Genomic DNA, 57671 nt, shown 5'->3' on the forward strand with positions numbered 1-57671 from the left:
AAGGCTTTTTATCTATGCGAGAAATTGCAAACTCGTATTTCAAAGCGGATCCTCGTCAAACTTCAAATATTCGTGAACTCATCACTGAAGGCACAGAATTATTGGTTCAAGTCGAAAAAGAAGAGCGCGGTAACAAAGGTGCTGCGCTTTCTACTTTTATTTCTCTTGCAGGCCGTTATTTAGTACTTATGCCAAACAACCCGAAAGGTGGCGGTATTAGCCGTCAGATTTCAGGTTCTGTGCGCGAAGAACTCAAAGAAATTCTATCTTCTTTAAATGTACCTCGTGGCATGAGCGTCATTGTTCGTACTGCGGGTATTGGTCGTACACAAGAAGAATTGCAACTTGATTTGCAACATTTACTTGACCTTTGGGCTCAAATCCAAGGTTCAGCAGGTTCTGGTCCATCACCAATGTTAGTTCACCAAGAAGCAGGTGTAGTGACACGTGCGATCCGTGATTACTTACGTGATGATGTTGCAGAAATCCTGATTGATAGTGAACAAGCTTATAACGAAGCCTATAACTTCGTAAAAGCAGTCATGCCACGCCAACTTGATAAGTTAAAAACTTATACCTTGAATGAGCCTCTATTTGCTCACTTCGGTATCGAAAGCCAAATTCAAACCGCTTATGAACGTGAAGTTAAACTTCCGTCTGGTGGTTCAATCGTCATTGACCAAACTGAAGCTTTAGTTTCAATCGATATTAACTCGGCGAAATCAACGCGTGGTCATGATGTTGAAGAAACTGCTTTAAACACCAACTTGGAAGCAGCTGAAGAAATCGCACGTCAACTTCGTTTGCGTGATATTGGCGGTTTAGTCGTAATCGATTTTATTGACATGACCAAAGACCGTAACCAACGTATGGTTGAAGCGAAATTACGTGAAGCAACGCAAAGTGACCGCGCACGTATCCAGTTCGGTCAACTGTCACGTTTTGGACTCATGGAAATGAGCCGTCAACGTTTACGCCCTTCTTTAGAAGAAGCGACTGGCTACGTTTGCCCACGCTGTCATGGCACGGGTATGGTACGTGACTTACGTTCATTGTCACTTTCGATTATGCGCAAGGTCGAAGAAATTGCTTTACGCGAGCGTCAAGGTGAAGTTCAAGTTGAAGTTCCAGTTGAAATCGCAGCATTCTTATTAAATGAAAAGCGTCACAGCCTTGTATATCTGGAGCAAACTTCCAATGTGCGTGTCACCATTTTGCCGCATCCACATTTAGAAACGCCACACTATGAAATTCAGTACAATCCAGCAGGCTTTGCGCCTTCAAGCTATGAACGTACTGAAGCGACCCGTGACAGTGAAAAACAACTCGGTTATGAGTCTTCTGAATGGCATTTAGAAGAAGCAGAGCATCACCATGCAGCACCTGCACAAAATAATGCAGCCGCACAGCAAAAGAAAGCCACTCAACAACAAGCTGCTCAACCTAAGCAAGCACAACAAGCTGTTGCACAAAAATCAGCAAGCCCTTGCGCATGGTTAGAGAACTTATTCGTTCAAAAGCAAGCACAAACGATTGATCAATCACGTTCTGCACAAAATGCTGCCGCAGCAATTGAACAAATGATTAATAACGGTGCAGTCAGCCGTGGTCAGTTTGGTCAAATGAATACACCTGCTGCTATCACTGAGACTGCTGCACCAACCGTCAATAATGCTTATATTTCACAATCACCCGTGAAACAAGAAGCACGCGAAACATTTGAGAAAGATGAAAAAGCTCATCGCCCAAATCAATCGCAAAATCCGAAGAAACGTAAACATAAAGAACAACGTGAACATCATTCACATGCACATGAACAACAAAATCAAGTGCAGGAAGAAAATGTTCAAGTTTCTTCTCGTCAAGAGCAACCATCACGTCAAGAACAACGTGAGTTAAAGCGTCAGCAAAAACGTCAGCAACCACAAGAACATCAAAACCAACAGCAGCATCAAGATGCTGGACATGGTAATGATACAAGCGCGTTGCCACGTCGTGATCGCAATAACCAACAGCGTCCAAATCGACCAAACCGTCATCGTGACCAAAGTGTTTTAAATGAAACTGCTGCCGCTACACCTGAAACTGTAGCGAGTCCTCAACAAATTAAAGTTGATGTGATTGATGCACCTCGCGCAGAACCAATCAACACAGCATTGATCGTAAATATTGATCAAGGTCAAAGTGAAATTGTTGCATTAAATCAACAACAGGCTAAGCCAGTTACAAAAACTCAAACAGCACCTGTTGCTGTAGAGCAAACTGAAGTCCTTGAACCTGTTCAAACAGAACAAGTGGCTACAGAAGTTGAAGAAGTGACATCAACTGAAGCTGCTCCAGCACCTGTAAAACGTGCTAGCAATGATCCACGTTCACGTCGTCGTCATCGTGATTCACAATCATCGCCTAAAGCCGTTGTGCCTAAAGTTGTACCGTCACAAATTCCAACATTAGCTCAATACACGATGAGTAGCCTGATTCGTCATGTATATGGTGAAGATTGTACTATTTTGATTGAGCAATTCGGCTTGGTGACAACATTTAATCGTGCATTACAAAAGTTTGCTGAGCAATATGCAAATACTTTAGTGCTTGAAACTGTTGCTGAAGAAAAACGTCCCGTAACCCGTGATGCTGAACTTCCAACTCAAAAGCAAACTGAAGAAGTTGAACCTGCACCTGTATTGGCACTAACTCCACCTGAAGCACCTGCTACTCGTGTTGCAAATGATCCACGCGAACGTCGTCGCTTGGCTAAACTTGCCGCTGAACAAGCTAAGGAAGCTCATATCGCTGCAAATACGACTGCTGCACCTATTGAAAGCACTGAATCGAAAGAAGAAGCGCCAGAAACAGTCGTTAATATTGTTGCAGATGAAACAGTAGCCACCACTCCAGCGCAACAACCACTAGAACTAGACAGTGCTGATGTTGCGCCAGCAGAAGCCGCACCAGTTGAAGCTTCCGAGCCAGTAACATCGACTGAAACAGCTGAAGTTGAAATCGTAGCTGCAACGGTGTCTGAAACGACTGAAACTGTTCAAGCTATTGAAAAAGCTGAGCCAACTGAAGCAGAACTAGAGGATGAAGCAGAGAAGGCAGAAAAGGAAAAATCTAGCCGCCCTCGTCGCCCTCGTGGAAGACCACCTAAAAAGAGCACAACTAGCAATGAATAATTTGCTAAATTGCACTCAATAAGGCAAAGCCTAGTCATTTCGATGACTAGGCTTTTTTGTTATTTTGTCAGATTAGGTTGATTGCTCTAGGAAATTACCAGTAAAAACAGCATCAACAACAATGATGTTAATGGTTTTGTTCTAACAGATAGCCATTTTTGGACTGGTCGAAAAATAAATAGGATTGATATGAGCCAAACTACGCAGACCGATATTATTACCCTTAGTGATGTTGCTACTCGACTTCCAAACTTCATCACCAAAGTACCTCATATCCTCAATGGACTTAAACAAGCATATATACGAACGCCAACTTCACCTGCTGGTTTAGGCATTGCCTTTGAAAAAGCAGTCAAGCGTAACCCTCAAGGCATCGCACTGTTATTTGAAGATCAAAGTTACAGCTACCAAGCACTAAATGAATGGGCCAACCAAATTGCGCATTACTATTTATCGCTTGGTGCTAAAAAGGGTGATGTCATTGCAGTGATGGTTGAAAACCGTCCTGAACTGATTGCTACGATTGTTGCTTTAGCTAAAATTGGTGTCACGATCGCACTCGTAAACACATCACAAGTCGGTAAAATCCTCGCTCATAGCATTAATTTGGTTAATCCAATTGCAGTGATTGCAGGTGAAGAAGTCCGTGCTGCGATTGATGAAGCTCGCACAGAATTAAAAGTTGCTCAAGATCGTTTCCACTGGTTTGCTGATCTAGAAACACGAAAAAATGCAGGGATTGCACCACAAGGTTATGTGAACCTTGCGCAACAAATTGACCAATTTCCAAAATTCAATCCATCGACTACCCGCACCGTGACAGGTAAAGATGGTTTGTTCTACATCTATACCTCTGGTACAACGGGCCTACCAAAAGCTGTTATTTTCACACATAGCCGTTGGACTCTAGCTTACGGTACCTATGGACATATCCTTAACCTCGGTAAAGATGATGTGATGTACGTGACCCTCCCGCTTTACCATGCAACGGGAGTTGTGGTGTGCTGGTGTGGTGTGATTGCAGGCAGTGCAACCCTTGCCGTACGCCGAAAGTATTCAACTAGCGCATTCTGGAAAGATGTACAGAAATTCAATGCCTCTGCAATTGGTTATGTCGGTGAACTGTGTCGTTACCTCATCGATGCGCCTGCAACTGAACAGGATCGTGCCCATCGTGTTACCAAAATGATTGGTAACGGTATGCGTCCAAACATTTGGGGTAAGTTCAAAGAACGCTTTGGCGTGCAAGAAGTACTTGAACTTTATGCATCAAGTGAAGGCAATGTTGGTTTTAGTAATATCTTTAACTTTGACAATACAGTTGGCTTCTCTCCAACACCATACGCGATCGTTGAATTTAATAAAGAAAAGAATGAATTAGTTCGCGATAAGAAAGGCCACTGCAAGAAAGTCAAAACAGGTGAGGTTGGCTTACTGATTGGTAAGATCACTAGCCGTTCACCATTTGATGGCTACACCGATCCAGAAAAGAACAAATCTGTGATTTTAAAAGATGTGTTTAACAAGGGTGATTCATACTTCAATACGGGTGATCTGGTTCGTGACATCGGTTTCCGCCACGCACAGTTTGTGGACCGTTTAGGCGACACTTTCCGATGGAAAGGTGAAAACGTATCCACCACCGAAGTTGAAAACATGGTGTGCGAATACGATAAGATTGCAGAAGCTGTGGTATATGGGGTAGAGATTCCAAATACCAATGGTCGTGCAGGTATGGCAGCAATTACTTTGGTTGATGGTGCAGAGCTTAACGAAACTGATCTAAGCGCTATGGTAAATGTATTTAAAAAATGCTTACCATCATATGCAATTCCAGTATTTTTACGCATTCAAGCCAAAGTAGAAACCACTGGAACATTTAAGTATCAAAAAAATAAACTGAAAGAAGACTCATTTAATCCGAGCAAAACATCTGAACGTTTATTGGTTTTATTGCCAGGTACAAACAGCTATAGTGATGTAAATACTGAAATCTTTGATAACATTCAAAGCTATCAGTACCGTTTCTAGTTTATTTTTTAGCTAAACAAGAGGAAATCGTGCTTTTTATAAACAATCATGCAGATGTTTTTAAATTTCCTCTTGTGTTAGCTGAATAAGTTGCTAGAATACGCAACATCAAAACGAGATGGGTCGTTAGCTCAGTTGGTAGAGCAGCGGACTTTTAATCCGTTGGTCCCGCGTTCGAGTCGCGGACGACCCACCATTTAATGTTTTGAACCCCTATGGGTCGTTAGCTCAGTTGGTAGAGCAGCGGACTTTTAATCCGTTGGTCCCGCGTTCGAGTCGCGGACGACCCACCAGATTCTAAAAAACCTCATCATTTATGATGAGGTTTTTTATTTTATGCGAACTATCTTTCTAAAAGATGACAGCAACCATTAGATTACTTTAAGCATCCTTGCTCAAAGTAATCTTGCACCTAAATTATAAAAAACTTTCCAATACCGAATTTAAAAAGATATGCCCCTGCTCTGTGCAAGCAATTCGATTCACATCAGCGACCAAAAGTTTTTTGTCACGGAGTTGATTCAGCGTCTCATTGATATCTTGCAAATCAAGCCCTGTGCGTTGAGTATAAAATTTCGCATCTACCCCATCATTTAAACGCAAAGCATTCATCATAAATTCAAATGGCAATTCATCTGCTTCGATACGTTTCATTTGCACATGTTCAGCAGGTACTTTAGCCAAATAATCTTTTGGCAGCCGCGTCTTTTGAAAACGATAAATACCCTCTGGGCGAGTCACTTTGCCATGAGCACCTGCACCGATCGCTAAATAATCACCAAATTTCCAATAATTCAAATTATGTGCTGAGGTTTTTTCTTTACGCCATGCTGAGACTTCGTAATTGATAAAACCATTCGCTTTTAAATAAGCCTCACCCAATTCTTGGATATGTTCTAAAACTTCATCTTGTGGCAATACAGGCTGGGTTCTAAAGAACACCGTATTTGGCTCAATGGTCAGTTGATACCAACTAATATGTGTTGCACCCTGTTCTACAGCTAATCTAAGGTCATTTAAAGCCTGTTCTTGCGTTTGTTGTGGTAAACCATGCATGAGATCAACATTAACGCGTTCAAAGCCAGCTTGACGCGCTTGTTGGATTGCATCTAAAGCATTATTCGCTGTATGAATACGACCCAGTCGCTGTAAATGCTCAGGATCAAAACTTTGTACACCTAATGATAAACGATTGATGCCAACGGCAAGATAATCCGCAAATGGATCATGTTCCACTGTGCCAGGATTAGCTTCCAATGTGATTTCACAATCTACTTCAAAGTCTAATCGCGCTTTTAACTGATCAAATAACCACTGATAGCCTTGTGCTGAAATTAAAGACGGCGTTCCACCACCAATAAATACGCTATGAATTGACCGACCTTGCGCCATTTCAATTTGAGTCTCAAAGTCAGCCACCAGTGCCTCAAGATATTGTTGCTCTAAATCCACAGACAATTCCCCATCAGGAACAGCATGTGAATTGAAGTCACAATAAGGGCACTTACGCACACACCAAGGCATATGGATATAAAGTGAAAGTGGAATATTTGCTGGATTTAAATGACTCAAAATGGAAGCTCAACAACAGAACCCTTTTATTTTAACATGACTCTATCAATCCGCTTATTATCATCACTTCACTATTCGGTTAGACTGAAACAACGAAGAACAATTAGATTGATAAAATGATCAAAATTACCAGCCAACTGCTATTTATTCTTCCCCTTGCATTAGGTGTAGGTATTGCAATGGCATTTCAAACTGCAATTAATTCACAACTCAGAGAATATTTACACTCACCTCTTCAAGCTGCCTTACTCTCTTTTTTGGTAGGAACAATTGTGCTTGCATGTATGGTTTATTTTCAAAGCACAGCAAAACCCAGTCTTGGAGAACTGTCGCAAATTCCATGGTTTCTATGGGTCGGTGGATGTCTTGGGGTTTATGCCATCAGCATGAGCATTTATACTGCACCCAAACTCGGTTTTTTAACTTTTTCAGGCTTAGTTATTTTCGGCCAATTGGCCATTTCAATGTTACTTGACCATTTCGGCTGGTTAGGTACAGAAAAAACACCTGTCAATTGGCAACGTCTTGTCGGCAGTATTGTCATTTTTATTGGTGTTATATTCACTCTACAACGCTAATTCTCCCTCAATCAATAAGAGTATTTTTTGTGTCTGACGCGACAACCAAGCGGTTTGAACTTAAGCAATTATTTCATTTAATGTTTCCGATCTTGATCACCCAATTTGCTCAGGCTGGGCTTGGTCTTATTGATACCATCATGGCAGGTCATCTTTCTGCTGCTGATTTGGCAGCAATTGCTGTCGGTGTTGGTCTATGGATTCCAATTATGTTGTTATTTGCAGGAATCATGATCGCAACAACACCTTTAGTCGCTGAAGCGCGCGGTGCAAGAACACCAGAGAAAATTCCGACTATTGCACGTCAATCCTTATGGGTTGCGGTCATCCTCGGCATCGTTGCTATGTTGATTTTGCAATGTATGCCGATGTTTTTACCCCTCTTTGGAGTACCTGAAAGTTTATTACCCAAAGCAAGCCTGTTTTTACATGCGATTGGCTTTGGTATGCCTGCGGTGATGATGTACGCAGCATTACGTAGTTATTCTGAAGCCTTAGGACATCCACGACCTGTCACTGCGATTAGCTTAATTGCATTGTTGGTCCTGATTCCACTGAACTTTATTTTTATGTACGGTTTGGGACCTATCCCTGCTTTAGGGAGTGCGGGTTGTGGCTTTGCAACGGCAATATTACAGTGGCTGATGTTTATTACACTGGCGATTTACATTTCAAAAGCTAAGGCTTATAGACAAGCGCCCATTTTCACAAAATGGGAAAAAATTGATCCTGTATGGGTAAAACGCATCTTAAAACTGGGGCTGCCGATTGGTCTAGCTGTATTTTTTGAGGTGAGTATTTTCAGCACAGGCGCGATTGTCCTGAGCCCACTCGGTGAAAATGCAATTGCGGCGCATCAGATTGCAATTTCTGTGACTTCACAATTGTTTATGATCCCATTATCTCTTGCCATTGCACTCACGATTCGTGTGGGCACTTATTATGGAGAGAAAAATTGGTATGCGATGCGCCAAGTTCAAAAAGTAGGCTTGATTAGCGCAACCGTTTTTGCTGCTTTGACCATGACACTGATTGCCGTAGCGCGCCCCTATATCGTGGCAATCTATACCAATGATATTCATGTTATTCCTGTCGCGATGTATCTGTTGTGGTTCGCAATGGCGTATCAACTAATGGATGCATGGCAAGTAAGCGCTGCAGGCTGCCTACGAGGCATGCAAGACACGCAAGCACCAATGTGGATTACCTTAATGGCATACTGGGTCATTGCTTTCCCAATCGGTTTATATTTGGCACGTTATACAATTTGGGGAGTAGCAGGTGTTTGGTTAGGATTGATTATCGGTTTAAGCATTGCCTGTGTATTCTTAATTGGTCGTTTATATTTAAACAATAAACGTTTAGCGCAACACATTAATCTCAACTCCTAAGAACTTAATGCTGGTTTAATTTTATAATTGAAAGATGACAAGGATGTCATCTTTCAATTTGATCAAAATGTGCGATCAATCTAATAAAAACTTTGGCTAAATCTTAAAAGATCGGGCTAGATTACATCTAAAGATTCCAACCAATAGATGTCCAATACATCCTGTAAGATCTAATCCATTCTCAATATCTACTTACATCCCTTAACATTTTTTTATAGGCAATTTAAGTTTTGTCACCTATGATCAAAGCATCACTCTAAAACTGAATCGAATGAGGTCAAGCGAATATGGCAAAACATGCAAGCTCTCCCAGTAGACGTTTTTTAAAACTGGCTGGTATGACCGCAAGTATTGCCAGCAAAAGCGTTGCTAACTCCATTCGTAATCTCGCCGCAGATGAAGAACAAAAAAACGCAGCACGCAGCCAACTATTTCAAGATATTGGCTTACAGATTGCCGATACATTGGGTGAAATGAAAGGTGCTGTGATGAAAGTCGGGCAAATTGCCTCACAGTATAAAGACATTTTTCCACCCGAAGTGGCGAAAGCAATTGCTAAATTACAACGCCAAGCCCCAGCCATGCCTTTTGCTGAAATCAAGCAGCAGATTGAAAAAGAGTTGGGCAAACCACTGAATAAGATTTTTACCTCATTTGAGCCAGAGCCTTTCGCGGCAGCCTCGATTGGTCAGGTACATCGTGCGGTACTTCCAAATGGGCAAGCAGTTGTGGTGAAAGTACAATATCCAGGGGTTGACCAAGCCTGTGAAAGTGACTTAAAGCAAGTCCGCCTCGCATTACGCTTAATGGGCGTACTTAAGATTGATAAGAAGCTACAAGATCAACTATTTCAAGAAATTCAGGACAGCCTTTCTGCTGAATTGAACTACGAAATCGAAGCACAAAACCTCGAGGTTTTTAAAATTTTTCATGAGAAGTTGGATAATCAAATCATCATACCAACCGTCTATAAAGATTATTCGTCTCGCCGCGTACTAACACTGAGCCTTGAACAAGGTGATTCCATTGAAACCGCAAGTACATGGTCAGTTGAAACCCGCAATAAAATTGGTCGTCGTTTGATTCGCGCTTTAGGACAAGAAATCTTTTTCTTGAAGCGTTTTCACTGTGATCCACATCCGGGCAACTTCGCTTTCCGTGAAGATGGCAGTGTGATTATTTATGATTATGGTAGCGTCAAAACGCTATCCCCTGAAATCATTCAACACTTTAAAGCATTGGTCAATGCAGCTCGCCAAGAAGATATTGCTCAGGTTGAAGATTTATTGGTTGAACTGCATTCAATTGCTGAAAAGCAGAAATTTCCAACCGAACTGTATACACAATGGATCGAAATCCTTTTACGCCCGTTAAGTACACATTATGACTTTGCCGAAAATTCATCGCATCACGATGGAATGCGACTTGTTAAAAAATCGCTGAAATATTGGGATGTATTTAAACCTTCTCCAGATACGCTCATGGTCAATCGTACGATTTCAGGACATTATTGGAACTTGATTCACCTTAAAGTTCACGACAACTTAAATGATTTATTTGAAGAGCTTGTTCCAAATTACTAAAAAACTGCCCCTTTATTTTTGAATAAAGGGGGTGAAATATTTTACCTACAAGTTATAGATCACTCACTTGAAAGCATTAGAATTGACTCTATATACTATTATGTTATAACATATCATAAAATTAGGAGTCATTTAAAATGCGTAAAGATATTCATCCTGCTTATCAACAAGTCTTGTTTCATGATACCAATGCTGATGCCTACTTTTTAATTGGTAGCACACTCCAGACCAAACAAAGCAAAGAATATCAAGGCAAAGTCTATCCATACGTTACCCTAGATATTTCAAGTGCATCGCATCCGTTTTATACAGGTGAAGTACGCCAAGCAAGTAATGAAGGTCGTGTTGCCAGCTTTAACAAACGCTTTGCACGTTTTAATCGCAAAGGTTAATCTTGCTTTAAGTTTCATTCATTAAGCTATTAATATTGGAAGTCTAAGGTTATATCTCCTCCGCTTAGACTTCTTTTTTTATGTCTAGATTCTATACATCCTAGCTATGAGTTGATTTACCCACCACGCCAAACTCAATCGGTGTTTTCACATAGAATAAAGAAATCTCTTTACGATTCAGATAACTCAATAATTCGACTGCTTGTTCAGAGCTTACTGCAAATTGAATTTGTATAGGTCGATCCGCGAATCCAAAGAAACGAGCAGAATGAAATAAACCCTGATGATCAACACCTTCCAAACCCGCTCATACTGTCTCCCCACGCAAATTCATTTGACTTGCGACTACCAACAATCATTCGCTAATCGGTTTTCCCTAAACATTATGGTTTTGTGTCGTATAAAAAGTAATTAAAAATCCATTCATTTCATCACTTCTTGGCTATGTGGCACTAAGCAATTGATGCAGGCTCATACCTAAGAGGGTAAACAGCAATGATCCAAGCACATGAATCAAAATCGCAGCACAGGCATAACCCAATTTACCACTTTGTAATAAGGTAATAATCTCAGCCGAAAATGTTGAGAACGTGGTCAATGCACCACAAAAGCCCGTGATCACGAATAGTTTGTAATTGGGGCTGAGAGAGCTTTGAGAAAAATAGGAAATTGCAAAACCAATAATAAAGCCACCAACAAAGTTGACGGTGACCGTTCCTAAAGGAATATTGGGGAAAATAGGATTCAGCTTTAAACCCAAAAACCAACGTAACCATGCACCTAATACCGAGCCAAGTGCGATTGAGAGTAAAGGATAGTACATGATTTACTCCACACACTGCGCTGGAGCTAAAATGATATTCAGCATGAATTTATAGCTAATTTTCTGAAGATTTTTCATTTGCGAACTCCAAAATGGGAACAGAGCACGCACAAACCTACGCCCCTGTTCAGGGTAACGTAGGCATCATTAGCCAAAACGGCGGTTTGCAATAGGAGGAATGCCATCTCCTTTGTTCTAAAATAACATAATTTTTAGACAACTCAACTGCTGTGTATAAACACAAAGTTATCCACAATTTATTGAGATTTTGGCAATATTTTTTCTCCCACCACATAAAAATCCAGTTTAGGAACCACAAAAGTAAAAGCTGCGGTATCATCATCTAAACCCAATTGTTGCAACAATTGAGGAGCCTGTAATTTATCAATCTCAGCAGCCTGAATTTGTTGAAATTGCACAGGCATGTTGATATCCCCTTGCGACATCCGAGTCGGTTGGTCAGTCCATTCAGCCCACGCATGATCTTGATCCACCAAAAATTGAACGGCCTCCTCCCATGAGGAAAATAAGCTTTGCCAAGCCTCAGGTAAACGTTTCTGCATGCTGATGTGTATATCACTGCTAAAAGAATAATCTTCATCCATGCGAATACGAGTATGAATCGCGTTTCCATCTCGTTGATGCTGAAAATTTGGCGCATATTGCGCAGGCATCACATCACTGGCGAGGCGACCACCGATCACATACAGAGCTTGATCAACGATCACTTGTTCAAAGATTACAGTCTTGGGCTTTGATTCATCTAAATAAAAGCGCCAATTACTCTGCCGAGGTGAAGGCATTAGCTGGCGTAGTTTTCCAAGGAAAGTAAAGCCAAAATGCTGGTGCTGATAAGTTAAAATAGTAAAGATGGTTTTGCCCTGCTTTTCCCATAAAATAATAGGATCTGGATAACGCTGGCGAAGTTGCTCAACATCCACCAACCAAGACAAATAAACCACATTGCTCACCTGACTTTGTAAACGCATAAAAGGAAGTATGCGCATTACCATACGACGGAGTTGCAAGACAAAACGACAGCTTAATATCGGCGCGAAAAATCGCAATGTAGACCATGGTGAGGACCACCTTAAACGGTGTCTATTCATTATTATTCAAAAGATTGATGCTCGCTTTGAGCATAAACTGCCAAGATTACAACGTCCAGTTCAAATACGATGCTGTATTTAAATGTTATGATGTGGGCATTACTTCACCAAATATGGAATTTTGAAATGGCTCAAAGCTTATTGGCACAACTTAAAGATGGTTCAGCAAAGTTTGCAGACGTATTGGCATTTATTGAAGCACGTTATCAACATACGCCAACAGCCTTTCAAAATGGCGCACAATCAAATGCTGAAACCGAAAACCAAGGCAGCGCAAAAGTACTCAGCTTTGCGCAAATCGAAGGCTTAAATCAAGCGGAGACGCTCAGTTTATTTGCGGAACATTATGCATCTGTATTGGCGACACCTGAAGCAACAGATCATCAAAATATCCGTCAGTTTATGCAAAATGGCTGGGATGGCGTGAAGTTTGAAGGTAAAGCACTGACTGCAAAATAAGATAAAGGAGGTACTTAACCTCCTTTTTTATCATCATTTTCTATTGTAATGTTGGGTCTAACCAGTTTAGATAAATTTGTTGTTAAACTATAAAAATCGCCACCCATTTTCCCAACACTATCGAGTTGCTGTTGATCAATCATCTGCCCATCCCATAACCGATCATCAACATAAATCGATTTGACATCCAGCAATACGACTGTACCTCCAGATGCTAAGCTACTGAGCTGAATCACCTCTCTTAATTGGCATTCATAACGCACTGGTGCATATTTTACTGCCAAGGCTGCGACCGCATGGCTTGGTTCAGACTCAATCTCAGCAAAATCAAACTCACTTTGCTCTGGAGGCAATACAGCACAAGATAAATTCATCTGTTCAAGCAGTTGTGAATTTACAATATGAATCGCACATTGTTGCGTCTCGATTAAATTTCTCAAAGTATCTTTATCTTGCCCATTTCTTGGATTGACTTGTGAATACCAAAGGATGGGAGGATGACAACTCGCAACGTTAAAGAATGAATAAGGGGCTATATTGGCTACGCCACTAGCAGAAATGGTACTGATCCATGCGATGGGTCTAGGCGTAATTCCCCCAACCAACAAACGATAGATCTGATTTGCATCTAACTCAGAGGTTTCAAAAATCATAATGCTTGCACTACCTACTTATGGGCGTTCGATATATTGTGGTAAATCATCTGTAATGCAGTCCCGTTCGCTTTACGGCAACGCTGACAATGGCACTGAACGATCTCACCAATTTCACCCTGAATTTCGTAGCGGATGCCCTGACATAAACAACTCCCTTGATATACTGGCGATTGTTCAGACATATCATCATACGTCCTATATTTATTGACTACTCAAAACTAACACTATTCACATATCAAACAAAGTACAAAACAGCGTATTTATCTGCTTAAAAAATGTTGTACGCCTTGCCCTGCTGCTCGCCCTGTGGCAAAACAAGCCGTCAGCAAATATCCACCTGTCGGTGCATCCCAGTCCAGCATTTCGCCACAGCAAAACACATAAGGATTAGATTTCAATTGCAATTGTGGAGATAAAATATCTTGCTTGACCCCGCCCGCACAGCTAATCGCTTCTTCGATTGGACGGAAGCCATCTAAAGAAATACTGAGATGCTTGATCTGCTGCACCATTTGCTTGGCATCTGACCATAAGCTTTTATCAACGATTTCCCGAAGCAGATTAATTTTGACCTGATCCAAGCCTGCTTTACGCCAAAGATTGGTAAGAGACTGCTTTTTATTGCCCTGTAATTTCTTTTCTAATTGTTCAATACTGAGATCTGGAAGTAAGTCTAGGTGAAGTTTTAGGTTTTTCTTTTGGCTCAGTTGTGTTCTTAAATCACGTCCCAATTTATAAATCACACCACTTTCAAAACCATAGTGCGTAATGATGATATCACCATGTGTCTTTCGCTCAGTTGTAACCCACGCATCAACTCGTTTGAGTGGCTGACCGAAACAATCTTGCATAAACGGCGACCATTGTTTCAGCACCCCAGCATTGCTAGCCTGAAATGGTTCAATTTCATCGGTGGAAAGCCATTGCTGCCACGCCCCATCACTGCCTAATTGTGACCATGACACTGCTCCGCAGGCCAAAATAATCGCATCATAAGTTGCACTAAATTGCTGAGTCTGATTCTCTATCGTGAGTTGATTGTTGGATAAATCCACACAACGATGACGATAATGAAATTTTACGCCATCATTCATCAATCGCTTTAACCAAGCACGAAGTAACGGTGCTGCTTTCATTTCTACAGGGAAGACGCGTCCTGAACTGCCGACATAGGAATCAATCCCAAGACCTTGCATCCAATTTTGAATCCACTGAGCATCCCATTGTTTCACCCAAGGGCTCAACCAATCGGTACGATCATAGCGTTGGATAAATACGTCTACAGGCTCAGCATGTGAGATATTTAAACCTGTTTTGCCCGCCATTAAAAACTTGCGTGCTGCAGAAGGTTTTTGTTCAAACACATCAATTTGATAGTTGTATTGACTCAACACTTCAGCAGCCATCAAGCCCGCTGGACCTGCACCAATAATCGCAATGCGTTTAGACATCAAGGTTCTCTTGAATATTCTGCCCTTGCAATGGTGCAAAATCATCAAAACGGGTTGTATAGCCTTCTGGTTTTCGAATGATCAATTGTTGGCACAATTCACCACGTTCTAAGTACTTAATTTCAAAATGAGTACATGCAGAATCTACTGCAATTTTCTGCTTTTCATATGGCAGTTTCCATAGCTCAATCAACTGCTGTTCAGCTTCATCAATATATTCAGGAATATTGCTTGCGAGCGTAATCGAGCCATTGAGCTGAAGACGAGAAAGTAGGAACTCAAAGAATGGCATATTCAGCCAACGTTGTGCAGGATTATGCGGTTCTGGATTTGGATAGAGAATAAAAAATTGTTCGACCTGTGCAGGATATAGGGCATGCACAATCCAAGGTAAAGCATCGGCATGAATCGGATTGAGATATTCACGCGGTTCTAGTTGATGCTGTTTTTGCATAGCCAGAAATTTTTCTTTGGTTCGTTCAATCGCATACAACGTGGTGTGTGGATTTTGCCCCGTAAACAACAAGGCATGTTTGCCTTTTCCAGCACCAATTTCGACACAAATCGGTGTACTAGGAATGGCAATAAAATCACGAGGGGCTTGCATACGTTGTGCTTGAAATTGACGAATCGACATAATCTCATCAAACTATCTAGAAATCGGCATAAGTCTAACAACTCACTTTACTTTTGCCTAATCTATTTGTTTTATGTTTTAGGAATTTTCTATGCCACGTACATTTCCCTGCCCTCGTTGTGGTGAAGCCAGCACTTGGGAAGGTAATGAATTTCGTCCGTTTTGCTCAGAGCGTTGCAAACTAATCGATCTTGGTGCTTGGGCGAGCGATGAATACAAATTACCTACTCAAGATGCCCCTCAATCAGGCTTGCAACGCCAAGAAGATGATTACGAGGACTAACCTGCTTTACTTGCCACAAAAGGATTGAACTGCTTTTCATAGCCGATGGTACTCATCGGTCCATGACCTGAGATAAACTGAGTTTCATCAGGCAAGCTAAAGCATTCACGCTGAATTGAATCAAGTAATTGCTGATGATTACCTTTTGGAAAATCAGTACGCCCAATCGAACCTTTGAACAATACATCACCGGTCCATAGCAAACCATGTTTAGCATTATAGAACATCACATGACCAGGCGTATGACCAGGCGCAAAACGGACTTCAAATTCATCCTCACCCAGTTTCAACGTTTCGCCCCCCTCTAACCACTGATCAACTTTGACAGGTTGTGGGATCGGGAAACCATAGCGTGCTGAGACTTCTTGGATCATATCAAGCCAAAACTGATCTTCTTTATGCGGCCCAATCACTGGAATATTCCATGTCTCAGCAAGTTCACCCACCGCACCTGCATGATCAAGATGCCCATGCGTTAACCAAAGTGCTTTAACATTTAAACCGAGTGCTTCAACTTCTTTTTTCAGCACTGCTGCATCACCGCCTGCGTCAATCAAAACAGCCTCTTTACTTTCACTATCCCAAAGAATAGAACAATTTTGGGCAAATGCAGTAACGGGTACAATTTTGACTTGCAGCATAAAAACCTCTGGCGAAATAAAACGTCAATTTAACGATGGGCTAAGGTATGAGTAAGGGCATCAAGATTAGCCTGAACGAGACTAGCAAGCAAATCAATATGCGCTTTATCGCTGTTCAAAGCAGGAATATAAGCATATTCCCCACCACCCGCATGTTGAAACAGTTCTTTATTCTGGATGGCCAACTCTTCCAATGTTTCTAAACAATCCGCCGAAAATGCAGGACTCAATACTTGCACTGATTTAACCTTTTGCTCACCCCATTGCTGTAAAATCACATCCGTATATGGCTTAACCCATTCCTGCTTACCAAAGCGAGATTGGAAACTAATAGCCCATTCATGCTCATTTAGGTGCAATGCTTCAGCAACGAGTTTCGCTGTCATACGACAACGATCAGCATAAGGATCACCTTTATCCGCATACGGCTGCGGGATACCATGAAAAGACATCAATAATTTTTCAGGTTTACCATATTGGGCTTGATAAGCGACAACACTATCCGCCAATGCCTGAATAAACATGGGATGTTGATAATAATCTTTGATTAACGTCAGACCGGGTAAATGGCGTTGTTTAGGAATCCATCTGGCAAAAGCATCATAAAGGGGTGCTGTTGATGTTGCGGAATACTGAGGGAATAAAGGTAAAAGGATAACGTGCTCTTGTGGATTTTTTTCAAGCTGCTCAAAAACACCATATATGCTGGGTTGCCCATAGGTCATAGCAGGAACAACCGTCAAATCAAAAGGCTGATTTTCCGATTGTAAGCGTTGCTTCACCAATTCAGTTTGCTCAAGCACAATTTCTCGCATTGGTGAATCTTTTGACCATACAGAAGCATAAGCTTCAGCCACTCTTTTAGGACGGAATGTCAATACAAATAAATGTAAAATAATCCACCAAATCGGTTTCGGGATTTCAATGACACGTGTATCGGATAAAAATTGTTTTAAAAATCGACGTACTGCTGGCACAGTGGCTTCATCTGGCGTACCTAAATTTGCTAAAACCACAGTCACTTTTGGTTTTGGTGTAGCTGACATAGATCGCTTCCGCTATAGCTGAATTTCTTCAATTACTTTAGCAGTTTTATGATTATTTTTTAAATTGAATTAATGCATGGTCTTAAATTGAAAAACCCGATTACTATCCAAAATGTTACTTTCTAATAACTTCTGCCCTTTTGAGGTCAATTGCCATAACATCCTTTGGCGATCATCACGGCCAGTTGGCATAATCCATTCATTTTGACGCATTTGTGTTTTAATTTCATGGAGTGCACGAATATTGATTTGCGCGCGAGAAACAGCATGCGCGCGTGGCATTTCCTTGCGCGCATCATCCAGACCCGTTTCATTTAGATATTCATTCATGCGCTTGGAAAAATATTCTTCAGGTGTTGGAATCACAAATGATGAACCAAGCACATTCAGTAGTTGTGCCCATGTCATTTTACGGAATGGTTTAACTTCTTTGAAATTACCATCTTGATAAGCATGCATACGATATTCAAATGAATAAATCTCATGCATTGATACCTTTGGAACAGTTGCAATCGGATCGACTTCTCGACTTCCAACTTCAGTTTCAAGTTGTTTTACTTTTGCACGCAAACTGTCAATTTCATCTTGTAAAACTTGCGTATTTTGCGGACGCACCCAACCGACCACAGGATAACGCTCTAACATTTGTGGCATATTCGAACGTACCGCAAGTTCTAAATCACGCAAAGTCCGATAAGTAAAAACTTGATCAACTTCATGTTGAAGCTGTTTTCTAAACTCTTTGAATTTTTCTCTCAATTCTAATTTATGATCATGTAATACAGCATCACGTGATTCAGGATCTTCATGCATGAATACAATCACAGGTTTCTGCTTCGTCATGGCGTAAATATATTCCAGATGCATGTAACCAACACCTGAAACGGATTGTTCGCCATACTGGCTACCTAATAAGATTACGACGTAATCACAGTCATCTATTTGACGACGAGCAATAGAGGTACTTAATGGTGTGCGCTGTTCTAAGCCCCACGAAAAGAAACCCATCCCAACCAAAGTTTGAGTCAAGACTGCTCGCTCTGGTTGCATTTCATTGCCAGACGTAGAAATAAACACTTGATAACGGGTATCTTGCATAGGCTAAGCCTCAATTCACTGATCAATAATTTTAAGCTATTTTGCTTAAATTTTATTAATAGATAACCTAGATCAAACCACAAATATGATTAGATTTTAAGCACTTAAGCAGTACTTTCATCCAAATTGCGAATCGTCCATGTTATTTGTTCTGGTACTAGATGTTTGAGCACTAATGATAACTCAATCGCATTATTACCACTGACATAACATTCAATACGTGTAATATTATGACTTATTTTGTCACATAATAACCTATTTTTTATTAAAATATATGCTGTTTGTCGTGCAACCGCTTGCCCAGAGTCAATTAACTTTAACTTTTCACCAAAAACCTGACGAATCGCATCTTTTAGGAAGGGATAATGGGTACAACCTAACACTAAAAAGTCCGCACCTTGAGCAACAACAGGCTGTAAAATTTCTTGCAATACATTCAAACAACCTTGACTCATTTGCTGACCTGACTCCACAAAAGGTACCAGTTTTAAACTGGTTACAGCGAGAACTTTCACCCCAGCAGGTTCAGCAAATTTGAGCATGACATCTTTAATCAATTGACCACGAAAAGTTGCTGGTGTTGCTAACACTGCTACAACTTTAGATTGGGTTTGGATCACAGCAGGCTTCAACGCAGGAACTAAACCTACGATTGGAAAACGCTCACCATAATAATCTCGCAAATAATCCAAACTAAAAGCTGAAGCAGTGTTACAAGCGACAACTGCAATTTTGCAACCTTGTCGATACAACCACTCAATTGCTTGAGCAGTAAGCTTGCGAATCTCTTGATCAGAACGCGCCCCATAAGGTACATGAGCGGTGTCAGCATAATAAAGAATGCGCTCATTGGGTAAATGAGAGGCAATTTCTTGAGCAATCGACAAGCCTCCAATCCCAGAATCAAATACACCTATCGGAGCATCTGAGGATGCATGAGGCATAGGATTTAATAACTCTGCGATAGGTTGAACAGCTGTCATACACGAAAACGTAGTGGTGGAATATCTCTGTTAAAGATTAAACCTCAGGTGCTCAAATGCAAGACTAAATCACCACTTTTTAATGTTAAAACAGCTTCACCTTGTGAATTTTCAGACAAAGTGCCGTAATTCACGAGATGATAAAAACTTTGACGCTGAATCAAGGCATTGATTCCAAATCGAACATGAACATAAGGTCTTAACTCACCTGCATATTCACGCATAAAAATCGGATGCTGTTCATCCACAATGACGACATCTTGATTACTGGTCGTAAGTTGTAGATATTTTTTTCCATCTAGTTCTATTTGATCAGTTTGATTGATAAGTAAAGGCTCATCTTCAACTTCAATTTCAATCTGTTCAACTGGTGTTTTTAAGTAAAATCTTCCATCTTCTTTCCAAAGCACTTTACTAAACAGATCTAAGAGTGCCTGACGCTTAACCAATTGACCTTCGTGCCACCACTCTCCATTGGCTTTTACTTTCAAATCCATTTTGCCACAATGCTTTGGATGCCATTGGTCTAAAGGTGGAATTGACCTTTTGTGACTTTGCTGTACATCTTTTAAGTATTGTGCAATGTTCATTAAGTTTTTATCATCAGACAACATGATTTTTCCCTGATTTTCTAAAGGGTTTTGTGGAGAATCATTTTCATTTATCATAGTTTATGCCTTGCTGACGGGAAAATATGACCACTCAGCCAATTGGCGAGATCAAGGTTTAAAACTATACTATCCCAAACGTTTGCAAGCGCAATAAATAGTTTTGTGCTTGGCAATTCAGAACACTCATGGCAGCACCGAATAGCAATGATTACGGTTGCCACCCTTAAAATATGAGGAGTCCTACATGGAACACATCGAACGTGAAGCGATGGAGTTTGACGTAGTGATCGTAGGCGCTGGACCTGCGGGTTTATCTGCTGCGATTAAAATTCGTCAATTAGCGATTGAAAACAACCTACCTGACCTTTCAGTCTGTGTGGTTGAAAAAGGCTCTGAAGTTGGTGCGCATATCCTTTCTGGTGCTGTACTTGAACCACGTGCCATGAATGAATTGTTCCCGAACTGGAAAGAAGAAGGCGCTCCGCTGAATGTTCCTGTAACGGATGACGAAACTTATTTCTTATTATCTGATACTAAAGCACAAAAGATGCCGTATTGGATGGTTCCTAAATCAATGCACAACGAAGGGAACTATGTCATTTCTCTTGGTAACGTTGTTCGTTGGTTAGGTCAAAAAGCTGAAGAATTAGAAGTTTCTATTTTCCCTGGTTTTGCTGCATCTGAAGTACTTTATCATGAAGATGGTACTGTAAAAGGCATCCAAACAGGTGATATGGGTATTGGCAAAAATGGTGAGCCAACACACAACTTTACTCCTGGTTATGAACTTCATGCGAAATATACATTATTCGCTGAAGGTTGCCGTGGTCACCTCGGTAAGCGTTTAATTGCTAAATACAATTTAGATAAAGATGCTGATCCACAACATTACGGTATTGGTATCAAAGAACTTTGGGAAATTGACCCAGCTAAGCATAAGCCTGGTCTAGTGATGCATGGTGCAGGTTGGCCATTATCTGAAACAGGTTCTGCGGGTGGTTGGTGGCTATACCACGCTGAGAACAACCAAGTAACTTTGGGTATGATTGTGGATTTATCTTATGAAAATCCAAATATGTATCCATTTATGGAAATGCAACGTTGGAAAACTCACCCAACCATTAAGCAATTCCTTGAAGGTGGTAAACGCATTTCTTACGGCGCACGTGCAGTTGTAAAAGGTGGCTTTAACTCTTTACCTAAACTGACTTTCCCAGGCGGTTGCTTGATCGGTGATGATGCTGGTTTCTTGAACTTTTCAAAAATCAAAGGCTCTCACACTGCAATGAAGTCAGGTATGTTGTGTGGCGAGGCTGTGTTTGAAGCAATCGCAGCGGGCGTCGCAAAAGGTGGTGATCTTGCAATTGCTCGCGTTCTTGAAGGCGACGATCATTTTGCTAAAGAGTTAACGACTTATACAGATAAGTATAATAACTCTTGGTTAAAAGAAGAGTTATATCAAGCACGTAACTTTGGTCCAGCGATGCACAAGTTTGGTACTTGGATTGGTGGCGCATTTAACTTTATTGATCAAAACATCCTTAAAGTGCCATTTACCTTACATGACTTAAAACAAGACTTTGCTGCACTTAAAACTGTAGATGCATCGACGTTCAAACCAAACTATCCAAAACCAGATGGTAAGTTGACCTTTGACCGTTTATCTTCAGTATTCGTATCAAATACAGTGCATGAAGAAAACCAACCTGCTCACTTGAAGCTAACTGATCCATCAATTCCAGTGAATGTAAACTTACCAAAATGGGATGAACCTGCTCAACGCTACTGCCCTGCTGGTGTTTATGAAATCATGGAAAATGATGATGGTTCTAAGCGCTTCCAGATTAATGCAGCAAACTGTGTACACTGTAAGACTTGTGACATCAAAGATCCATCACAAAACATTACTTGGGTAACCCCTGAGGGTGGCGGTGGTCCTAACTATCCAAATATGTAAATTTTTGATAAAAACCAAGCTTCGGCTTGGTTTTTTATTTCTTAGGTTTAGCGTAACAATGAAAGTGCAATCATCCACATCACCACACCAATGATCCCATCAAGCAATTTCCATGCTTTCGGATTGGCAAAAACTGGACGTAGTAGACGAGCACCAAAACCTAGACTAAAAAAGAACAAGAAAGACGCAGAAACCGCTCCTGCTGCAAACGCCACTTTATCAGTATATTGTGCTGAAATTGAGCCGAGCAACACCACCGTATCCAAATAGACATGTGGATTTAACCAAGAAAAACTCAAACATAACATCAAAGTTTGCGCCAAAGTTGTAGTTGGTTGTGCTGAGGCAACGAGACCACTATTGGCTTTATAGGCGTTATAAAAACTACGTAAGCCGTAAATAAATAGGAAGGCAGCACCAAAATATTTCATGACTTGAATCAGCCCTATCTGCTGACTCAAAATCGATGCAAAACAGAAGACACCAAAGTAAATCAAAACTGCATCAGATAATGCACAAACAAGGCAAACCCAAAACACATGTTGCTTTAACAATCCCTGTTTCAATACAAAAGCATTTTGTGCGCCAATCGCTAGAATTAAAGAGAAACCTAACAATAAACCTGAAATATATGTAGAAACCAAAACTTAGCCTTTTTGCACTAAGTAACGATATTCGGTATGACTATTTGCACCAAGGCTTTCTTCTTTAAGCAGTAACTCATGCCCAAGATGCATACAAAATTTTGGAATATCCCATGAGGTGGAAGGGTCTGTGGCAAGTACCTCAACAATATCACCTGATTTTGCTTTACGAATCGCTTGATGCAACATCATGACTGGCTCAGGGCAACGCAAGCCTCTGGTATTCAGTTGAACCGTAGGAAGTTGAGGTTGTTCAGACATCATCATACTCATATATTTTAAGATTCACATTTTAACATAAAGTAAGTCGATAAAAATCATCAACAGCTTTTTGAAAAACTGTACATTTTTCGCATCGTTTTATTGATGCATATCCGCTTTTTCTTCGGTATGATGAAAATCATCTAATTGATATAGAGAGTCTTTAGGAAAGATCATGGTCGAGGAATCCAGTCCGTCGTGGGGTATGCGTGGCTTAAGAAAATGGTTAGGTACTGCACCTGAAACCCGCGATGAATTACTCAGGTTAGTTCAAGACTCACGTCGTTTTTTAGAACCAGATACTGTTGCTATGCTTGAGGGTGTTCTCGATCTACCAGCAACAAAAATTCGGGAAGTCATGACGCCACGTACAGCAATTATCAGCTTACAGGAAGATGACCAGTTACTTGATATTCTGCATGTGCTGATTGATTCAGCGCATTCACGCTTCCCTGTGTTTTCAGCAGATCAAAGTGACAATGTAGTGGGTATCCTTTTGGCCAAAGACCTATTGCCTTTCTTAACTGAGCGCAATGTCAAAGTCGATATTCGCGCTCTGATGCGCCAACCTTTGTTTGTACCTGAAAGTGCACGTTCAGACCAAGTGTTACGTATGCTTAAAAACACCCAAACACATATTGCGATTGTCATCGATGAATATGGTTCAACTTCTGGCCTAGTCACCCTTGAAGACATTCTCGAAGAGATCGTCGGTGAAATTGAAGACGAACACGATATTGCCGATGAAGAAGCACTATATATCGTACCTGACAATGATCCCACTACAGCCAATACATGGATTGTGCAGGCACTTACACCAATTGAACATTTCAATACTATTTTAGATGCTGATTTTTCTGATGATGAAGTTGAAACTATGGGCGGTTTGCTGCTGCAAGAGATTGGTTTAGTGAGCGATTTACAAGGTCAAACCATTGAGCTTGGAGATTGGCAATTTACCATTATTGAAGCAGATGCACGCACTATTCATCTGATTCGAGCTGTACGTCAATGAGAGCCTATTTTGAAAAGCTGTTAAAAACTTCTCAACCACAAAAACAGTTACCCTTTATTTTCCCTCTTTTGATTGCACTCATTTCAGGTGCAATCTTTAGTTTAGCTTTAGCACCTTATTATTTTTGGTGGCTAGCGATTCTATCACCAGCATTGCTTTATGCGGTGTTACGACAGCGTAACCCACGCCAAGCTTTTGCGCTAGGTTGGGCCTATGGTTTTGGTTTATGGTTTGTCGGCGCGTTCTGGCTCTTCACCTCTATCCATACTTATGGTGATACCAATGCATTTTTAAGCATTTTGATGATTGCCTTTATGGCAGCAGCCATGGGTTTATTTACAGCTTTTCAAACATGGCTGTACCGTCGCTTTTTTCCAGAAACACCACTCACCTTTGCACCACTCTGGGTACTATTTGAGTGGGCAAAAACTTGGGTATTCACAGGTTTTCCGTGGTTGTTTGCTGGATATGCATTTACTGAACGGCTACTGGATGGCTATGCGCCTTTATTTGGCATTTATGCAGTTTCATTTGTGGTCATTGTGTTGGCATGTGCTTTGGTCGAAATTTTAAATCGTCGTTGGTTCTGGGCTATTCCTTCTGCACTACTGATAGCGGGTGCATGGGGTGCTGGATTCATCCAGTTTGTTCAGCCAAAAGCTGCCAAGCCACTGAGTGTGTCTCTGATTCAGGGCAATATTCCTCAAGACCTGAAATGGCTGACTGAGTATCAAATTAAAACCTTAGAAATTTATGCCACTTTAACCCGTGCGGAATGGGGTCGTGATCTTATCGTTTGGCCTGAATCATCAATTCCCTTATTTCAAACGGATATTCCAGACTTTTTAAAAGCAATGGATATTCAAGCAGAAAAAGCAGATAGCGCTTGGGTGACTGGCATCCCTTACTGGGATCTGCCAAAGTCTCAACAAGTGGGTGAACCCTTATATTACAATAGTATTATGGCTTCAGGCAGTGACTCGCATGGCTTGTATAAAAAACAACGTCTTGTTCCATTTGGCGAATATATTCCTCTTTCAGGAATGCTGAAATGGGTTTTACCTGCGATGCAAAATGATATCAGTATGAGTGGTTTTTCACGTGGAGAACCCAACCAAGAGCCCCTAACCATCAAAGGACATGCGCTTGCTGCTGCCATTTGTTATGAAGTGGCTTATCCTAATCTGACCCGTCGTAATGCGATGAATAGTGACTTTTTAATTACTGTTTCAAATGATGCTTGGTTTACAGGTACAGCAGGTCCTTGGCAACATTTACAAATGGTACAAATGCGCGCCAAAGAAAATGGTCGCTGGTTTATTCGTGCTACCAATACAGGCGTGACTGCGTTTATTGACCACAATGGCCATATCGTGAAACAAGCACCTCTGGATGAAGAGTTCGTATTACGTGGTGATTTACCTGCAATGCAAGGGCAAACGTTATATAATCGTTTGAGTGATTATCCAATCTTGATTTTCTCACTATTATTGTTAGTGATGGGATGGATTTATCGCCCACGTAAAGTCGATGTTTCCTTTAAGTCACGGCGGTAAGATGAAAAGAGCGTTTGAATCAACGCTCTTTTTTTATAACGGGATTGATCTTTGAGTTACAAGGCCAATGGCAATTGCACGGATAAATATGCAACCAGACTCGATAAAAACAACATCGGAATATAACGGTAAGCCTTAAACAACAATTGCTCATATCTGGAAATCATCTCCTGATTATCCCATACGGTTGTTTTTAAGGCACTTAGAAAACACAGTACAAACCATGCACTCAACATGCTTAATGCAAAAAAACCAATCATGATCTGGCTGCTACCTTCTGTAGCATGCCATAAACTTAAAGCCCCTTCTGTAATCGGCAATAACATTAAAATCAGTAAGACAGATTTAAGCATTGCCCAATGAAACTGATTCAGTTCATCCAACATAAAAAATGCTTTCATTTGCTCACTCCATGCCTGATTTAAATGGTCTGAATTTATTATGCAAAGCTTTGATTTAAAGGAAAAGTCTATTTACCTACATAATTCATTGTTTCTTGTAACCATTAAGCATGGGAATAATTCTTATTATAAATCTCACATAGTTAATATTTTATTTTTACATATTTTTCAAAAACTTAGGCAAAAATTATTAATCAATAAACATTATCACTTCACTCTTGATTTATTTAATCAAAAAAATGAAGTGATATTTTATTTAAGCATTATGGCTGATAATAAATATCGGCATCATTACCCTCGCCGCCTTCTTTACCATCCGCACCAAACGAATATAAATCAAACGCGCGACCTTCACGGCCAGGAATCACATATTGAACATCATTTTCCCAACTGTCTTTTGGATAACCACCTTTAACATAACCACCTGGCAGCCAGTTTTTAGCGGCCGCAGGTTTGTTGACCAAAGCATCTAAACCACCATCTTGCATCGATGGATAACGACCATTATCGAGCTTATATTGATCCAAAGCACCAGCAACACCTTTGAGTGTAATACTAGTGGTATCAACTTTGGCTTTTTCTCCACGTCCCATCACATTGGGTACAATCAGCGCAGCCAAAACCCCTAGAATTACAATAACAACCATCACCTCAATGAGGGTAAATCCTGAGGCACGATTCATTCGAGCAACGCTCGACCCTGCCGCAAGGCGAGAAGCTGTGCTTCGAGTGGCTGGATTAAGATTATACTCGGACTCTGAGTTGCAAGATTCCGCGAGGGTAGAAGCATTCAAGCTACATCCAACATTGTGTTTATCTATTAAATTATTCATATTCATCTCTTACATCTTACTCATCAGATCATATTGTTCATATTAATAATTGGCAACATTACCGCAATCACAATCACCAATACAATTGCCGCCATAAAAATCAGCATCAAGGGTTCAAGCAAGGCCAGTAATGTAGAAATAAAGGTCGTCACCTCGCGATCCTGCATAGTAGATGCACGATCCAACATCCGATCCAGTTCACCTGACGCTTCACCACTTCGAATCATTTGTACCATCATGGGTGGGAAATAACCGCAACGCTCCAATTGTGTTGCTAAATTACCACCTTCTGTTACACGCTCCATCGCCACTTCAATCGCATCGCGAATCACCCAGTTATTGCTCACTTCCGCGCCAATGCGTAACGCTTCAACCAAAGGTACACCTGAACGGGTCAAAATCGACAGCGTACTAGCAAAACGTGCTGCATTGATACCACGCGAGAGTTTACCAAATAATGGCAATCTGAGTGTTAATCGGTCAAATGCATAATGCCCTGCAGTCGTTCTGAGGAAACGAGTAAACAGAATCATGGCAATAAAAGCGAGAATCAGCATAGCAATCCAAGTATGCCGAATAAAAGCACTGGCTTTCATCAAGGCAACCGTAATCCATGGCAAGGCTTCTTTACTTTGCTCAAAAGTCTTGACGATTTCAGGCACGACATAGGTCATTAGACCCATGACAATTCCGAAAGACATCAACATCAGTACAATCGGATAAATCATCGCGCCCTGAATTTTCTTTTGCATCGCAAAACGATTTTCGGTGTAATCCGAAAGCTGATCTAGAATCAGATCAAGATGGCCTGAACGCTCACCCGCAGCAACCGTTGCAATATACAGTTCAGGGAATCGCCCCGACTGCTGCATACTTTTCGCCAGTGAATGTCCTTCCAAAACCTTGGATCGTACGGCAATTAATAGGTTTTGCACATGTGATTTTTCACTTTGTTTACTCACTGCACGCAGTGCTTCTTCAAGTGGAATTCCTGCAGCGACCAAGACTGAAAGCTGACGGGTCATCAGGGCAAGATCATAGGCACTAAAGCTTTTTTTAAACCATGAGCGTTGTTGCTGTTTGTCTTTTTGCTCAACGGCATCGACCGCAATGGGTGTCCATGCTTTATCGCGTAACTGTTGACGAATTTGGCGTGCAGAATCCCCTTCCAGCACACCTTTATGTTGCTTTCCAGAGGCATCAAGCGCAGTAAATTGATAAGCAGGCATGGTTCTGTTCTAATTGTCCCAAAATAGTTGTTGTTACAGTTGCATCCGTGTTTGAAATGAAACCTGAGAGTTTCACAAGAAATTCATCGACATAACACTTCGCACTTTAGCATAATTCCATGACATGCAGTCATGCCATTTTACCCATGAATCAAGCCTATATGCCTACCGAAAATTCTAACGCGATTCTGTACCGTATTCGAGTTGCAATACCCGTTTATGTTTACGACACGTTTGACTACACGGTCAGCGCTGAACAATACGCACAAGCTCAAATCGGTGCACGTGTCGCGATTTCTTTTGGACGGCAAAATCTCGTGGGAATCATTACGGAGAAAGTTGATCCAAACGAAGCATTTACAGGGCAATTCAAACTTAAACCCATCACAGAATTACTCGATCAGGAATCGATTTTAGACCAACAAGTTTTAACTTTGTTGACATGGTCAGCCCAATATTACCAATTCCCGATTGGTGAAGTGATGCAAAGTGCCCTGCCTACTTTATTAAGACAAGGTCGCGCCTTAGACATTCTGTTTCATTTATGGAAAATCATCCCTCACAATGACCCGAATGCCTTATTAAAACGCTCTCAAAAACAGTATGATGCCTATCAGGTGTTAAAACTTCATCCACATGGAGCTACCGAGAATATACTTAACCTGAGTGGTGTAGAAACCTCAACTTTAAAGGCATTAGAAAAAAAGGGCTTGGTTGAATGCTGCCTAGAACCGCATGATTTCACCCCTACACCTGTACAATTGGCTCAAGTGCCTTTAACACCGAACGAAGATCAAAAGAAAGCCATTCAACAGATCCTCAAAGCACAACATCACTATCAGGCATTTTTACTCGATGGTTTGACTGGCAGTGGTAAAACTGAAGTTTATTTGCAAGTCATGCATGAGGTGTTAAAACAAGGCAAACAAGTATTGGTACTGGTGCCTGAAATTGGCCTAACCCCGCAAACGGTCGCTCGTTTTAAGTCACGGTTTCATTGCGATGTGGCTTTACTGCACTCAGGTTTAAATGACTCAAAACGTTTACAGGCATGGCAACATGCACAAACGGGCAAAGCTTCCATTATTATTGGCACACGTTCAGCAATCTATACCCCACTGCCGCATTTGGGCTTAATCATTCTAGATGAGGAACATGATCTTTCCTTTAAGCAGCAAGAAGGTTTCCGCTATCATACCCGTGATGTCGCGTTGTATCGTGGCCATTTGCAAAACTGCCCTGTCATTCTCGGTTCAGCCACCCCAAGTATTGACAGTTATCACTTGGTGGAATCGGGCAAGTTACATTTGCTTGAGTTGAATCAGCGTGCGGGCATCGCTGTACTGCCGAAAATGTATGTGGTGGATTTAAAAGTCGCAAAAAAGAAGCATGGTCTCAGCCAAACCTTGATCGAACAGATTAAGCATACTTTAGAGCGTAAAGAGCAGGTGCTGATCTTTTTAAATCGACGTGGTTATGCGCCGATCCTGATGTGTGAAAGCTGTGGTTGGCAAGCCAACTGTCCACATTGTGATGCGCATTTTACTTTGCATTCACAGCCCTACCATTATTTGCATTGTCATCATTGCGGCACCATCAATCGCCTGCCTGATCATTGTCCTGCCTGTCAGAAACAAAGCTTAAAAACAATTGGGGCAGGAACAGCAAAACTTGAAGAACATTTACAGGAGCTGTTCCCACATCATGAAGTGATTCGGGTCGATCGTGACAGCACCAGTCGAGTCGGTAGCTGGCAAAAAATCTATGATCGCATTCAGCAAAATAAACCGAGCATTTTGTTGGGCACACAAATGCTGGCCAAAGGCCATCATTTTCCGCATGTGACTCTCGTCGCGATTTTAGATATTGATGCAGGACTGCTCAGTGTTGACCCACGTGCACCTGAACGAACTGCACAGCTGATTGTGCAAGTCGCTGGCCGCGCTGGTCGTGGTGAGCATAAAGGCAGTGTTTATTTGCAAAGTTTGCGTCCGGATCATCCGATGCTGACCACATTAATTGAACATGATTATCGTACTGTCGCCAAACAAATGCTGGCTGATCGCAAAATTGCCCTGCTACCACCTTATCGTTATGCAGTATTGGTTCGGGTTGAATCTAAAGACAGAGATTATAGCCAACAATTCTTGGCAGATATTGCACAACAATTACGGACAATGGCTGGAGATTTAGTTGATATTTGGGGGCCCATTCCCGCACCGATGGAACGTAAAGCTAGTCGTTATCGCGCGCATATGGTGATTTTATCCACTGATCGCGCCAAACTGCACTTTTATTTACGTCAATGGTGGCAACAAGTGGTACATTTACCACGTCAGCATTTGCTCAGACTCTCGATCGATGTTGATCCACAAGAGTTTAGTTAAATCAGTGGTTTATTAAATTTTGTGATATTAAAAATCATTTCCAAAAAATAAAGAAATCAAACTATTCGTAATAAACATTAACTTTGCAAATGAAAATAATTATAATTAGCATTATCTTTGTAAGGTTATTATTTCACCATGCGATTCCGTACCTCCTCCCTCGCTTTTTCTATACTTGCTGTCATGGCAAGTCATACTTTTGCTCAATCTGAACAACAGGAAGATACCGCATCTTCTACCTCAACACAGGTCTTGCCGAAGATTAAAGTTCAGGCAGAAAAACAAGAAAAAAATAGCTATGCAGCAAAGACTGCCATAGCTGTGCTCAGATCAAATGCCCCTTTATTTGAAACAGCCCAATCAATTAGTGTGGTAACCAATCAGCAAATCGAGCAAAAACAAGCAAAAACCGTTTCCGAAGCTTTAGAAGGCGTGGCTGGTGTTAGTTCTGGACAATATGGTCGTCGTGGTTGGGATGATTTTATTATTCGTGGACAAATTTCAAGCTCACAAACCTATATTGATGGTTTACGAGTACAGACATCAGACAATGTACTAAGAGCAGAAGATATTTCAGGCTTAGAATCGATCGAGGTCGTCAAAGGTCCTACTTCTGTTGGCTTCGGTTTTGCTTTACCTGGTGGTTTAGTCAACCTAACCACAAAGCGCCCACAGGCAGAAACCGCTTATCGGGGAACTTTAAGCTATGGTAGCTACAACCTCAGAGAAGGCACTTTTGATATTAACTATGCACCGAATAACACAGAGAAAGGTGCTTTCCGTCTCGTTGGTCGAGTCTCTGATCAAGATGATCCAACCGATTATGTGTATTTCAAAAACTATTACATTGCGCCGTCTTATAACTTTGATTTAGGTGAAAAGGACGATTTATCTGTTATTGCCAGTTATCAGCACCGTGAATATGTTCGCCAACAGGGCATTCCACATGGCAATAGTTCAACCTATAAGAGTTATTCACACAATCTTTTCTTTGGTGAACCAGATCACGGCTATAACGTTGATGTCTATCGTGCTGGAGCAAACTATGCACATTATTTTGATAATGGTTGGACCTATAAACAAAACTTTGCTGTCACCAAAACAGATACTCAAGGTGATGCCGTTTTAGCTACGAGCAATACCACATTGCCAACCATTAAACGTGCAGTTAACAATCAAGATAAGCAAGATATCAACTATGCGTGGGATAGTAATTTGCAGCGCAACTTTAATTTTGGACGAGTCAATTATGATGTCATGGTTGGCTTGGATATGATGAAAGAGCGTAGTGATTATTACCGCCGAACAGATACTATTAATTCATTCAATGCGGATAATCCAAGTTATGGTATTACCAGCGTAAAACTGGGTACACCAACTCAAGAGCTGACTTATAGTCAATATGCAGGTTTATATCTTCGCAATACGGTTAAGATTGATGACAACTGGATTATTGGCTTATCTGGACGCCATGACTGGACTCAAGTTGAAATTGACAACATCTTAAAAAACACCACGACACAGAACTCTGATCAAGCCTTTACAGGTAGTGCCTCTGTCATGTATCGCATCAATGATATGTTTGCGCCTTATATCAGCTATGCGACTTCATTTATGCCAGTGACAGATACAGGTGCAAATGGCGAATTACTCGATCCTGAAGAAGGTAAACAAGCAGAAATCGGTATTAAACTTCAAGCCTTAAATCAACGCTTGCAAGGTTATGTTGCTTATTATGACCTCACACGTAAAAATGTAACTGAATCAGATGCCAGTGGTGCTTATTCCATCCAAACAGGTGAACAAAAAACCAAAGGCTTTGAAGCTGAAATGGCAGCATCTTTGACGGATCAATGGAATGCATCTGCCACTTATAGTTACATCCCAACTGCGAAAGTGATGGAAAGTGTAACGGAAAGTGAAATTGGGAAAAGAGCCAACCATGTACCTAAAAATGCGGGAACATTATCGACTCAATATTATTTTAGTCCTGACAAACTAGGCTGGAATATCGGTGCAGGCATTCGCTATCAAGGTTTACGTACCGCACAACGTGGAACAGCCTATATTGAGTTACCAGGCTATACAGTGTTTGATGTTAATGCAGGTTATGAGGCAAAACATTGGGGAGCTGGCTTAACGATTAAAAACTTCTTTGACCGAGAATACCTAGCAGGTACGACACCAAATGCGCAATTAGTGAATTGGGGTGATCCTCGTATGATTCGTTTGAATGTGAAATTTAAATACTAAGCCACTGCCTCACATTTATTGTTCTGAGAATAATAAGTGCCTATTTTCATATGAATGAGCCATGCATTTTCTGAGTGGCTCATTCAATTGATGCTTCTGTGAAATGGTTATTGCGCCCAACAATATCATCTACTTTATAAATACTACACCTCCATGAAACTCACGTGATATCGTTTGACACGGAGGCGTACATCTCAAGAGCGTTTAAAAATAAAAATCCAAAAGAAAAATTCATATTTCCCTTACAAACTCACCCAATTTTTAAGTTAATGTAACAGCTGAAAGAAATCAGCAGATCAAGGCAGAACATGTCATTCCTACCACAAGCTATTGTTTTACTGGCGGCAGCTTTAATTTTTGCTCCATTAGCGAAGCGTTACACAGGCACGACTGTCTTGGGTTATCTGATTGCAGGACTTTTACTTGGTTCTAGTGTTTCTGGTTTGATTGAAGATCCTGAATTGATTAATCAACTGCTGCATTTCGGTATGATTGCCGTGATGTTCTTTATTGGCTTTGCTTTTCGCCCGCTAAAACTGTGGGGAGAACGCAGAGGCATCCTAAAAAATAGTGGCCTACAATACTTCATCATGACGATCCTTCTAGTTGGAGCATGTTTCTTACTGTTTGATCAAGTGTGGCACAGTCTGATTCTCGGATGTGCTTTAGCGCTCTCCGCGTTGATTCTTCCACAACAACTACTCCAACAAAAACAACAAAGCAACCATAAATTAGAACAAGCTACTTTAGCCACCTTACAATTGCAGGCTTTTATTACCGTCATTCTAATTGCACTCTTTCCTTTGCTAGAAGACACAGCCTCTACTCGACACGGAATCGCCTATTTTGCAGCGCTCATCGCTACGATTTCAGGTCTATTTTTAGCCAATCGTTATTTAGTTCGTCCTATATTTCGTTTCTTAGTACATAAAAAAAGTCTCCATCTCATTGCTGTGCTCAGTTTATTCATCCTGCTTTCAGTCATCCTAATTATGGATATTTTAAATCTTCATATTTTGATTGCTGCATTTTTAGCTGGACTTTTACTTGCTGAGACTGAATTTAAAGTTGAAGTTGAGCGTATTCTAGAACCCTTGAAAGATACGGCGACAGGCTTGTTTTTTATGGCGATTGGCTTGGGGCTTTCATTGACACCTTTAAGCCAATCTCCACTCTTGATTCTAGGTTCAATCTTTGCATTGGTCTTAATCAAAGCAGTTGTGATCGGTGCGATCAGCTATTCTCAACAACGCAATGCCAAATTTAGTACCTTATTTGCCGTAAGCTTGGCACAAAGTGGTGAACTCAGTTTAATTCTACTCAAGCTAGCTGAAAGCGAAAATTTACTTAGCACAGAATTATTAGCACCGACATTTCTCATTATCTTGGCTTCGATGCTATTCACACCTTTACTTTACGCGCTGTTTAATCGGAAAATTTTACCGATGCTGCAAAAAAATAAAGTCGCTGTGGCTGATGCTGATATCCCACAACATCCAATTCTCATTATTGGATTTGGCCGTTTTGGGCAAGTCATTGCACGTGCTTTACATGCGCAAGGCAAACACTTTAACGTGATTGATAGCAACCAACCTGATGCTGACTTTATTGAACAATATGGACATCATTTTATTGATGCCGATGTTACACAAATCGAAAACCTACGCACTACAGGTATTGAATACTGTAAGTTACTGATTATTGCGATTGATGATGTCGAGGACAGCATGAATCTAGCACGACATCTGCGTTTAAATTATCCAGATTTAACCATTTTGGTTCGTGCTCGAGATCGTCATCATGCACGATTACTTCATGATTTAGGTATCTCACAGATTTGGCGTGAAACCTACGCATCTGCTTTAAGTATGGCGCAGCAAACCTTGGTTGAAACAGGCCTTCCCGAAGATGAAGCACAAAATATGATGATGCATTTTAAACAAGAAGATGAACGGCTTATGCAGCAACATTGGAATTCTAATCAACAAGAGATCATTAAAAACCATCCAAGTGCTATTGCCGAGCTTGAGTATTTATTTGCAAATACAAAAACTTTGATTTTAGATCGTGCGAGCAATGATCAAAACACACAATGTGATGCAAAATCACTCAATGAAACATCTTGAGTTTTGGCAAACCGACACCATTATTGACTGCATAACCATGCACCTCTTTATAAATTCTGAAGTGCGTTACAAAGCAAAGCGTTGCTTTGCGCTCCCTCGAAGGAGCACTGGAGAAAAATATGTCTGATTTACGCCAACGCTTTTTTATTGAAGACTGCCCTGTTCGTGGTGAAGTGGTTCATTTGGAAGAAGCACTACAAACCATTTTGGCGCAACGTGAATATATGCCTGCGGTACAAAGTCTCTTGGGTGAAATGCTGAGTGCAACCGCCTTACTTGCAAGTACACTCAAGATTCGTGGTCGTATTAGCTTACAAATTCAAGCAAGCGGAACATTTAAATGGGCTATGGCCGAATGCAATCACTTAGGTGAAGTTCGTGCGCTCGCAGATTACGAAGAAGATCCGCGCTTCGCAGAAGGTAAAGATAGTCGTACCGTGCTTGCTGCCCTGAGCAACCCTGTGCTGTTCATCAATATCGAACCTGAACACGGCGAACGCTACCAAGGTATCGTACCATTTGATCAACCGACATTAGCTGGTTGCTTAACGCAATATTATGATTTGTCTGCACAGATTCCAACACATATTGTATTGGCAACAAATGGTCAACGTTCAGGTGGTTTATTAATCCAACTACTCCCTCGTAATAATGAAGAAGAACAACAGTTGGTTGATGAAGACCTGTGGCCCCGTTTGACCATGTTGACTGAAACCCTTAAACCCGAGGAATTGACGGATCTTTCAGCCAATGAAATTCTCTATCGTTTGTATAACGAAGAAGAGGTTCGTTTACCTGAAGTTGAGCAGTTAAAGTTCGGGTGTACCTGTTCCAAGGAACGTTGTGCCCACGCTTTGATTCAAATTGGTGTGGATGCAGTTCATGAAACACTAGAAGCACAAAATCCAATCCAGATGGATTGCCAATTCTGTAATACACATTATGAGTTTAGTGCAGAAGAAGCTTTAGGCTTATTTGGCGAACATTTGAGTTAATTGAAAAGTAAAATAAAAAAGACGGGCTTCCGTCTTTTTTTATTTGATATGAATGTCTACTGGATAAGACATTTACCCAAAACTCTATCTCACTTAAAGTGATAGTTCAATGGACATCATAATCGGTGTCAGCCAAGCCAGAGGGCTGGCATTTTTTCCAAAACAACAAAACAAGTCTTATACAATCCAGCCTATTGAAATCTTGCCAATTCGTTTCATAATGAAAGAAACATCTCATTATTATATTTAAGATCATGGCAAAAAATTATTATGAAGAGCTAGGTGTTTCAAGAGATGCCTCAGCAGACGAAATCAAGAAAGCCTATCGTAAATTAGCAAAGAAGTATCATCCAGATATTAGTAAAGAAGCAGATGCTGAAGCCAAAATGCAGGCGATTAATGTCGCCTACGATACCTTGGGTGATGCCACTAAAAAGGCTGAATACGATCAGATGCTGGATCATCCACAGGGCTTTGCAGGCTTTGGCCAGGGTACAGGTGGATTTGGTCAAGGTACGGGTGGTTTTGATGGTTCCCAGTTCTATCGCCAAAGTTCAGGCGATGGGGGTACAGACTTTAGTGGTTTTGAGGATTTATTTGGTCGATTTGGCTCCGGTTTTGGTGGCGGACAACAACGTTCGCAACGCCAGCAACGCAGTTACAAGGGTGAAGATCAGCATGCCAGTATTCAAGTCGATTTAGATATTGCCTATCACGGCTCAACCCAACAAATTACCTTACAAATTCCAACTTATAACGTCTATGGTGAACCTGAAGTCCAGCGAAAAACCTTACAGGTTAAGATTCCAAAAGGAATGAAAGAAGGCCAGCAAATTCGCTTAAATGGTCAAGGACAAAGTGGTATCAATGGCGGTGAAAATGGTGATCTTTATATTGAAATCCAATATAAAGATACCGACCGCATTCGTATTGAAGGGGCTGATGTCTATCAAACTATTGATGTGAGTCCGTGGGAAGCAGCTCTAGGACAAAGCATTGAAGTCAATACTCCCGCAGGACAACTCAAAGTCAATTTACCTAAAAATGCTAAGAATGGACAACAATTACGTCTCAAAGATAAAGGGATACCAAATAAAACCGCAGGGCATTTATATCTAATTATTAATATTGTTTTACCACCAGCACACAGTGAGCAAGAACAACAGGCTTATCAACAGTTTGCCGAAGCCTTCTCCACTTTCCGACCTCGTGCCTCATAAGGAGTAAGATCATGACAACTATTCAATACAAAGAAATTCAATATGACGGTCACTGCCAAGTTGAAATTATTGATGAACAATTGGCACTTGATCTCGAACACTTTGCAGAAGCATGTGGCCAAAGTACAGATTGGGTTTTAAAACTGATTGATTATGAAATTTTACAAATCCAAGTCGATCCACAAAGTTATCAGTTTATCGGTGAAGATGTCGCCAGAGCACGTCGAGCTTATCGTTTACAACGTGACTTTGATGCTAGCTTATCAGCAGTTGCGGTGATGCTGGACCTGATTGATGAAGTGCAGCAACTCCGCAGGCAGTTAAAACATTTTCACTAAGGTAATATCAATATATATGACTAAACGCTTTATTTAAGTTTAGTCATTTTTTCTACTTCTTTGAGTGTTTGCTTAATTGGTTCATAGTCTAAGAACCAAAGTAAATTTAAATTTCGTTGTTTATGCTGTTGCGCCAATAAATCAATTACGCTCCGTTCACCCCGCCCTACTAGATGTTGCTGGTAAAAATAGTACAACAGTGCCAGCGTGCTCATTAACATGACTGCAAGCATAATCCAAAAACCAACAGGTGACTTTAACCCTGGAATAAACTCAAAGTTCATTCCGTAAATTCCCGTCAGCAAAGTCAAGGGTGCAAATATTGCCGTAATAATTGCCAAAATCCGCATATTTTCATTGGTTTGATTCGCAATAGCTGAAAAATGTAAATCAATCGCCGATTGAATCGCATTTCTTAAACGCAAGGTATGTTTTTGAACACGCTCTACATGGCTCATTAAATCATTGAGACGAACCAAGAGAATGTCTTGATTCTTATGTTTATGTTCCCCCATCACATGGTGATAATTATCCACCAGTTCATCTCGTAATTCCTGCAAGGTCTCTACTTGTTCCTCACATAAATTTTCAATTTGCTGGAAAGCCATATCTTCATGAAACAATTGATGCCACTGTTTAAAACGGCGGTTGCCCTGCAAAAGTTGCTGTTGCCAATATTCAACACGACGAGTCAAGGGCGTACGTAAATTCAAATAGCCATCAATCATGCTGTTCAATAAGCGTAAGCATAAATCGGCAGGTGTACTGGCTAATTTTCTCGGCTTATTTTGTTCAGCAATCGGACGACCCATAATTACTTGAATACGTTGAATATAGCTTTCGATTGCTTTATTTCCCTGCTCCCTCACACTCACCAAAATGTTCGGCGTTAGAATAAAACCCATCGGTGTAGTTGCTAGGCCAAAAATACTTTCATGAGATTCTAAAGCATTGTCACTTTCATAAATCTGGTCGTCTGGACTGATCAATTTCCGAAATACTAATAGGTCATATTCCTCGACACTGTCGAAAGCACAAGGATGTTCGATATTGAGCAGGTCACGCATATGAAATTCGTTAAGCACCACACCAGTATGCTCATAAATATTTTTTTGCCAAGAATCGGTATGATTAACCAAATCCTGTCTCAAACTATCAACCCATAAAAACTCAAGCGTATGTTCTGTTTGTTGTTCCACGCTAATAAAAATCGTATTTTCACTGTTATGACGATAAAAATAATAAAGCTGCATAGAGTCGAGATAAGTTTGAAAATCTATAGAAATGCTGCCATGAAGCACAATAAAAAGCTATGTTTATTCTATTATCAAAATCAAATGACATGAAAAAGCCTCGTATGCGAGGCATCGAGGCTTTTTCAAATTAAGGGGTATTAAACTTCTTTGTTTAGTACCACACCATGCTTTAAGGCTTGGTCGAGTTGCTCTTTATCTAATGCTTTATCCCATTTTGCAACAACAATCGTTGCGCAAGCATTACCAACTAAATTGGTTAAAGCACGGCATTCAGACATAAAGCGATCAATACCAAGGATCAACGCCATTCCCGCAACTGGAATCGCAGGAACAACAGAAAGCGTTGCAGCCAAAGTGATAAAGCCTGCGCCCGTAATCCCCGCAGCCCCTTTAGAACTGAGCATAGCCACCAATAAAATTGTCACTTGTTGAGTGAGTGTCAATTCAATATTACATGCTTGTGCAATGAATAATGCCGCCAATGTCATGTAAATATTAGTACCATCTAAGTTGAATGAATATCCTGTCGGAATTACTAAACCTACAACCGATTTTTCACAGCCTGCTTTTTCCATTTTCGCCATCAATGATGGGAGTGCTGCTTCTGATGAACTTGTACCAAGAACCAACCAGAGTTCATCTTTGATATAACGGATCAGGTCGATAATCGAAAAACCGTTATAACGAGCGACTGCACCCAAGATAACAATAACGAAAAGTAATGCGGTGATGTAGAAGGTTGCGATTAATAACATCAAGTTCCCAATTGAACTGATCCCATAAGCGCCAATGGTAAATGCCATCGCACCAAATGCACCAATAGGTGCAAACTTCATCAACATGCTCACTAAAGTGAATACAGGATTGGTTAATTGTTGTAAGAAGTCAGTAATTGGACGGCCCAAATCACCTGATTTAGCAAGCGCCAAACCAAATAATACTGCGACAAACAAAACTTGAAGAATTTGACCTGATACAAATGGACTTACCAATGTATCTGGAATGATATTCATCAAGAAACCTGTAATAGTTGACTCATGTGCTTTAGCTGCATATTCATCAACTTTAGTGCTGTGTAACGTACTTGGATCGATATTTAACCCATGACCCGGTTGAATCACATTCCCAACAATTAACCCGACGACTAATGCCAATGTTGAAAAGGTCAGGAAGTAAATCATCGCTTTACCCGTGACTCGTCCAACGCTGCCGAGATTTTTCATCCCAGCAATTCCTGTCACAACAGTCAAGAAAATTACGGGTGCAATAATCATTTTCACCATTTTAATGAAGGCTTCACCAAGCGGCTTTAAGCTTTCGCCAAATTCAGGAAAAAAATGACCTAACAATATCCCTGCAACAATTGCGAAGATCACTTGTACATAAAGAATTTGATAAAACTTGGGTTTCTTTGGTGGCTGCTGGTCATCTTGACCTGTGGCAGCATGATCGATATGCATGTGCAATATTCCTTCATATTGGGATAACAAATAGACTTCCGACTGTCTATCTAAAACGGCAGGAGCGGAAATTTGGGGAATTCTACGTTAATTGTAATCCTCACAATTTAAGCACTCGACTAATGTCTAATATAAAATAATTTTATGTTTATTGTTTCGCCAATTTATATTTATAGTTTTCATCTAGTTAATAAAAAAGCGCATTGTAAAAACAATGCGCTTTTTTTAATCAAAAGTATTGCTATTATTGAGCTTGCTCAATATCTTTCATTGTCAACTTGATACGACCACGGTTATCAACATCCGCAACCTGTACTTTCACATCTTGACCTTCTTTCAATACGTCAGTCACGTTTGCAATACGCTCATTTGAGATTTGCGAAATGTGAAGTAAACCATCAGTACCTGGCATGATGTTTACAAACGCACCAAACTCAACGATACGGATTACTTTACCATCATAGATCTTACCTGGTTCAACTTCGGCAGTAAGCGCTTGGATTTTTGCAATCGCAGCACGGGCAGCAGCTTTAGTTTCACCAAATACACGAACTGTACCATTGTCTTCGATATCAATCGCAGCTTTAGTCTCTTCTGTAATAGCACGAATCGTTGCACCACCTTTACCAATGACATCACGAATCTTGTCTGGGTTAATGCTGATCACTTCAAAAGTAGGAGCATGCATTGAAATTTCAGGACGAGCACGTGAAATCACTTTGTTCATTTCATTCAGGATGTGCATACGACCAGCAAATGCTTGGTTTAACGCAACTTCCATAATTTCTTCAGTGATCCCTTCAATCTTAATGTCCATTTGAAGTGCAGTAATACCGTTTGCTGAACCTGCTACTTTAAAGTCCATATCACCAAGATGATCTTCATCACCTAAGATGTCAGAAAGAACTGCGAAACGCTCACCTTCTTTCACTAAGCCCATTGCAATACCAGCAACTGGCGCTTTAAGTGGAACACCTGCATCCATAAGTGCAAGAGATGCACCACAAACAGACGCCATAGAAGATGAACCATTTGATTCAGTAATATCAGATACGATACGAAGTACGTAAGGGAAACGATCAACAGGTGGAAGAACCGCTTGTACACCACGACGTGCTAAACGACCGTGACCAATTTCGCGACGCTTAGGACCTGATTCACGACCCGTTTCACCTACAGAGTAAGCTGGGAAGTTATAATGCAACATGAAGTTGTCAGTTTTCGTACCCGCTAAGGTATCAACCATCAATGCATCACGTGTATTACCTAAAGTTGCAGTTACAAGTGCCTGAGTTTCACCACGGGTAAACAATGCTGAACCGTGGGCACGGTCCAATACGCCCACCTGAACATCGATACCACGAACGGTTTTGGTGTCACGACCATCAATACGTGGCTTACCAGACAAGATATTGTCACGTACAGTACGGTATTTAAGGTCTTCAAACAGGAAGTCCACTTCGTCAGCGATGCCATCCACATCTTCTTCAGGAACGAATTGCGCTTTCGCTTCTGCATACAGTGCATCCAAAGCTGCATAACGATCTTGTTTCACTGCAATGGTATACGCTTCTGAAATTTTTGCTTCAAAAGCTTCTTTTAATTTCGCACGTAATTCTTCGTTGTGTGTTGGAGCAACCCACTCTGATTCTTTCGCACCAACTGCAGCAGCAAATTCTTTGATAGCTTGTACAGCAATTTGCATTTCGTCATGACCGAAAAGTACTGCGCCTAACATTTGGTCTTCTGAAAGTTCTTTCGCTTCAGATTCAACCATTAACACCGCTGATTCTGTACCTGCAACCACAAGGTCAAGATCAGACTGTGCAAGTTGTTCTAACGTTGGGTTAAGAACATATTCACCATTGATTAAACCAACACGCGCACCACCGATTGGACCACGGAAAGGTGTGCCCGCAATCGACAAGGCAGCAGATGTACCCAACATTGCAGCAATGTCAGCATCCATGGTTTTATCAGAAGACACAACTGTTGCTGTGACTTGAATTTCGTTGAAGTAACCTTCTGGGAACAACGGACGAATTGGACGGTCAATCAAACGAGAAATTAAAGTTTCAGCTTCAGACGCACGACCTTCGCGCTTGCCATAACCACCAGGGATACGACCTGCAGCATATTGTTTTTCTTGATAGTTAACGGTCAGTGGGAAGAAATCTTGACCCGCTTTTGCTGTTGGTTGAGCCACAACCGCAACAAGCACAGTGACACCACCCATGGTGATTAAAACTGTATTTGCTTGACGTGCAACACGACCCGTTTCTAAAACAACTTGGTGCTGACCAAATTGAAATTCTTTACGAACGATATTAAACATTGACATGTATTATATTTTCCTAGTTTCTTTTAAAAAGTTATTCTAGTGAGACCCCTAAGGTTTGGCATTCAGACCACAACTCATGTGTGGATAAATGACAAAGCTTAGAAGCCATCGCACCAGATCAAAATTTTTAAATAAATTTAAACACAAAGAAGGAGCGAACATGCGCCCCTTCTAAAACTCGCCTAACTTAAATCAGGCGAAACTTTGTTTTCAGCGTTAAAGCATTGCAACATGCGAAATACCGAAAATAAAGCCAAATCGAATTAACGACGTAAACCTAATGCGCCGATCAAAGCAACATAACGACCGTGATCTTTACCATTTAAATAGTCAAGTAATTTACGACGTTGGTTAACCATACGAATCAAACCACGACGGCTGTGGTGGTCATGTTTGTGTTCTTTAAAGTGACCTTGCAAATCATTGATTTGAGCAGTCAATAAAGCAACTTGTACTTCAGGTGAACCAGTGTCGTTTTCTGCACGAGCAAATTTAGCAATGATCTCTGCGCGATCTGCGTTAGTTAAAGCCATTCGATTTCTCCGAGATGCTTAAAAAATAAAATGATAATGATCAGTTGCAAGCAACTGACTGCCGTGCATCACTACAGCAAGTCGCCTATTTTAAGTGATCTATCACCATATTGCAAAAATGTTTTAACTTTGCTGGCATTTCGGCAGCTGACAGCATTGAACAAAATAGGCACACTATGGGATATCTGTTTTCAATTTATGACAGAGATGAAAGAAAACGAAAATATTGCGAGGGAATCGTGAAAATTTTATCAACCAATACTTGTTATGTACCAAATGACTTAAATCAAGTGATTCGCTCAAAAGATGAAGTTGCGGCTGAATTGGGTGGAATGACTGAAAAGCAGATTCAAAAGATCTGGAATAGCGTTGAATGCCTGTATAAAACAGGAAACTATCCACTCGTTACATTATGTTTGCGACGTCAAGGACAAATTTTACTGAACCGCAGTATTGGTTATGCACAGGGTAACTCCCCAGATGGCTTAGCCGCGGATGCAAAAATTGGTACGCCTGATACGCCTGTATGTTTATTCTCTGCATCAAAAATGATTACAGCAATGCTGATCCATATGTTGGATGAGCGCGGTGATTTAAATCTGCTCGATCCGATTAGCTACTATATTCCTGAATATGGGGTCAATGGTAAACGTCGTGCGACTATTTTCCATTTGCTTTCTCACCGTGGCGGGATTCCACGCATTGATACAGAAGTCACACCAGAACTTTTATTTAACCAAGAAGAAATCTTAAAAGTACTTTGCGCAGCTAAACCTGTTTCGCCATCAGGGACACACCTTGCTTATCACGCTGTTACCGCGGGTTATATCCTAGGTGAAATCGTTCAGCGTGTAACTGGACAAAGCGTACGTGAGTTTTTAGCTGAAAATATTGAAAAACCAATGGGGATGGATTATTTCAACTATGGTTTGAAACCACAATATCGAGATAATGTTGCACTAAACTATGCCACAGGAATTCACCCAAGCTTAGGTACAGACCATTATCTTAATCATGTACTTGGTGGCGGTTTACAACTTGCAGTGGATGTAACCAACGATACTCGTTTCATGGATACCATTTGTCCTGCTGGAAACATTTATACCAGCGCTGAACAAATCGGTCGTTTTTTTGAAATGTTACTCAGCGGTGGTGAGTATCAGGGTAAAGAGATCATGAGCGCAAAAACTGTATTTCGCTCAACCCTACCAACATCAGGAACAAGCATAGACCGTACTCTACTCGCCCCAATGCGTTATGCGTTAGGTCCAATGCTTGGTAGTAATCCAGTCGGTTTATTTGGTCCAATGACTGGCCAGGCTTTTGGGCACATTGGTTTTTCTAATATTTTATGTTGGGCAGATCCAGAGCGTGATATTAGTGTATCGTTGCTTACCACAGGAAAATCTGTCGTTGGGACACACCTCCCTGCTCTTGCCAAAACATTATATCAAATCTCAACAAACTGCTCGAAGATTCCAAAGAATCAACGTCGTTCATTATTCGCAACAGATCGACACGAGGCAGACATCGTCTAATTCAATTTGATCGCAGCAAAAAAAGAGCCCAAGTCAGACTTGGGCTTTTGCGCGTTATTCAAGGTTCTTTTCATTTTTCTATTATTATTCTTTATGTTTCTTATTAAGCTACTTTCAGCCCCTCTGAACGTATTTTACACATCACTTCTTATGTTTTGCTTTCAGTGTGTATCTTCTTTATGCCTATTATTCTGTCAGAACCAATTGTGGAGAAAAATAGCATTTTTCTTATCTCTATGTAAGCAAATACGTACGGGGCTGTATAACATTTAACTTAATAATACATAAAAATTGTCAAACAATCATATTTTTAATTTAAACTTTTGGTTAAAAATTTTTATAGAAAAATTAATGTTTGCTTCACACAGTTAGAGGTAGAGATTCTTCATTAAAATCATTTTGATTAAAATAAATACTATAACCATCATGACATTAGTAAGATTAAAAATAAAAAAGCCCTGTAGTCTCTCCCAAAACTACAAGGCTTAGCGGCTGTAAGTTTCCTCTTTTATCACTTACCTCACTGTAAGTTCGCTGTCTCATTGACTTTATTATTGTATTTTTGCGATTTACCTAGCTTTCCGTGCTAGGCTGTTTGTGTGTACATGATCTCAAAAACATTTATTTCACTCTAGCGACAATATCTCGAATCTTTGTAAGCTTTTACTTACAGAACAGTGAATTTTAAAGAATAATTTCACAATCCCTCTAAATTGATCTTTTGCACTAAACCACTTCGACGAATGGTTCTAATCATCAATGACTGTTGTAATGCCTTCGGATCAGCCAGAATACTCACTACTTTTTTAGCGCGAGTGACTGCGGTATAGATCAATTCCTGACTCAATAGTTTCTCGGCATGTGCATCCAAAACAATCGCGGTATGGGTAAATTCCGAACCTTGTGATTTATGAATGGTTAAAGCAAAAGCAGTTTGCATACTGCGTGGCAGTCGGTGCGCTGCAATCCATTTATTTAAGCTCGGGAAAAGTACTTCAAATTGCTGCGCTTGAGTACGGTGTTTAAAACAAATGCCAATATCACCATTAGAAATCCCAAGCTGATAGTCATTATAGGTCATCATTACAGGACGTCCGATATACCAGTCTCCAACAGCGATTTGTTTCAATTGCTGATTGAGCCAATGCCCCGCATAACGATTCAGTTGCTCGATTCCCAACGGGCCATGTCGAACTGCCGTTAAGATTCGATAATCATCAAAGGCTTGAATCACGTTCTGAATCTTTTCGACAGGTTCATCTGCCTGTATATAATGTTTCAAAGCTTCAATATAAGCTTGAAATCCAGCCATTAGCTTCTGTTGATAAGGTTCAATCTCCACATCCTGCTGCTCGGGTAGATATTCCAACTGGATCAGATCAGGCATATCTTTATTTAAAGAAATCGTTTGCAAAGGTGCAGCCTGAACAATTTCCGTCTCTAGTTTTGATAAAACTAAATCAGAGCTGCTGAGACCTTGCTGGGCCTGAATAAATCGTGCGAATTGACCAATCTTGGCTTCACCAGAGAAACGACGGCTAGTCTGTAGCTGAACTCGATTTTCAGTCAATGCCTGTACTTGCTGTAAATCAGCCAAAACCGAGCCGACCTCAACCGAAGCCAACTGATTGGCATCACCCAGCAAAATAAGTCGACATTGTTCTGGGACTGCCTCGAATAACAGGGTTGCCAAATTCAAATCCAGCATTGAGGCTTCATCCACCACAATCACATCATAGGGCAGAGGCTGTTTGGGATGAAATCGTGGTATTTGTCGATTGCCAATACCCAGTAAACGGTGCAAGGTTTGCGTGGTTTGATTACGCAACTCATCGGTGATGAGTCCTGATTCCAATAATTTTGGATCATTCAATGAGTTCTGTAATGCTTCCTGCATACGTTGTGCAGCCTTTCCTGTAGGCGCTGCCATGGCAATACGAATATCGGGAATGGTCTGGTTGAGGGCTGCAATAATACGCGCCAAAGTATAGGTTTTCCCTGTCCCCGGTCCACCGGTAATAATGCTCAGGCCTTGTTGCAAAACCATTTTCAGTGCAGCCTGCTGATGTTCATCACTGAGTAAGTTTTGATACTGTTCGGCATCAACAGCCTGAATCGTTTGTCGCTTTAATCGACAAATCTGCTGTGCGAGGCGTTGCTCTAGGTGCCAATATCGGTATAATGCCAAGCCCTGCTGATCATAGACACAAGGGGCAACCTGCGTGCTTGCAATTTCGCTGGAAACAGCCAAATCCGCCAATGCCGCAATCTGGCTTGGCTCAACCTCAATAGAACTGTCACCTTGTAGGCTGGCTTCAACCAGTTGTTGTAGTACATGTGCAGCGTTAACGGTTTGAGTAGATTGAGAAAATGGTGCTTGTGAGAGGTAGTTACTCCACATATTTAACCATGTCATTTGTGCTGACTGATCATCAACTTGTTTGTCCACAGAGTTATCCTCAAACTTACCCACACGCTTGTCCACAAGGTTATAAACAAAGTTATTCACAAGCTAAGCTTTTGTTTAATTTAAAATCACACACTTTATCTACACCATTTTCCCAGCTTTATCCTCAGTGAAATATCCAAGAATCGCATCTAAGCGTAAAATAAACTCATCCTCAGGTTTCCAATAGTAACAGCCTTGCTGCGCCTGCCCATTCATGCCGCGCAAATACAGATAAGATGCGCCGCCTAAATGCTGCTGTATATCATAATCCTGCAATTTCACCGACAGATAACGATGTAGTGCCACAAGATATAACGCTGCTTGTAACCAATAACTCGACAACGACATACTTTCTGCAATCTGAGGCTGCTGATAATCCAGTTGCTCCGCTCCCAGATAATTACTCTTATAATCGGCAATATGGTAACGCTGACCATCGAAGTAAACCAAGTCAATAGAGCCATTCAAGTAACGGGCAGATTTAGCCTCAAGTAACTCAGGCATTTCAATACCATATTCCTCAAACAGCTGCTGTACACGCTGCATCGCTAGCACTCGATCTGATAAAGCCAGATAGAAAGGACATTCAGACAAGTATTGTCCTGCAGCTAATTGCTTTAACTGAAAACCCTGATTGAGTGGCGTGTGTAATACCTCACCAAGCCAGTCAGCAATCCATTGATACAGTTGTTGCTCGCTATTTTCTTGTTCAGGGAAATACTGTTGATATTGAAATAGTAGCTCTGACCATAAACTTTGATAGCTATTTTTAAAACGACGGCGAATTTCTTCTACCCACATGTGGGGTTGCTGAAAATTAATCTGTTCAAAAATCTCATGCAGGAAATTTCCAGCCAGCGTTCCTCTCGGAAAGTGTTGTTTAATCCACGCAATGGGTTGGGAGGCAGATGCAGATGCTGTCAGCAGAACATGTATCTCATCCTCCGCCTGATCAAAGTTCTGCTCAATATTGGCCAGACGATCCGCATGATTGGCCTTGTGCCTTAAATGCTGTGCCAAATAACTGAAGCTAGTTTTACCCCGTGCATAAAAACGCTGCATAGGTAAAGGCTGTGCGGAAAGTGGAATTCTTTGTTGGGTTTGCTGACGATGCAAAGCCTGTGGTCTCTCCAAAACCAAGGCTTCATCCAGACAATGTGGATGCTGGAATGCTTCACCCTGATTCTTCCAGAATGCCAATCCTGAAAGTTTGTTCTTATCTCCCTTTTCAGGTTCAAACACCGCATAGACCCGATGACTGGCACGGGTCAACGCCACATACCACAAACGGTTCTGCTCAGCCTGCGCCCGTTGCTGGTGCTGATCCAGCTCATTCTGTTGCAGAAAGTTTTTATCCGCAATCGCCACCACACGTTGTGTTCGTGTTTGCCCTGTTTCTGGCAGCTGGATTTCTGTGGTTGAGAAATTTAAAGCCTCTTTTTTTGAGTCTGGTGCTGCTTTATTTGCTCCAAGCAAAAAGACGATTTTAAATTCCAGACCTTTTGACTGATGGATGGTCATCAACTGCACCCCAGCTTCACTGGAAAGCTTATGTTCCAGTTCCCATTCACGATCACTTGGAGAATTGAGTTGCTTTAAATACCAGTGATAGAGGTTTTGCATCCCTTGTACATGTTCACTGTGTTGACTCAAAAGATCAGTGAGGTGGCGTAGATTCACCACGGCACGTTCATTGTCCTTGCTTTGCGTTGCAACCAGTTGCTGCCAGATACCAAACTGGTTTAGGCAACGTTGCCATGCCACCAAAAATCCCTGATTCAGCCACATTTCACGGATGTCATCGAATTGCTGAATATAATGGCTCAAGCCCTCTGGACTTTGTTCCAGTGCCAATAAGCGACTTAAATCAAATCCAAACAGTCGACTCAGCAAGGCACGCTTTAACTTGGCTTCATCATAAGGATGCAGCAAGGCCGTGAGTAAAGCACCTATATCCTGTGCAATCTTTGAATCAAACACACTGCGCTTTGAGGGCCGATTCACTCGGATTCCCAAGTGTTCCAGTGCATACTGCACCTCGTCCAGTTGGCGATGGCTACGCGAAAGAATGGCAATATCATCTTCACAAATGACTTTGCGTACCTCACCATCCAGGCATAGCTGCTGCAAATGCGCTTGATTCAATAAGCTTTGAATTTTCCATGCGACTTGAGTAGCTTGCTCATTGCCCTCTTGCAGTTGCAACCAGCGCAACGGCGCGGGATTGGCCTGTTCATTGTCAATCAGGGCAGGATGTGGACGCGAACCCGCTTGAATCGGGTCATAAATCACCTGCTCGCCAAAATCCATTTGCCGCTGAAACAGCACATCCACCACTTCAACCAGTTCTTTCACCGAACGGTGGTTATGCACCAACTTATACTCACGCCCCTGTTTGGCCATAATATCCTGATAGGCATTCAGGAAGGTCAGCATATCGCCGCCACGAAAGCCATAAATCGCCTGTTTACGGTCACCCACCATAATCATGCAGCTCTTTTGGTAACGTTGCGGATGGCGCCAGATACTGGCCAACATATCATCTTGATCTTGGTTGGTATCCTGAAACTCATCCACCAGAATCAATGGATAGCGTGACTGTACAAATACCGCGAAAGATTGTCCTTGCTCACCTTTTAAAGCTTCAGACAGGGTTTTGATTTGCTGAGCAAAGGTGGTCTCGCCTTTTTGCTGCAACACTTGAGGTAAACGCTTTTTGACTTGCTGACAAAGATGAAACTGTAAATAGGTATTGAATTGATCTAAATCATTTTGAATTTTAAGTTTCATCTCCCAAATATCTTTTAATAACTGAATCAAAGGATGCTGGTAAAAACAATCCTGAATGCTTTGATCACATTTATTAAAAATACTACTTCGAGCTTGTCCTTTGGAATCTAAAAATAAAACATCGACGTCTTTGAACGCCTTTTGATCAAAATAAATATCTATACCCTGCTCTTGAATTTGCTGAGCCAGCCGAACTAAGCCTGTTTGAAAAATGAAATGAAAACGATCTTTTGCAAAAGCCTTTTTATTAATAAATTTATAATATGCACCATCGAGTAGATAATAATCCTGTAACTCTTGTAAATATTGTGATGAACTTGCTGCGAACTGATGCAAGCATGATTCAAACTCAACTGTGCTAAACACAGGCAAATCTACTTGTTTCAAATGTGCTGAACTAAAATTTAAACTGGATTCTACCAATTGAATATAATGATCAACTGATTTAAGTTGCTGACTCATATATAAAAAATCAATCACTTGCTGTGGTTGGGTCTGAATCCATTCCCGCAACACATCATGAATTAATTGACGGGTATAGCTTTTGGCATCCTCAGTGATTTCTGCGCGTTCAATTTTGCCACTTTCAAAGGCAAACTCACGCAATAGCTTTTGACTAAAACTATCCAAGGTTCCAACAAACAATTCATCTAACTGATCAATGATCAATTTTAACCGTTCACAGGCATAGGCAATTCGTGGCGCAAAGTTTTGTAAGACCTGTTGTTTTAACGGATCAGTTTCTTGTAATGCCTTGACCTGAATATCTTGTTCCAATACATCACGGAAAGGCTCTAAAAACTCAAGGATTTCGACCAAACGTAAACGAATACGCGTTTTGAGTTCTGCGGCTGCAGCACGGGTAAAGGTGGTGGCAATCACCTGATTAGGCAGATATTTCTCTAAGAAAATCCGCACCATCAAACTGGATAGCGTATAGGTTTTCCCTGTTCCTGCAGAGGCTTCGATTAAATGCAGCCCTTCAAATTGAATATCTCCAATCGGCTGATAAGACACTGGATACTTTGAGTTCATGTCTTACTCCACCCGTAAAAATTCAAAAATCGGTTGATACAACGCATAGGAATAATGATCACAGGCATACTGCAATAAAGCGGTTGCATCTTGTTCCTGCAAAATGAATTGCCAATCACGGTGCAATTTACAAGCTTCATTCTGGGTCATATCAAAACCCGAGAAATCACCCGTATCATTCCAGTCCTTCAATACTTGCTTTTGACTCTCTTCAGTTAAAACCTGCGTTGAATCCAGCTCAATCCACTCATATTGCTTGCCTTTTTCCAAAGGCTTTAACACTAAGGCAGCAGGCAAGACCACAGGCTGCTGCTGTGCATCGTGCCAAAGCTGTAACCAAGCATTTAAATAATGCTGCGCCTGTTGTGAACTTAGGCCTTCACAAATCACCGTCTGATCACTAAACACCACAATTCGGCGCTTCTCTGTAGCAGCGTCATTCTTGATTAGCGCCAGCCAAAGCAGATATTCAAGCCAGACTTTGGCAAAGCGTTTGGCACGTGCACTGGAAGCATCCAAACTGACCCAATCTTGAGTCAGTTGTTTCGGGGTCACACAGGCGATTTGTAATTGTTTCGAGACCCGCCAAACCCGTTGCGTAGTTTCAGTCGGCGCTGGGGCATACTGCTGCAAGCGCTCCAACAAGCGTTGCTGCTCTAAGCGACTTTGCTGCCAAGCACTGTGCTGAACTTTGCCAACAGGCAATTGATCTTGCAACAGACTCGGAGAGAGCTGATCATCCTGCTGCTGTAAAAAATGCCGAATGGCATATTTACCGAGACCATCGAGTAATAACGGTTCAGCTTGATCGGCCAATTCTTTTGCGGTTAAATTTTCCACACCCAAGGTCTTTAAATACAGCCGCGCAGGGAAACTGATATCTTGAATCCATTGCTGACTCTCCAAAATGATCATTTCATTTTGTTCAACGGGATAGACGGTATTGACCCATGCTTGCCGCTCACCTTTCATCTGCTGAATCTGTGAAGCGACCTTAAACCATTGATCTTGGAAGCGCACAGGTCGATCCGAGACAAAGCCGAGTGGATCGAACGGCTGTAACCGATGTAAATGATACAGCGGATAAAGCTGTGTGGGGACCTGCAAAGCATCCAATCCAGCCAAATCCACTTCGGATAAAGGAGAACCATCTTCGCGGCTCGTCGGTTTTACAATCAAAGCCAAATGCTCGCGGAAGCCCTGCAACACAGTGGATGGCTCTCTGACTTCGCCATCATTGAGATCAAAGCCATTATAAAACAGCCAAACCTGTTCTTGTGCCAATAAGATGGCATCCAAAAATGCCCCCTGATCATCCTCCAAACGAGAGCGATCACCCAATTGCTGACGCAGTGCATCCATCAAGTCAAACGGAATATGACTGTCTCGATTTGGAAATTTACCCGTATCCAAATTCAACAGTACAATCAGCCGATAAGGAATCGGACGAATCTGTCCAATCTGACTAAAGGTGATTTGTCCTGTCGGTTCAACTTGCGCAGACTGGCTTTCTAAAGTGCGTTGAATTTCCTCAACAATATAAGGCAAAGGCAAGGAAATTTGACGTAATTGGGTTTCGGTATCTTCATAATAGCTGGCCAAAGTCAGCATACGTTCTTGCTTCTGAATAATTTCACGAATTGCTTTTAAAGCAACCACATCGGCTTGCTCAAACTCCTGTACATCCGCCTTGATTCGCTGTAGCCAAAACTCGACCGGCAAACGTTGGCATTGTTCATGTGCCACCAACCAATCTCGACGCGCTGCTAAATCTTGATAGATCTGAATCAGAATACCAATCAGTTCAAAATCACTTGGCTGCACCAAGGCATAACTGAGCATATTCTGCACCATCACATGGGCAGGCACAGCAATTCCTAAAGCTAAACGGTCCAGAGCAAATTTAAAACTATAACGGTAGTCTTGATCTTCGTCACTCAGACTTTGCTTTAAGTGTTGTTGGTCTAAACCACGTTTAAAGCCAGCATCATTGAGCAAGGCTAAAATGCGTTGCACCTGCGTATAGTCCAATCCATAACACTGCTGCGTCGCGTAAAGATTAAGCCAATCCGCAAAATCATCCTGCGTAAAACGACCCTGTGTCAGTTGCAAACGTCCAAGTACAGCACGCCATGCGTTTAAGGCATCTAATTGCGCAACGCCAGCAATTTTAACAGGTAAAAAGACTTCATGTTCATTTGCAACTGCAGGAAAGACACTGCGAATTAAAGGCTCAAGCTCGGCTAGATTCGGGGTCAAAACCAGCACATCACTTGGGCGACGCGGTGTCGTATCTGTTTGAGACAGCCAATGCAGCAACTGTTCTTTTAAGACTTCAAGTTGTCGTATGCTGGAGTGGCATACGTGGATCTGAATGGATTCATCTTCTGCTGCAAGCTCATATTGCCCTGCCTGAGGTTCTGCCAGATAAAAAATATCGGACTGGACTTTACCCAGTAAGGTTTCGGGAAAATAATCAACAAAGAGATCTTCCCAAATTCCTTCTTCCGCTCCTGCAAGTTGTGACAATAAAGAGAAATGGTCACGTGCCTGCTTGCCCAAACGTGTCAGTAAGGGATGTCGTGATTCACGACTTAAGGCATTAAACCCCAAACTAAAACTGTCGAAGAATGCGGCAATGTCTGCATCACTGGCATTGGGATGTTTGGAAATATAGCGCTCTTTCACGCCAAGGTCATAACGCTTTTTCCAGAGTGGATCGACACTGTCGGCCCAATATTCCTGCGATGGGTTATAGTGCAAAATTACCACATCTAGATATTGCCCCAAACGACGTAAAAATTGCAGTTGGCTCGGTGGTAAATCTAAAATCGTAAATACAATCACCTGACTTGGCAGTTGTGCCAAAGCTCGGGGTCGTGTCTGCTGATTGTCTAGAAGTTGCCAAAAATCAGCATCAATGCTTTGTATTTCAACAAAATCATCATGAAAGTAGTTTTGCCACAACCAACGCTGCCAAGCTTCTAATTGTTCGGTTTGTTGTAGGCTAAAGGCTGAAGTTTGTTGATCTGTTTGAGCAATCAATTGTTCGATATTTAAGGCTTTATTCTGTCCCCAAGTCGATAGCCAATTCCCCACACAGGTACAATTGCTTTGGCAACCGCGTTGACAATGACCGCGATAAATCATGTAGTTACTAAACAGCTGCGAAACTTGCTCCGCCACCCAATACAGCATACTTTGTTTTTTTAGTTGTTTTTCAGTGCCTTGTTGCAGTTGATCGGCGCTGTCGTAAATCCGTTGCACAATTGAATATAAAGGGTGCTCATTCACAACAGTATTCTGTTCGGGTTGAATAAAAGGCTGTAAAGCTTGATGAATACGCCACTTTAAAATCAAACGCGGAATATTGGCTTTACGCACTTGTTCTTTATTTTCTAATACTTGCTGGTATGCATACCACTGAAAACCACGAATGCGTTGATGAAATTGATAGTTGGCAGTCATGCCTTGTTGTTCGGCAATTTTCTGCGTCAACCATTGTTCTTGTGCAGGACTGGGAACAATAAAATGCTGAGTTTGAAATACCTGAAATGGAGAAGAACTCGATTGGGTGATTGATGCCATCACACCTTGTAATAACACTTCAAGGCTTTGACTTTGAATAACATGAATACCCATCTACAAATATGACCTCATCAGGAATGCTTATTGTATTGCACGAAAACATACATATTTATCACTATACAACTTCATGTAACTATGTCACGTTAAACATACAAGGAAATAAATAAATTGTTTTGAAATTCACCACTCAATCCGATTGAATATACTATCGAGGGATAGACTTTAGGTATAACTTTATGAAAATTGAAAAAATTCCTGATTCGATTGATCCAAACTTAAACTTGGAGCAAATTCGCGAAGAGTGTTTGGCACTAACCAAAAATCGTGCATATTGGTCTGCAGGTGCAGCGATTGTACCCATCCCATTTTTTGATGTGGTCGTTGATTTGGGCATGCTCACTCAAATTATTCCTTATATTAATACGCGTTTTGGTTTAGCACCTGAACATATCAGTGTCTATGATCCTGAAACCAAAAAAGTACATTGGGATGAGCTACGTAAACGTGGTTTTGAATTTTCAGGTTTGGTGGTGGCGCGCACAGCCATGAAAAAGTCTTTTAATGGTTTTTTCACGAAAATTGCCACCAAGCAAGTGACCAAGTTTATTCCTTTAGGCGGACAATTGGTTGCTGCAAGCCTCGGTTATTTTATGATGCGTAAAATTACCGAAGCACATATTCAAGATTGCTATAACCTTGCTAAACGCATTCAACAAAAAAGTCGTAGTACCATTGTGGCTTAATCATAATATTTGATAACGACAAGGCGGTTTAATCCGCCTTGAGTTGTTTTAAAATCGCCTTTAAAACTTCGATCCGTGCTGTATTTTTATCATCCGTAGCGATTACATACCAAGGTGCATAATCTGTGTTGGTTCGTTCGAACATGTCTGCAGCGGCTTTTAAATAATCGTCCCATTTATCACGATTACGCCAATCTTCTTCAGTAATCTTGAAACGCTTATGTGGAGTTTGTTCACGATCTTTAAATCGAACTTCTTGTTCATCTTTACTGATTGCAAGCCAAATTTTTACAATTACGGTTTGACTATCAACCAAGTTTTCCTCAAACCGATTAATTTCATTATAAGCACGTTGCCATTCAACGACTGAAGCAAAACCTTCGATCCGCTCAACCAAAACACGACCATACCATGTACGATCAAAGATGGTAATTTTCCCGCCATCATTCAGCTTATTCCAAAAACGCCACAAATAAGGACGGCGTAATTCATAACGTTCAGGTGCAGCAATACTATGAATTTCATATTCACGTGGATCTAATTTTTTAACAATTCTTTTTATTGCTCCCCCTTTACCTGCGGCATCCATACCTTCAAAAGCAACAATCACTTTTCGTTCGTCATAACGTAATGCATCAGCTACTTTTTTGGTTAATTTGTTCAATTCTTCTTTGTAGTCATCTTTATCTAAGCTTTGTTTTGACGGTTCTAACAGTGCTGTGGGAATCTGTGCTTGTTGCCATTTTTCCGTGACTTTAGTTTGATGGTCAGGCAACTCTTGCAATGTTTGTAATATGTATTGAGCAAAACATTGATCACGTAGAGCTTCGTCTTCACCATCAATCACAAACCAATCATCGGTAAATCTTTGGCTTAACTCCTGCAAAGTATCGTATTGTTTTTTATTGCGCCAATCCAAACCATGTAATTTATGCCAATGCTGTTCCGAAGCATCAATTTGGTCTAAGCGTTTTTGTAAGGACTTCCACGATAAATCAAACCAAACTTTGACCACATGCACATTATTATGTTGTAAATCATGTTCAAAAGAACGCATCTGTTCGATATAAGCATCAAACAATGTTTCATCCAATGGTTTTGACACATGCATGGCGGTTGAAAGCAAGTCACTGTACCAATTCCCAAACATCACCACGATCTGACCTTCGGCAGGAATAAAACGCGTATAAGACTGCCAAAAAGTTTGATAGGTCGTTAATAACCGTGGTGCATCTGCTTTAACTCTTAAATAGCGTGGATCTAACCATTCACGTAATTGCTTAACCGCCTCACCTTTCCCTGCTAATTCAATCCCACTTACTAAAATCAGAACACTTTTTGCATTTTTTTTATCTTGGCTATCTTTTAAAGCATATTGTGCTTCAATCAAATCTAAAGAAAGCTCATCTTCATCACGCAATTCAAATTTGGGTTGTTGTATACTCATATTCGGCTCTAAATGGCTCATTATTAAGAATAAGTATAATGAAATCTATTTCACTGCATGCAAAACCCTTGTACAGTTTCTGTAGAACTCAATCCGTGTATCAACATAGTGACCGATTGTTAGACATTTAGAGTTTATGCTGTCATGGTTCTTCGTTATGATGCAGCCTATGATTTTCTGGTTTTATTTTATTTGAGTTCGAATATGTCAAAACTCGCTGCATTTGATCATCTTTTATTACAATACCAAACTCTGAATTACCACCAAAATCCAGCACTTAAGCAACGTCTGCATGAAGTACAAGCGTGGATGAAAGCACGCATCGCAGAAACCCATAAAGAATTTTTTGCTCTGCCTGAAAATCAACTGATGGCACAGTATTTTCTCAATCGTTTGTATGGCGGTCCTGATTTTGAGGCAATTGCACAGCAAATCGAACGCCTGTTGAAATATGCACATAAAGCAGAAAGCTTACTCCCTGAAAATGCAATTAAAACAGGAACAAAATCGGTCAGTCTTGCTGTACTTGCCACTCAACTCGATGAACAAGTCGCAGAACAACTACTCAAAGATTATCCTTTGGAAACACCACTCACTGATGAAATCATGCGCCAGACCTTAGTCAAACTCGATCAAGGCGATGTACGTTATGAACAATTACAATTACTTGACGAGCTTGGTGTCACATTAGATAAGTATATGCGCTCTACGATGATGTATGCGGCTTTTAAAATGTGTAAAGGGATTGCAACCAAA

General features: G+C 41.1%; 44 protein-coding genes, 2 tRNA genes, 2 pseudogenes and 1 riboswitch (2 of these 49 running past the window's edge). Of the genes and pseudogenes, 22 read left to right on the forward strand and 26 right to left on the reverse strand.

The genetic code is table 11. From position 1 onward, the window contains the following. The 4 genes from CDG59_RS00845 to CDG59_RS00860 form a co-directional block, all read left to right on the forward strand. Positions 1-3176, forward strand: partial view of an Rne/Rng family ribonuclease gene (locus tag CDG59_RS00845; protein ID WP_171294956.1) — the 3' portion only. It extends 193 nt beyond the left edge of the window; 3176 of the gene's 3369 nt are visible here — the last part of the coding sequence; the start codon falls outside the window, past its left edge; it ends in the stop codon at positions 3174-3176. A 189-nt stretch (positions 3177-3365) separates the two neighbouring features. Continuing rightward, entirely contained in the window at positions 3366-5207 is a 1842-nt protein-coding gene (locus tag CDG59_RS00850; protein ID WP_005162736.1) for a long-chain-acyl-CoA synthetase, read from the forward strand. Between the two features lie 120 nt (positions 5208-5327). Next, a tRNA-Lys gene (locus tag CDG59_RS00855) sits at positions 5328-5403 on the forward strand. A gap of 21 nt (positions 5404-5424) precedes the next feature. Continuing rightward, positions 5425-5500, forward strand: a tRNA-Lys gene (locus tag CDG59_RS00860). A gap of 124 nt (positions 5501-5624) precedes the next feature. On the opposite strand, the gene hemW is transcribed toward CDG59_RS00860, so the two are convergent. Then, the gene (hemW, locus tag CDG59_RS00865; RefSeq protein WP_087542971.1) at positions 5625-6779 is read right to left on the reverse strand and encodes a radical SAM family heme chaperone HemW; all 1155 of its coding nucleotides are present in this window, start codon (positions 6777-6779) and stop codon (positions 5625-5627) included. Positions 6780-6895: 116 nt separating this feature from the next. Here hemW and CDG59_RS00870 point away from each other — a divergent pair, with 116 nt between their 5' ends. The 4 genes from CDG59_RS00870 to CDG59_RS00885 all read left to right on the forward strand — a co-directional run bounded on the left by CDG59_RS00870 (position 6896) and on the right by CDG59_RS00885 (position 10723). Next, entirely contained in the window at positions 6896-7357 is a 462-nt protein-coding gene (locus tag CDG59_RS00870; protein ID WP_087542973.1) for a DMT family transporter, read from the forward strand. 29 nt (positions 7358-7386) lie between these two features. Next, a complete protein-coding gene (locus CDG59_RS00875) occupies positions 7387-8748 on the forward strand; it encodes an MATE family efflux transporter (RefSeq protein WP_087542974.1) in 1362 nt (453 codons plus the stop codon). A 287-nt stretch (positions 8749-9035) separates the two neighbouring features. Continuing rightward, complete coding sequence (locus CDG59_RS00880) at positions 9036-10331, forward strand: ABC1 kinase family protein (protein WP_087542975.1); 1296 nt, start codon at positions 9036-9038, stop codon at positions 10329-10331. Between the two features lie 137 nt (positions 10332-10468). After that, positions 10469-10723, forward strand: a complete 255-nt coding sequence (locus tag CDG59_RS00885; protein WP_005218504.1) for a type B 50S ribosomal protein L31 — start codon at positions 10469-10471, stop codon at positions 10721-10723. 100 nt (positions 10724-10823) lie between these two features. Here the strand turns inward: CDG59_RS00885 and CDG59_RS00890 are convergent. The 3 genes and pseudogenes from CDG59_RS00890 to CDG59_RS00905 form a co-directional block, all read right to left on the reverse strand. Beyond that, positions 10824-11090 (reverse strand): annotated as a pseudogene (locus CDG59_RS00890) (DUF190 domain-containing protein). 75 nt (positions 11091-11165) lie between these two features. After that, positions 11166-11546: a fluoride efflux transporter CrcB gene (gene crcB / locus CDG59_RS00895; RefSeq protein WP_087542977.1), complete on the reverse strand. Its 381-nt coding sequence runs from the start codon at positions 11544-11546 to the stop codon at positions 11166-11168. 131 nt (positions 11547-11677) lie between these two features. Then, a riboswitch (Fluoride riboswitch) is annotated at positions 11678-11744 on the reverse strand. Positions 11745-11803: 59 nt separating this feature from the next. Then, positions 11804-12655 (reverse strand): DUF2071 domain-containing protein, encoded by an 852-nt coding sequence (locus CDG59_RS00905; RefSeq protein ID WP_087542978.1) that lies wholly within the window; start codon positions 12653-12655, stop codon positions 11804-11806. Between the two features lie 126 nt (positions 12656-12781). On the opposite strand from CDG59_RS00905, the gene CDG59_RS00910 reads away from it, so the two are divergent. Continuing rightward, positions 12782-13114, forward strand: a complete 333-nt coding sequence (locus CDG59_RS00910; protein WP_005162753.1) for a HopJ type III effector protein — start codon at positions 12782-12784, stop codon at positions 13112-13114. 14 nt (positions 13115-13128) lie between these two features. On the opposite strand, the gene CDG59_RS00915 is transcribed toward CDG59_RS00910, so the two are convergent. The 4 genes and pseudogenes from CDG59_RS00915 to CDG59_RS00930 form a co-directional block, all read right to left on the reverse strand. Further along, positions 13129-13767: a flavin reductase family protein gene (locus CDG59_RS00915; RefSeq protein ID WP_087542980.1), complete on the reverse strand. Its 639-nt coding sequence runs from the start codon at positions 13765-13767 to the stop codon at positions 13129-13131. 56 nt (positions 13768-13823) lie between these two features. After that, positions 13824-13952 (reverse strand): annotated as a pseudogene (locus tag CDG59_RS00920) (GFA family protein); the annotation flags it as partial. Between the two features lie 78 nt (positions 13953-14030). Continuing rightward, positions 14031-15221 carry a TIGR03862 family flavoprotein gene (locus CDG59_RS00925; RefSeq protein WP_087542982.1) on the reverse strand — a complete coding sequence of 397 codons (1191 nt, stop codon included), beginning with the start codon at positions 15219-15221 and terminating at the stop codon, positions 14031-14033. Beyond that, positions 15214-15858: an SAM-dependent methyltransferase gene (locus CDG59_RS00930; RefSeq protein WP_087542984.1), complete on the reverse strand. Its 645-nt coding sequence runs from the start codon at positions 15856-15858 to the stop codon at positions 15214-15216. The genes CDG59_RS00925 and CDG59_RS00930 overlap by 8 nt, the downstream gene beginning before the upstream one ends. A gap of 91 nt (positions 15859-15949) precedes the next feature. On the opposite strand from CDG59_RS00930, the gene CDG59_RS00935 reads away from it, so the two are divergent. Beyond that, positions 15950-16141, forward strand: coding sequence for a DNA gyrase inhibitor YacG (locus CDG59_RS00935; protein WP_005162768.1), 192 nt, complete (start codon positions 15950-15952; stop codon positions 16139-16141). On the opposite strand, the gene CDG59_RS00940 is transcribed toward CDG59_RS00935, so the two are convergent. From CDG59_RS00940 to CDG59_RS00960, 5 genes are all read right to left on the reverse strand, one after another. Beyond that, entirely contained in the window at positions 16138-16782 is a 645-nt protein-coding gene (locus CDG59_RS00940) for an MBL fold metallo-hydrolase (RefSeq protein WP_087542986.1), read from the reverse strand. The genes CDG59_RS00935 and CDG59_RS00940 overlap by 4 nt on opposite strands. Positions 16783-16811: 29 nt before the next feature. Beyond that, positions 16812-17828: a ferrochelatase gene (gene hemH, locus CDG59_RS00945; RefSeq protein WP_087542988.1), complete on the reverse strand. Its 1017-nt coding sequence runs from the start codon at positions 17826-17828 to the stop codon at positions 16812-16814. 69 nt (positions 17829-17897) lie between these two features. Then, entirely contained in the window at positions 17898-18926 is a 1029-nt protein-coding gene (locus tag CDG59_RS00950) for a DUF4062 domain-containing protein (RefSeq protein WP_087542990.1), read from the reverse strand. A 104-nt stretch (positions 18927-19030) separates the two neighbouring features. After that, entirely contained in the window at positions 19031-19909 is an 879-nt protein-coding gene (murI, locus tag CDG59_RS00955; RefSeq protein ID WP_087542992.1) for a glutamate racemase, read from the reverse strand. Between the two features lie 44 nt (positions 19910-19953). Next, positions 19954-20577 (reverse strand): DUF1285 domain-containing protein, encoded by a 624-nt coding sequence (locus CDG59_RS00960; RefSeq protein ID WP_087542993.1) that lies wholly within the window; start codon positions 20575-20577, stop codon positions 19954-19956. Between the two features lie 187 nt (positions 20578-20764). On the opposite strand from CDG59_RS00960, the gene CDG59_RS00965 reads away from it, so the two are divergent. Then, on the forward strand, positions 20765-22477 hold the full coding sequence (locus CDG59_RS00965; RefSeq protein WP_087542995.1) for an electron transfer flavoprotein-ubiquinone oxidoreductase: 1713 nt from the start codon (positions 20765-20767) through the stop codon (positions 22475-22477). Between the two features lie 47 nt (positions 22478-22524). Here the strand turns inward: CDG59_RS00965 and CDG59_RS00970 are convergent, their stop codons facing one another. Then, complete coding sequence (locus CDG59_RS00970) at positions 22525-23121, reverse strand: LysE/ArgO family amino acid transporter (RefSeq protein ID WP_087542997.1); 597 nt, start codon at positions 23119-23121, stop codon at positions 22525-22527. Between the two features lie 3 nt (positions 23122-23124). Further along, positions 23125-23382, reverse strand: a complete 258-nt coding sequence (tusA, locus tag CDG59_RS00975; protein ID WP_087536926.1) for a sulfurtransferase TusA — start codon at positions 23380-23382, stop codon at positions 23125-23127. Positions 23383-23557: 175 nt separating this feature from the next. Here tusA and CDG59_RS00980 point away from each other — a divergent pair, with 175 nt between their 5' ends. Together CDG59_RS00980 and lnt are read left to right on the forward strand one after the other, a co-directional pair. Further along, positions 23558-24397 (forward strand): HlyC/CorC family transporter, encoded by an 840-nt coding sequence (locus tag CDG59_RS00980; RefSeq protein ID WP_005162800.1) that lies wholly within the window; start codon positions 23558-23560, stop codon positions 24395-24397. After that, entirely contained in the window at positions 24394-25953 is a 1560-nt protein-coding gene (gene lnt / locus CDG59_RS00985; RefSeq protein WP_087542999.1) for an apolipoprotein N-acyltransferase, read from the forward strand. The genes CDG59_RS00980 and lnt overlap by 4 nt, the downstream gene beginning before the upstream one ends. Before the next feature lie 56 nt (positions 25954-26009). On the opposite strand, the gene CDG59_RS00990 is transcribed toward lnt, so the two are convergent. From CDG59_RS00990 to gspF, 3 genes are all read right to left on the reverse strand, one after another. After that, positions 26010-26354 (reverse strand): hypothetical protein, encoded by a 345-nt coding sequence (locus CDG59_RS00990; RefSeq protein WP_005162813.1) that lies wholly within the window; start codon positions 26352-26354, stop codon positions 26010-26012. Between the two features lie 263 nt (positions 26355-26617). Then, on the reverse strand, positions 26618-27187 hold the full coding sequence (gene gspG, locus CDG59_RS00995; protein WP_087543001.1) for a type II secretion system major pseudopilin GspG: 570 nt from the start codon (positions 27185-27187) through the stop codon (positions 26618-26620). Positions 27188-27210: 23 nt separating this feature from the next. After that, positions 27211-28416, reverse strand: a complete 1206-nt coding sequence (gene gspF / locus CDG59_RS01000) for a type II secretion system inner membrane protein GspF (RefSeq protein ID WP_004659210.1) — start codon at positions 28414-28416, stop codon at positions 27211-27213. Positions 28417-28562: 146 nt separating this feature from the next. Here gspF and CDG59_RS01005 point away from each other — a divergent pair, with 146 nt between their 5' ends. The 6 genes from CDG59_RS01005 (at position 28563) to CDG59_RS01030 (ending at position 37735) form a co-directional block, all read left to right on the forward strand. Beyond that, positions 28563-30803: a primosomal protein N' gene (locus CDG59_RS01005; protein ID WP_087543117.1), complete on the forward strand. Its 2241-nt coding sequence runs from the start codon at positions 28563-28565 to the stop codon at positions 30801-30803. A 138-nt stretch (positions 30804-30941) separates the two neighbouring features. Beyond that, on the forward strand, positions 30942-33056 hold the full coding sequence (locus CDG59_RS01010) for a TonB-dependent siderophore receptor (protein WP_087543003.1): 2115 nt from the start codon (positions 30942-30944) through the stop codon (positions 33054-33056). A 308-nt stretch (positions 33057-33364) separates the two neighbouring features. Continuing rightward, on the forward strand, positions 33365-35182 hold the full coding sequence (locus tag CDG59_RS01015; protein WP_087543005.1) for a cation:proton antiporter: 1818 nt from the start codon (positions 33365-33367) through the stop codon (positions 35180-35182). Between the two features lie 119 nt (positions 35183-35301). Then, positions 35302-36177, forward strand: coding sequence for an Hsp33 family molecular chaperone HslO (locus CDG59_RS01020; protein WP_087543007.1), 876 nt, complete (start codon positions 35302-35304; stop codon positions 36175-36177). Positions 36178-36431: 254 nt separating this feature from the next. Continuing rightward, positions 36432-37397: a DnaJ C-terminal domain-containing protein gene (locus CDG59_RS01025; RefSeq protein WP_087543009.1), complete on the forward strand. Its 966-nt coding sequence runs from the start codon at positions 36432-36434 to the stop codon at positions 37395-37397. Positions 37398-37408: 11 nt separating this feature from the next. Next, positions 37409-37735, forward strand: coding sequence for a chaperone modulator CbpM (locus tag CDG59_RS01030; RefSeq protein WP_004680669.1), 327 nt, complete (start codon positions 37409-37411; stop codon positions 37733-37735). A 29-nt stretch (positions 37736-37764) separates the two neighbouring features. On the opposite strand, the gene CDG59_RS01035 is transcribed toward CDG59_RS01030, so the two are convergent. The 4 genes from CDG59_RS01035 to rpsO all read right to left on the reverse strand — a co-directional run bounded on the left by CDG59_RS01035 (position 37765) and on the right by rpsO (position 43325). Then, on the reverse strand, positions 37765-38988 hold the full coding sequence (locus CDG59_RS01035; RefSeq protein WP_087543011.1) for a magnesium transporter CorA family protein: 1224 nt from the start codon (positions 38986-38988) through the stop codon (positions 37765-37767). Positions 38989-39128: 140 nt separating this feature from the next. After that, on the reverse strand, positions 39129-40451 hold the full coding sequence (locus CDG59_RS01040) for a dicarboxylate/amino acid:cation symporter (RefSeq protein ID WP_087543013.1): 1323 nt from the start codon (positions 40449-40451) through the stop codon (positions 39129-39131). 244 nt (positions 40452-40695) lie between these two features. Continuing rightward, a complete protein-coding gene (gene pnp, locus CDG59_RS01045; protein WP_171287561.1) occupies positions 40696-42786 on the reverse strand; it encodes a polyribonucleotide nucleotidyltransferase in 2091 nt (696 codons plus the stop codon). A gap of 269 nt (positions 42787-43055) precedes the next feature. Next, positions 43056-43325 carry a 30S ribosomal protein S15 gene (gene rpsO / locus CDG59_RS01050; RefSeq protein ID WP_004637724.1) on the reverse strand — a complete coding sequence of 90 codons (270 nt, stop codon included), beginning with the start codon at positions 43323-43325 and terminating at the stop codon, positions 43056-43058. A 239-nt stretch (positions 43326-43564) separates the two neighbouring features. Between rpsO and CDG59_RS01055 the strand changes: the two genes are divergently transcribed. Next, complete coding sequence (locus CDG59_RS01055) at positions 43565-44863, forward strand: serine hydrolase domain-containing protein (protein WP_005162848.1); 1299 nt, start codon at positions 43565-43567, stop codon at positions 44861-44863. Between the two features lie 697 nt (positions 44864-45560). Here the strand turns inward: CDG59_RS01055 and recD are convergent. The 3 genes from recD to CDG59_RS01070 all read right to left on the reverse strand — a co-directional run bounded on the left by recD (position 45561) and on the right by CDG59_RS01070 (position 54779). Further along, positions 45561-47312: an exodeoxyribonuclease V subunit alpha gene (gene recD / locus CDG59_RS01060; protein WP_205666449.1), complete on the reverse strand. Its 1752-nt coding sequence runs from the start codon at positions 47310-47312 to the stop codon at positions 45561-45563. Between the two features lie 99 nt (positions 47313-47411). Further along, positions 47412-51137: a UvrD-helicase domain-containing protein gene (locus tag CDG59_RS01065; protein WP_087543016.1), complete on the reverse strand. Its 3726-nt coding sequence runs from the start codon at positions 51135-51137 to the stop codon at positions 47412-47414. 3 nt (positions 51138-51140) lie between these two features. Next, entirely contained in the window at positions 51141-54779 is a 3639-nt protein-coding gene (locus tag CDG59_RS01070; RefSeq protein WP_087543018.1) for an exodeoxyribonuclease V subunit gamma, read from the reverse strand. 182 nt (positions 54780-54961) lie between these two features. Between CDG59_RS01070 and CDG59_RS01075 the strand changes: the two genes are divergently transcribed. Continuing rightward, complete coding sequence (locus CDG59_RS01075; RefSeq protein ID WP_005162854.1) at positions 54962-55468, forward strand: hypothetical protein; 507 nt, start codon at positions 54962-54964, stop codon at positions 55466-55468. Between the two features lie 28 nt (positions 55469-55496). Here the strand turns inward: CDG59_RS01075 and CDG59_RS01080 are convergent, their stop codons facing one another. After that, on the reverse strand, positions 55497-56915 hold the full coding sequence (locus CDG59_RS01080) for a phosphate--AMP phosphotransferase (protein ID WP_087543119.1): 1419 nt from the start codon (positions 56913-56915) through the stop codon (positions 55497-55499). A gap of 204 nt (positions 56916-57119) precedes the next feature. Between CDG59_RS01080 and CDG59_RS01085 the strand changes: the two genes are divergently transcribed. Then, positions 57120-57671 carry the 5' portion of an FFLEELY motif protein gene (locus CDG59_RS01085; RefSeq protein ID WP_205666450.1) on the forward strand. 156 nt of this gene lie beyond the right edge of the window, so the window shows 552 of its 708 coding nt (coding positions 1-552); the start codon lies at positions 57120-57122; its stop codon lies beyond the right edge, outside the window.

Source organism: Acinetobacter sp. WCHA29, assembly GCF_002165335.1.
Taxonomy (GTDB): domain Bacteria; phylum Pseudomonadota; class Gammaproteobacteria; order Pseudomonadales; family Moraxellaceae; genus Acinetobacter.

What these genes read in the sequence shown, in the direction of transcription:
- CDG59_RS00850 (WP_005162736.1), top strand. Translation starts at nt 3,366, where the DNA reads ATGAGCCAAACTACGCAGACCGATATTATTACCCTTAGTGATGTTGCT.
- CDG59_RS00870 (WP_087542973.1), top strand. Translation starts at nt 6,896, where the DNA reads ATGATCAAAATTACCAGCCAACTGCTATTTATTCTTCCCCTTGCATTA.
- CDG59_RS00880 (WP_087542975.1), top strand. Translation starts at nt 9,036, where the DNA reads ATGGCAAAACATGCAAGCTCTCCCAGTAGACGTTTTTTAAAACTGGCT.
- CDG59_RS00885 (WP_005218504.1), top strand. Translation starts at nt 10,469, where the DNA reads ATGCGTAAAGATATTCATCCTGCTTATCAACAAGTCTTGTTTCATGAT.
- crcB (WP_087542977.1), bottom strand. Translation starts at nt 11,546, where the DNA reads ATGTACTATCCTTTACTCTCAATCGCACTTGGCTCGGTATTAGGTGCA.
- CDG59_RS00905 (WP_087542978.1), bottom strand. Translation starts at nt 12,655, where the DNA reads ATGAATAGACACCGTTTAAGGTGGTCCTCACCATGGTCTACATTGCGA.
- CDG59_RS00910 (WP_005162753.1), top strand. Translation starts at nt 12,782, where the DNA reads ATGGCTCAAAGCTTATTGGCACAACTTAAAGATGGTTCAGCAAAGTTT.
- CDG59_RS00915 (WP_087542980.1), bottom strand. Translation starts at nt 13,767, where the DNA reads ATGATTTTTGAAACCTCTGAGTTAGATGCAAATCAGATCTATCGTTTG.
- CDG59_RS00925 (WP_087542982.1), bottom strand. Translation starts at nt 15,221, where the DNA reads ATGTCTAAACGCATTGCGATTATTGGTGCAGGTCCAGCGGGCTTGATG.
- CDG59_RS00930 (WP_087542984.1), bottom strand. Translation starts at nt 15,858, where the DNA reads ATGTCGATTCGTCAATTTCAAGCACAACGTATGCAAGCCCCTCGTGAT.
- CDG59_RS00935 (WP_005162768.1), top strand. Translation starts at nt 15,950, where the DNA reads ATGCCACGTACATTTCCCTGCCCTCGTTGTGGTGAAGCCAGCACTTGG.
- CDG59_RS00940 (WP_087542986.1), bottom strand. Translation starts at nt 16,782, where the DNA reads ATGCTGCAAGTCAAAATTGTACCCGTTACTGCATTTGCCCAAAATTGT.
- hemH (WP_087542988.1), bottom strand. Translation starts at nt 17,828, where the DNA reads ATGTCAGCTACACCAAAACCAAAAGTGACTGTGGTTTTAGCAAATTTA.
- CDG59_RS00950 (WP_087542990.1), bottom strand. Translation starts at nt 18,926, where the DNA reads ATGCAAGATACCCGTTATCAAGTGTTTATTTCTACGTCTGGCAATGAA.
- murI (WP_087542992.1), bottom strand. Translation starts at nt 19,909, where the DNA reads ATGACAGCTGTTCAACCTATCGCAGAGTTATTAAATCCTATGCCTCAT.
- CDG59_RS00960 (WP_087542993.1), bottom strand. Translation starts at nt 20,577, where the DNA reads ATGATAAATGAAAATGATTCTCCACAAAACCCTTTAGAAAATCAGGGA.
- CDG59_RS00965 (WP_087542995.1), top strand. Translation starts at nt 20,765, where the DNA reads ATGGAACACATCGAACGTGAAGCGATGGAGTTTGACGTAGTGATCGTA.
- tusA (WP_087536926.1), bottom strand. Translation starts at nt 23,382, where the DNA reads ATGTCTGAACAACCTCAACTTCCTACGGTTCAACTGAATACCAGAGGC.
- CDG59_RS00980 (WP_005162800.1), top strand. Translation starts at nt 23,558, where the DNA reads ATGGTCGAGGAATCCAGTCCGTCGTGGGGTATGCGTGGCTTAAGAAAA.
- lnt (WP_087542999.1), top strand. Translation starts at nt 24,394, where the DNA reads ATGAGAGCCTATTTTGAAAAGCTGTTAAAAACTTCTCAACCACAAAAA.
- CDG59_RS00990 (WP_005162813.1), bottom strand. Translation starts at nt 26,354, where the DNA reads ATGAAAGCATTTTTTATGTTGGATGAACTGAATCAGTTTCATTGGGCA.
- gspG (WP_087543001.1), bottom strand. Translation starts at nt 27,187, where the DNA reads ATGAATAATTTAATAGATAAACACAATGTTGGATGTAGCTTGAATGCT.
- gspF (WP_004659210.1), bottom strand. Translation starts at nt 28,416, where the DNA reads ATGCCTGCTTATCAATTTACTGCGCTTGATGCCTCTGGAAAGCAACAT.
- CDG59_RS01005 (WP_087543117.1), top strand. Translation starts at nt 28,563, where the DNA reads ATGAATCAAGCCTATATGCCTACCGAAAATTCTAACGCGATTCTGTAC.
- CDG59_RS01010 (WP_087543003.1), top strand. Translation starts at nt 30,942, where the DNA reads ATGCGATTCCGTACCTCCTCCCTCGCTTTTTCTATACTTGCTGTCATG.
- CDG59_RS01015 (WP_087543005.1), top strand. Translation starts at nt 33,365, where the DNA reads ATGTCATTCCTACCACAAGCTATTGTTTTACTGGCGGCAGCTTTAATT.
- CDG59_RS01020 (WP_087543007.1), top strand. Translation starts at nt 35,302, where the DNA reads ATGTCTGATTTACGCCAACGCTTTTTTATTGAAGACTGCCCTGTTCGT.
- CDG59_RS01025 (WP_087543009.1), top strand. Translation starts at nt 36,432, where the DNA reads ATGGCAAAAAATTATTATGAAGAGCTAGGTGTTTCAAGAGATGCCTCA.
- CDG59_RS01030 (WP_004680669.1), top strand. Translation starts at nt 37,409, where the DNA reads ATGACAACTATTCAATACAAAGAAATTCAATATGACGGTCACTGCCAA.
- CDG59_RS01035 (WP_087543011.1), bottom strand. Translation starts at nt 38,988, where the DNA reads ATGCAGCTTTATTATTTTTATCGTCATAACAGTGAAAATACGATTTTT.
- CDG59_RS01040 (WP_087543013.1), bottom strand. Translation starts at nt 40,451, where the DNA reads ATGCATATCGATCATGCTGCCACAGGTCAAGATGACCAGCAGCCACCA.
- pnp (WP_171287561.1), bottom strand. Translation starts at nt 42,786, where the DNA reads ATGTTTAATATCGTTCGTAAAGAATTTCAATTTGGTCAGCACCAAGTT.
- rpsO (WP_004637724.1), bottom strand. Translation starts at nt 43,325, where the DNA reads ATGGCTTTAACTAACGCAGATCGCGCAGAGATCATTGCTAAATTTGCT.
- CDG59_RS01065 (WP_087543016.1), bottom strand. Translation starts at nt 51,137, where the DNA reads ATGAACTCAAAGTATCCAGTGTCTTATCAGCCGATTGGAGATATTCAA.
- CDG59_RS01070 (WP_087543018.1), bottom strand. Translation starts at nt 54,779, where the DNA reads ATGGGTATTCATGTTATTCAAAGTCAAAGCCTTGAAGTGTTATTACAA.
- CDG59_RS01075 (WP_005162854.1), top strand. Translation starts at nt 54,962, where the DNA reads ATGAAAATTGAAAAAATTCCTGATTCGATTGATCCAAACTTAAACTTG.
- CDG59_RS01080 (WP_087543119.1), bottom strand. Translation starts at nt 56,915, where the DNA reads ATGAGTATACAACAACCCAAATTTGAATTGCGTGATGAAGATGAGCTT.